Raw genomic sequence first — 57,671 nt, 5'->3', positions numbered from 1 at the left:
CTGTTTTTCTCTTTCAATCTTTTATCAAAAGGTAAACCTGTAATGTCTTTATGGTTCACCACTACTTTAAACTCCATAGTACCCGCATCTGGCATATCACCATAAAAATCTTTCAACGTAAAAGCTACATAAGTTGGTTTAGCCTCAATGCTGAATGTGGCCATGTAACTCTCGTCTTCCGTTGCAAAAACAAAGTCGTCTCCTTTTTTATAGAACTTTTTGAATTTCACTTCTCCTTTAGGCAAGTTCAAGTAAAAACTTTTTGTTCTATCCGCTCTTAAAATCTCTTTTCCGTTAGCAAGTTTGATAGAAGAAAATGCTCCGTTTTTACCAATTTTCAAATCATATCTGTCAGTATGAAATGTAACGGCCTGTTTTACTTCTTTCAGTTTCTTAGGCTTCTTTTGAGATGCAATATCTTGTGCTGAAACGTTCCAAGTCAATAGCATTAAAGCTAAAATAATAATTTGATTTTTCATTCTACTAAATTTTATATTCCGTGATTAAATCATGAATTAGTTGATTTTGTTGGTGGTATAGAGTAGTCAGTCTAAACCGCACTTCAGCTGATCACTCTATACCTTATAAACACACTAACTTTGTCAACACATCACTTTATTGTTTTATAAATCGAGTTGTTTTTGTTCTTGATTTCAAAAGGTAGATTCCCTTTCTTAACTGACTGATATTGATTACTTTTTCCGTTGGCATGTCACTTAGTAGAAAAAGTTGTCTTCCCATATTGTTACCAATCACATCAAACAACACTATATTTTGTAATTCTCTTTCATTCCCTCTAATCCTAATTTGATCTGAAGCAGGATTCGGGTATAAATGCACCCAATCTTCTGTTGCTTCATCATTGTAAATCTGCTTGATGGAGAAATAAGTATATGCCCCATCAAAATCCGTTTGTTTCAATCTGTAAAAACTTGTTGCTGGTAATGGAGATGGATCAAATGCTTTATAATTCAATGGACTATTAGAATTCCCAGCTCCCTGCACCTCTTTCACTATTTCCCAATTTTTTCGGTTCTGTGACCTTTCAATCGTGAAAAAATGATTATCGATTTCCGTTGAAGTCTGCCATTCCAATTTCACCTTACTTTCCTTAATACTCACTTCAAAATAACTCAGTTCAATAGGCAACTCACTCCCTGCGTCTACTTCTACCACTCCTAATGTATGACCTTGAGCCACTCCTCCCTGATAGAAATTGGCAAACGTTCCCGTTTTTAATTCCTGCATCTGTACTTCTTCAGCTCCTTGTGCTGTACCTCCTTGAAAAATAGAAGGAGAGCTTCCCAAATCAGTTTCGGTTATACTGCTCAAAACACTTCCTCCTGCCATACTTCCATTGAAAATTTGATTGGTATTCAAATGAGGTGATTCTGAAAGTGCCATAACAAAAACGCCATTTCCAGTTCCCCCTTGATAAATATCCTGCGCATTTACCGCATTGATCAGTAGACCAATAAAGAGGGCTATTAATTGTAATTTTTTCATCATGGAATACTGTTTAAGGAGCAGTTCTTACGCCTCTTCCTCCAAGCAAAAATCTTAGTGTGCTGAAATCTTTTGCAATATTCACTCGGTTCGAAACTCTCAACTCATTCTGACTTGTATTAAAAGCACCGCCTCTGCCACCAATACTGCCTGTACTAGAAGATGACGGCCATCCTGATTGATTATAAATTCCGAAGGCATTCAACATACCATCTCCATGTGATCCATCATAACTTCTGCCCTCTGATGTGCTGACCGGTATGACCGTTTCATAAACATTGCCACTCAAATCCATAATACCGTAATAAGAAGCACCGGCAGTTTCTCTTCCTGTATTGTCTGCATTACTCGCAAAAACACCTACTCTCGTTACCCCACTGATGGTACTATTTACAGTGACATAATTGGCATTACCGCTAGCATTATTATAGTTGGTCACTTCCTCGCTATCACCACTTCCTGATGTCCCATAAACAGTGGCATTGATATTACTTGTGCCCCATGCAAATTCATTTTCTACGACCAACAATGTACCCCTGCACGCTTTTTCAAACTCCAATTCTGTCATAGGTCGCAACGCCGACCAGTCCATATAGTTCATAGCATAAGGATGTTCCAGAAAGTTTTGAGCGAATGAAGGCGTAGTACTGCTGTATTCTCCTGCTCCTGCATCATAAATTAAGTTTTCCCTCCATACGGCTTTATCATTATAATTGTTACTGATCTGATCACTAGACAAGGTGTTCAAAAAACTTGCGTATTGCCCTTGTGTAATCTCATATTTCATACAGTAAAAACTTTCATATCCTTTAGGAAAAGAAGCCGGTATAGTACCATCTTGCAAATCACCCGTATCTGTGCCATCTAAATTGTAGTAAAGATCTCCCGAAGAAGTTCCTACTGTAATCGCCTCTTCAGAAAGTACTAAATAAGGCGTTGTTGTACTAGAAAGACTTCCTCCATCATGTGTATAAAAAGGGTCTGTTTCATAATTGGCTAACGTACTTCCTGAACCTAAATAAAACTGTCCTTTTGGTACATAGACCATCTCTATAGCATATACATGTATATCAAATGTATCTCCGTCACCCTGTGCATCAAAACCATAATCCCACTCCAACGTCACATCATAAGACACTGTTTGCTGACTTATGCTTGATGAACTATATAAAAAAACTCCTTTCGATTGTCCCGAACCTGTATCATCACTACTTTCTATGATCCCCCCGATTGCTCCCTGCGTAGCAGTTACTGAATGCCCCGATCCAAAGGACAAGGAAGCATGTTGCCAATATTCCTGATTATGATTTCTGTACTTTACAAAAATCCATGCCGCATCCCAGTTATTCTGTCCATTGTCCACCCTCCAAGCGTTATCCCATGATATTGTAAAACTCAAAGGTAACTTCTGCTCTGCTGTCCTGTCACCAACACTCAGTGAAGTGATCTGAATGTTATTTGCTAATAATTGATTTGCTGTCCCTACAATCAGTATTGAATGCAAAAAAAGTAGTAATAATTTTTTCATATAAAAAGTGTCGTTTGCTCCTTCTATTCAAGTATTAAATAATTTCATTTCTTCATCTTCTTCTCCAATAACTCCATGAGTCGCTACTTAAATAGAGGCTGTATAATTGCTGTTATTTAACGTAAAACTAACAATTCATCTCCAGGACCTTTTTCTTATATTTTTCAAATTGACATCTTTTTATTTACCAAACACAAAACATTAAATATCAACATTTTAAATAAATAAAAAAGATAAAAAATGAATATTAAACTAAAGAAATAGAAACTAATAATTGGTTTAGAATAAGAGTGAAAAGGATAAATTTTGATGGGCGTGAATCATACTATTGATATAAAACAATTACAGGGACGCTTCTGTAAAAAACGTCCCTGCTAAATGATTACCTAACTTATTATAAATATTCAATAACTTAATTTGAATGCATTTTCTTGAACTGCGTTGGTGTCATTTTATACTCATCTTTGAAGATATGAGTGAAGTAAGATGAACTTTTAAAACCTACCTGATAAATGACTTCTCGTACAGACAGACCATCATCATTTTTGAAAAGGTGCTCTGCTTTTTTTAATCTGAAAAGTTTCAAATATTCGATGGGGCTTTGTCCGGTGATCTCTTTAAACTTAGAATAAAACTGCACGTAATTCATGTCTAAAGATTCAGCCAAGGATTTTACGCCGTACTTATTTTCACCGTAATTCTCCTCCATTATTTTCTGTACTCCTTTCAACCACTTTTCATCCTCTGTGAGCTGTTGTTCTTTCTTCGGATTACTCTTAATGTCCTGTTTCAATTTAGTAATACCATCCTTTTTCTGCTTGATAAGGTTATCAACCTGAAGTTCTAAAACATAAGGAGAAAATGGTTTACCAATATGCACCTGTCCGCCTTTTTCAAAGATTTTTTTCTTGCTTTCAAAGTCCACCATCGCCGTAAGGAAGATCATTGGGATATGATTAGTAGCATAATTTCCTTTCAATTTATCGGCCAGTTCATAGCCATTCATTTTCGGCATATTGACATCCAAAATCACAAGATCTGGTGCTACTTCTACTGCTAAATCATACCCTTCTACACCATTTTCAGCCAAGTATAATTGGTATTTACTTTTAAATAACTCGTAAATCATTTTCCTCAATTCTGCATTGTCTTCTACTAACAGAATTTTTGGTTTGCCTTCATCAATAGCAGAAAGTAGCGGTACAGGTTCTTCCGTTCTCTGATCAAATGCCTTTCGATTTTCATCATAACCCAATACTGGTATTCTCACCGTAAAAGTAGTTCCTTTATGGATTTTACTGTCTACTTTGATTTCTCCATCATGCAAATCCACAAGCTGTTTCACCAAAAACAGACCGATACCACTACTGCCAAAAACAGTTTCCATATTATTGGCTTTGTAGAAGTTATCAAAAATATGATCTAGTTTTCCCTCATCAATACCAATACCTGTATCCTGAATTTTAAACACTAAATCTCCTTTCACTTGATGTGCAGAAAAGGATACTTCACCTCCATTTTCTGTGTATTTAAATGCATTTGAAAGCAGGTTGAAAATGATTCTTTCCAATAAAACCTGATCAAACTGACCGATGATATCGTTTTTATTCAGGTCTACTTTAAAAGTGATATTTTTATCTTTAGAATAATCCTGAAAAGCATTGGTAGTTTTCTTAATAAATGGAATAATGTTTTGTTCTGTAAGATTAATCTCAAAATCATCTTTCCCGTTTTGCTTGAAATCAATTAGAGAATTGGTCAAACTCATCAGTCTTTGCCCGTTTTTATTGATGTTCTGTACATAACCTTTCAGATCATCATCTAACCGGTCATCATACGCCAACTTTTCTAAGGGCGTTAGAATCAAGGTCAGCGGAGTTCTTAACTCATGACTCACATTGGTAAAGAAAGTAAGCTTGGCTTCGTTGATTTCCTTCAAGTGTTTTTTATCACGCTGTTCCTTTCTTACTTTTTGTTTTAGTTTCCACATTTTCGTGAAATATGTAAAGCAGATAAAGCACAGCAAGAAAAGCAATAGCAGATAGACAGTATACGCATAATTGTTGGCGTACCAAGGGTGTTCTATGATGATCGTAAGTGTTTTTACCGTCTCACTTTCCATTCCATCACCATTGTAGCCTTTAATTTCTAATTGATATTTTCCTGGAGAAAGACCTGCATAACTGATCTCTCTTTGCTTAAAATCTTTCATCACCCAGTCATCGTCTACCCCCTTTAAGCGGTATGCATATTTGATATTATTTCTTCCTCCATTAAAAATTGTCCCTACTTCCAAAATAATCTGATTCATATCACTGGGTAATACAATTTTGGATGCTCTATCAATTGATGTATTCAGCAGGATTTCACCATCATATTTTTTATTAGGTTCAATGACCTCGTTTCTTACTTTAAATTGAGTGATCTGAGGCAAGGGAGCAAAAGGAATAGGTTTGATATCCATGGGATTAAAAACCGTGAGACCTTTTAAAGTTGTAAAAAACATAATGCCATACTTGTCTTTAAAAAACACCCCTTTCTGCATGTTATTGGCCAATAACTCGACTGAATTATTGAAAACTTTCAATTGCTTTTCTTTAGCATTATATTTTGTAACACCATTATTATTAGTCAACCAGATATTCCCTTCTTTATCTTCAAGTATACCATATACCATATTATCCAAAAGACCGTCTTTCTTTGTAATTCTACTGAAACCGTCAATCTTATTCTCTTTCTCAATCGCTAGGTTCAGTCCTCCACCAAAAGTACCAATCCACAATTCGTTCTTTTGACTACGATAAATTGATAATATTCTATTTGCTCCAATAGAAGTATTATCTTTTACATTGGTTTTATATTGCGTGAGGTAAGTGAAAGTAGTATCTAAATGAAATAATCCTTGATCTGTGGCCAAGAGAATTCCTTTGACACCATCATTATAAATTTGATTGACCTGTATATTATTGAGTACACTGAAGTTGACAATTTTAGCACCAATATCTTCAAAAGAAAGCTTCTTTTCTGAGGTGATTTTCTTTTGTAAATGAAGTGCTAAAAGTTTTCCATTGGCATAAAAAATTAACTTATCATCGAGCTTTTCAAAACTATTGATATTCTTTAAATATGGGGGCTGATTTTTAGGGGAAATCAATCTTTCGCTGTTCAGATCATAAATATAAAGTCCTTTATTGGTTCCGATAAAAATCTGCTCATTGCATTCAATGATATCAAAAATTTGGGCCTGCTCAATAAAATATTCAAAAGACAATTCATCAATATTAGCTAGGCTGAATTGTTCTTTACTTCTATTGATGCCACTCTGAAATGTACCTGCCCAAAGGTGCCCTTTTGAGTCCACAAGACTACTGCTGATTCTGTTAGATGATAAAGACTTCTCTATCTTCGTTGTATTAGATAAGGTATAAAATAATCTTTGATGAGTGTTCAGAATACTCACACCTCCTAGTCCCGTTCCAAACCAAATAGTCCCAAAACGGTCTATCATAATATCCAAAATAATATTACTGCTGATGCTTTTGGGGTTATCAGAATTGACATAAAACTGTTTTTTAAAGGTTTTGGTATTGTACTTCATTGCTCCTCCATTACGCATCCCTATCCATAAATTACCTTCATGGTCTTTTACGGAAGTTGTAATCGCTCCTACATCATACCTTTTAAAATGCTCATCAAAAAAATCTAATTTCAAAAGTTTTGCCTTTTCCCAGCTGATATCAAACGCTAAAAGACTTTTTCTACCTGTGACGTACAGCTTTTCATTTTCCTGATCTAATGTCAGCTCAATAAACCAATTCAGATGATAAGTGTCTTTATGAATTACTTCTATCAGTTTTAATGTACCTGCTTCTACCCTATCAAAAATATAAAGCTCCTGAGACGTACACATATAAAACCTGTTATTATGGTTCTGTACTGACAGAATAGGATGATCATTATTGGTCAAAATACTGCTGAGATCTACTTCTGTAACTTTATAAGTATTTCCTATTTCTTTTATCCGTAAAATCCCTTTAGAAGTAACCATCCATTTTGTCTGATCAGCCAGTGGAATGATCGCTCTTACTTTATGTCCCTTTTTGATGTATTTTGAAAACTCTTTTATCTCTGAGAAGGAATTGTGAGCAAAAGAATAAACTGAGAACCCATCATTGGTTTCTAACCATAGACTCTCTCCATTATCATAAATAAAATTGACTGTATTTCCGATAATTGATGTTTCATCACCGGGCTGATTGTTATAGGAAATAAACTTATTGCCATCATATCGGATCAAACCGTTGGGTGTACCCATCCAAATAAACCCTGATTTATCTTGGTGAATGTCAATTATTGTATTTTGATTAAGCCCATCTTTATCATTAATTCGTTCAAAAAAATTCTGGGAAAAAACAGAACTTATTGAAAGAGTAAAAACGGTAAAAAGAATACATAATTTTCTTGAAAACATATTGAATATGATAGTAAGTTGAAAAAATAAAATTATGCCGCTGTCAGCGTTAAATCACCTTCGAAAATTATTATGGTTTAACTACAAGGGTACCTTTTGAGTGTAATATGGCAAAGTTTCTTTCCATTGTTGTAATTTTTCAGAAAGTTTTTTTGTCATGTACTCATTTTTGTCTGCAAGGTTATGTTGTTCAAACCTGTCTTCGGTAAGATGATACAACTCCTGCCTTTTATTTTCCTCATCTACCAGCAATTTCCAATCTCCATAACGGACCGCATTCGCAACCCAATGCGTATCATTTTGATCTTCTGTGGGCACCGAAAATCTCCAATCCCAAAAAAGAGGTTTTGTTCTATTGAAGGTCCTGTTTTCAAAAACCGAAGCAAAGCTTTCACCATCCGCTTGATAAGCTTCAGGCAATTCCTCCATTCCACCTAACTCACAGAACGTAGGCAATATATCTACACCAGAAAGTACACTTGTAGAATCCACTGCTCCTTGCTTTACATGACCAGGCCAGCTGATAATAAAAGGTACGTTGATTCCTCCTTGAAAAGTATCTAACATACGGCCTCTTAAGCCTGCAGTACTTCCGGCGGTTTTGGCTACATCATAATTTGCAGGGCCATTATCACTACTGAAAATTAAAATAGTATTTTCTCTTAAATGTAGTTCTTCCAATACTTTCATCAATCTGCCTATATGTTTATCAGCCTCAGAAAGTACAGCATAATATGTTTCTTTTTCTTTGGAGAAGCCATCATATACCTTCTTCTGTTCATCAGAAGGTATAAGTGGCCTATGTGGATCTTTCATCCACAAATTGATAAAGAGTGGTTTTTGGTTTTTCTTTCTGAGTATGAAATCTATTGCCTCGTCGATGACTAACTTACTTGAGTTTTGCACCCAAAGCGTATCCTCCTCCCCTTTCCATATGGGGCCATTACCATTCCATACACTTGCTTCATCATAGCCATAATCTTTAGGCTTTGGTGTTGAGGAGTCTCCATCAGGTAATTTACCAAGATCCCATTTGCCGAAATGTGCTGTGATATACCCCAAATTTTGCATCATACGTGGCAAAAGAAAAGGTGTTTTTTCATCCAGCCAATTAGGCATGCCCCTTTCTGTATTCAACACATTATTTTCAAAAGTACCGTGAATATTGTGCCTTGCCGGAAAATGTCCGGTTAGTATTGAAGCCCTGCTCGGCGAACAAACACCACTGCTATTATGAAATTGTGTAAACCTTTTTCCTTCTTTTGCCAACTGATCAATGTTAGGCGTTTTTACTTCCGTATTTCCATAACATCCTAAGTCTCCATACCCCCAGTCATCAGTATAGATAAATATAATATTCGGTTGCTCCAGCAGTGCAACTTCCTGTTTTGAAATCTGACTATTGCACCCCAGCACCATGAGCAAGAGGGCACAGCACCTCACTATAACTCTTCTTTTCATTATCACACTTTATTTAAAAATTTTTGCCAACGTTTTTATGTAAAGTGTTTCAATCTAGAATTTTCAAGCTTAAAAGCTTTTTTAGGAATTTTCAAAAAAGCATCTTTTTCTTAAGAAGTAGTAAAAAAGGGGTATAAGGCTATAAACAGAGCACTTTTTGGTTAAATGATAGAAGATTAGAGTAATAATACAACGCTTATAAACCTTGCTCTAACCTTTCTTTTTTCTTGTTCTTTTTATACACTGAAGGGGTCACATCGTATTTCTTTTTGAAGACGGTAGTAAAGTAAGATTGACTATTAAGACCAATACTGAAAACTATATCCCTCAGAGAAAGTGACTCATCATGCTCTAGGAGGTAGGCCGCTTTTTCCAATCGGTACTCTCTTAAATATTCGTTGGCTGTGAAATTGGTCAGTACTTTAAACTTTCTATAAAATTGGATATAAGACATATTCACGGCATCAGCAATATCTTCAACGGTAAATCGGTCATCACCATAATTCTCCTCTAAAACTTGATGTACTCTTTGCAGAAAATCCTCATCTCTGGTCTTGAATTTTTTCTTTTCCGGACTTAGAATTATTTTCTTGATGTTCTTCTCATCTTCCAAAGATTTCTGATGCAACATACTATTCAGTTGCAATTCAAGAATATGAGGAGAAAATGGTTTTGTGATATACAGCTGTCCTCCTTTTTCATAAGCTCTTTTCTTACTGTCTTCATCAATCAAAGCGGTTAAAAAGATGATAGGAATGTGACGGGTGCTTTCATCTGCTTTTAATTTTTCAGCCAATTCATACCCATTCATGTTCGGCATATTGACGTCTAAAATCAAAATATCAGGCTCTACTTCATGTACTTTCTTCTCCCCTTCAACCCCATCTTCCGCAAAAAACATATTGAATTTTTCACCAAACAATTGATCTACAAGCTTTCTAATCCCTTCATTATCATCTACAAGAAGGATTTTAGCATCTGACTTTGCTTGCCCTTCCTGTTTACTTTCTTCTAATGCTACAGTAGGTGTATTTTCAATCACTTCTTCCTGAAGTTGAGCTTTATTTCCTGGAATTTGCACAGGCAATTCTACCATGAATTTAGACCCTGTATCCAGATTATAATCTACTTTAATTTCTCCTTTATGGAGCTGTAATAGTTGTTTGACTAGCTTCAGACCAATGCTTGTATTATCAAACATGGTCTCTTCATTATTCCCTTGATAAAATTGATCAAACGCCATGTCCATCTCATCTTCTTTATACCTTTTGCCAGAAACCTCAATCGAGAAACATAATACGTTATCTTCCTTCAATTTTAAGTCAAAAGTAATACTGCCGTTTTCTGCTGTATATTTAAAAGCATTTGACAGCAAGTTGAAAATAATTTTCTCTAAAACCGCTTTATCGAACCAGCCATAAAGCTCTTTTTCTTTTAGAAGAATCTTATAATCAATATTCTTGTCTTTGGCATAACCCAGAAAAGCCTCTGCTGTTTTCTTGATAAAAGGAATAATATCTTGATGCGTACTTTTCAGTTCCAATTCCCCTTTCCCTAGTTTTCTAAAGTCCAATAAGGAGTTCGTCAAACTTAATAACTGCTGTCCATTGACATTAATTTCATCTACAAGGTGCTTTAACTCAGGTGCTAAACGTTGATCTTTTGTCAATTTCTCCAATGGACTAAGTACCAAGGTAAGCGGTGTTCTGATTTCATGGCTGATATTGGTAAAAAAGGTCAGTTTTGCCTCATTTATTTTCTTGATGTGTGCTTGATCTTTCTGCTCTTCTATAATTTTTTTGTTTAAAACGATCACATTCGACAGGTATTTATAAATCACTAAGGCAATCATCAATACTATAAAAATATACACCATGCAGGCCCACCAAGTAAGGTACCAAGGGTTTTGGATTGTGATTTTTAAAGAACGTATTTGCTCACTTTCCACTCCATTACTGTTGATTGCCTTTACTTCAAAAATGTAATTTCCTGAAGGAAGTTTTGAGTAATTCACCATTTTCTGTCCTGCTCCTTTCTGAATCCAAGCATCGTCCATACCTCTTAATCTGTAAGAGAAAATAGCGTTATCCTTATTGACATAATTCGTAGCCCCAAGTTCAAGACTAATCTGATTCATATCATAAGGAAGCGTAACATGATTCGTTTTATAAACAGGCTTTGTCAAAATCACCTGATTATCATAAACTTGATTGGCCTCTATCAGTTCATTTCTGACTTTTAGTTTTAATATCTGAGGTTTTGGAGCTACTGTATTTGGACCAATATCAGAAGGATTAAAAACAACAATTCCATTGATGCTACCAAAAAACATTGTCCCAAATGAGTCTTTGTAAAAGGCGAATCTTCTGAATTTATTGGATAGCAAACCATCAAAAATGGAGTAATTTTTAAAGGTTTTTGTTTCTGTATTGAAACGTGTCAAACCGGCATCTGTCGATACCCACAATCCATGATCTTGATCTCCCAAAATACCATAAACGGCATTGTTAGGTAAACCGTCTTTAGTTGTATATCTTTCAAAACGCTCTATCTTATTGTCTTTTTCAATACACTTATGAAGTCCTCCACCAAAAGTACCTACCCACAACACTCCATCACGGCTTCTATGAATGGAAAAAACGGTGGCATTTCCCAAAGTGTTGGGATCATCTTTGACGGATTGATAATGTGTTAACTTATTAAAAGCGGTATCAAAATGGTACAATCCGTTACCTGCTCCTATGTATATTCCATTATCACCATCTACTAAAAACTGATCGACAATTGGACCTGTCAATGGCTTTATACCTTCTATTCTATCATTTAAACATTCAAAGTTCAATGGCGTTTCTGCATCTACTTTTTTACCGTCTAAGTGTAATAAAAATAAGTATCCCCTACTGTTGATCAGCAAATTACGGTTCACCTCTTCTATAGCATAAGCCGCAGGAATAAGCTCTGGATAATTCGGTATATCAATAAATTGCTCCGTTTCCAGATCATAGATAAACAACCCTCTATGAGTAGCAATAAACAGCTGTTCGTTGATTTCTTTAATAGAAAAAATGGTGGTGTTCTGCATTACCGATCTGAATTTTATCTGATTGATTTGATTCAATTCGAAAGCTCCTTCACTTACATCTAATCCTTTACGAAACAGCCCCACCCATAGTCTGTTTTTAGAATCGACCAAAAAGCAATTGACCAAATTTGAGGTCAACGTATTATCCGTTGTCAATCCATAAAATGCTTTTTTATGGGGATTCAAAAGGTTGATTCCTCCATATTTTGTAGCAAACCAGATCACCCCTGAAGCATCTACTAAAATGTCATTAATAGTATTACTATTTAACGCATAATGTGCAGGAGACTTATGATAATGTTGCTTTATTTTTGATTTTACATTGTATTTCAATAGGCCAGTAGTAGCAGTCGCAATCCAAATATCATCTTGTTTTTTAATGATTTTTGATACTTCTACAACCTGTTCTTTTGAAGTAAAAGCAGCGTATGGAATGCTTTCCATGTGCTTTAATTTCTCGAAATTCAAATTAAAAGTAATCAATGCACTGTCCATTGCGATATAGCCCATTTGATTTGCTTCATCAAAATAAAGTTGTCTGAAGATAGTACCTCCAAAGTTCCCGCAATCAATTTTTTCGATGACTTTAAAGGTATTTGTTTCTTCTAAATAAAGGCTATAAAGATGTTTGTCCGTCAATAGATAATAAGTGTTCTTGACCTTTCTTAGGGTAATTAGTTTTTCATTGGCTTGTTCTATAAAAGGCAGTGCTACGTTGGTCACTTTAAATGAAGCTGAATCACTTTCTGCCAGTAATAATTTCATTGAAGTCAGAATCCATTTATTGTTCGACCCATCACTCAAAATATCTTTAATACCATTTGTGTCTATGATATGGTTGTTGATTTTTTTTACTTCTGTAAATGTATTGGTATCTACGTTATAGGTGGTTACACCCATACTGGTTACAATCCACAAAATACCCGGCTGATCACTGAATATATGAGTTACTTTATTACCAAATATTGAATTTTCATCTCCAGGCTGATGGTAAAAGAATGAGTATTCATTACCGTCAAACTTGATTAAACCATTAGGAGATCCCATCCAGATAAAATCATTTTCATCTTGACACAGGCAATTGACGGTATTCATTGTCAAGCCATCTTCATTAGTTATTTTATCAAAATAGTGCAACTTGGATGAAGTGGCAAATGTAATCTGCCAACTCAAAAGCATCAATAAAAAGGATAGTCTGTAAGCCAACATTTATATTAAAGAATAACTATTAAAAAATCATTTTACGTATGAATGCATTAAAAACTGTAAAGTGTTACAAGAATAATCTTATTTGCTTTTAATACCCTCATGATCATCAAAAAATCAAACCAACCTTTTTGTCGGGTTTAATTGATTTGAAGATAGGGAATTTATTGTTTTGAGAAGATTGGAATTTTATCATTTTGTTGTCATAATCTCATAAACAAATATAAAACGCTCATAATCAACTATTATTCATATCTATAAAATTTACTTTTTTGAAAACCTTATTTTAATGTAAAGCTGTATGTATAATGAAACTGATAGTAAAAACTACCAGCTTCTCATTTATACACACATCATCTCTATCCTTAACTTGCAAACAAAGCATAAAAATAGTTAGGGGTTATAAGATCGACTATTAGAATATTTCTTATGACTGAATTCTATCCTCCATTTTTAAACTAGCATAGAGTATCTTATTAATAAGGAATGAAAATGTTATGGTCCTCTAGAACCAAAATTTTGATTTGGGCTTAACCTCTTTATAAAATGCAAATGGATTTTAGCCCTTGTAGGAAGAAAAATAGATAATAATGTAGACATAGTTAGTTCTATTTTATAGTTCGTTTTTGGATAAAATAGTTAGGTGTTTTTTGAATTAAGCATTAAGATAGTCCAGAACACAAACCACCTTAATGCTTAATTTAAATATCAAGACTTCAATTTATAAGCTACAGCACCTTTTAGAAAATAATCTTACGAGATGCTTTTCCTTCTGTACCGATGATCTGTATAATCAATAACCCTTTATTCAAAACTGTTACTTTCTGTGTTCTGTTTGATAAAGTCATCGACTTCAAGACTCTTCCATTCAAGTCATAAATATAAAGTGACTTTCCATCGAGATTCACATCCGAGTCGATGCTCAATTCTGTAGCGGCAGACTTATAAATTTTAAGGTTCGCCAATCCATTCTCAACAGAAGCAATCACATCAGAATTGAAGAAAACAGAGTATGTCAGTACTGTTGAACCGTCTTGTGCAGTGACTTTGACAAAAGCCATATCTCCAAATTCTTCTGCTTGCTTGATCTCAACGGTTGCAAACTCACTTTCTGCCACAGCTGTAATTACTGGTACTTCTGTTGAATTCACCGAAATTACGTAGTTGGCTGAATCACTTTTAAAATCTACTACAGATACACCGTCAATCAGTAAATCTAATAATTGAGCTTGACTAGAAGGTGCTTCTTCTTCAAAAGTTACGCTGTATGAAAGTGTAACCGTTGGGTCTTCTGCAGTCACTACAATTATTGCTGAACCACCCACTTCTGTTGCTTGTGTAATCACCACTTTTGCTACTCCTGTATGACTTTCCGTAGCTGAAACAACTGGAATTTCAGTCGTGCCAAAAGGTAAAGTGTAAGTATACTCTAAAGTTGCCGATTGAAATCCCTCAAGCTGTGCCCCATCTATACTGATGGAAGCCAGGTCTGCATCATTGGACAATACTTTATAATTAATAGTTAAAACATTTTTTGTGATGCCGTCTTGAGCAGTTACTGTGATGGTGGTCGTTCCTGCTAAATCAGAAGCCTCGTCGATCACTATTGTCGCATCTGCATCTCCTTTTATAACAACTGTTGCCGGTACTTCCACTGCATCAGGTGCAACGCCAAACGTATAATTTCCTTGATCAGATGTATATCCCAAATCCTTTCCACCTACTGTTATTGAAGTAATAGAAGCGTCTGTTTTTGGCAAAGCTACCGTAAAATTCAATTGATAAACTTTCTTTGTTATACCATCTTGTGCCGTCACTGTCACCTTCACTGTAGTTGCTTCCTCTACCTTTACAGCATCCGAGATCACGAGATTGGCCACTGAAGAGGAAGCCTTGGCTGTCACTTCTGGAATTGCCGTCGTTCCATAAGGAAGTAGGATATTGTATTCAGTTACATTTTCTGCAAAACCGTCTACCATTATTCCATCAATCATCAGCTCTTCTAAAGTAGCGATATCAGAAAGTGAAGCGGCGATTGTAAAATTAAAAGTATATACTTCTTGTGTCTGCCCATCTTGAGCGGTTACTGTCACTGTAGCCGTTGCCACTACTCCTTGTTCTACATATTCTGATACTACTGTAGTGGCATTTTCATCTTTTTCTTCAACGGTAATTACAGGATAATCAGTCGTTCCAAATGACAATTCAATGTCATAGCTTTTCTTAGCAACATCAAACTCCTCGAAGGTTTCACCATCAAACATTACTTTATTCAAAGTTACATCTGTACTTGGCTCTCCAAATGTAAAAGTTACTGTATAAACCTCCTGAACTTGTATATCTTGAGCGGTTACTGTCAATGTTACCACTGCACTCTCAGCTGAAATTACAGGTTCTGAAACATCTACTGATGCGGACTCGTCATTGACTACACCTGCAACTACTGGAAAAACCGTTGTTCCAAAAGCGACTTCTTGTGTGTAGGTTTTAGTCGATGCATTAAAATTCTCTGGAGTTGTGTCATCAATTGTCAGATCCTTTAATGTCGCATCTGTTCGTGGTGCTCCTTCTGTGAAATTGATTGTATAATCTAATGCGGTAGAAGCATCTTTAGCCGTTACAGTCACCGTTACTTTAGAAAAACCATCAACTTCCACAGGTGCCCCAACATTTGCTACTGCTCCTTCCACAGCCACTACAGCTTCTACTGCAGGAATTTGAGAAGAACCATACGCTAATGCTACATCATAAGAAGTGGTGGATGGAGAGAAACCTTCCACCGTTGTTCCTCCTACTTTCAAATCCGATAAAGTAGCATCTGAATCTTCTGAAAGTGACGGTATTCTTAAATCAGCGATGTAGTATTCTGTACCTGTTCCTGTGTTCGCATTGTCTGTACCAAAAATGATTTCAATCGCATCAAAAGAATATGTATCATCAATATCTGCACTGTAGTCAAAAGAATATTTTGTCCATGCATCAAATGTTGTAATTGCTTGTGTTTTGAGGGGCTGTGATTGTGTACCATCTTGAGTATTGATCATTTTTACCATGATATTATTTTCCTCAGGGTAATTATCCTGTGTTGGTACAAAAAGCTTTAAAGTCACTACATTCTCTTTACCATAAGCGATTTTACCATTTAGCTTATATCTCAAACTAGAAGATGGATTTTCACCTTTTACAATTTTTCCGACTTTCGTCTGCATCAATACTTCTTCTCTCGAGGGGTTATCTTCAGTAGTTAAAGTTAAACCGTTGATCGCTTCAGCCGTTAACCCTCCATTTCCATCAAAACTTTGGATTTGAATCAATTCAAAATTGTTCACCACGTTCTGTGCAGTCCAATCTGAAAGGGTATTTCCTGCTTCATCCGCCATAGCCCCAGAAGTCATGCTTATTGTCAAGTTATTGCCATATGTAACTCTTTCTGTCAAGGTGATTTCAATCTTACCGTCTACAATTGCTGTACTTGAAATTGCTTGTGTAACATCACCTGCTTTCACTTCAAATTGAGCATCTGAAGTCGCTAAAGCAGAATGACTTACTACATGAACTAGTACCTTCTGGCCGTCAGCTGAAGTAGCCGCTTTCACGAGCATTTTACCCACATTAATTTTGGGACCTTTAATATCTTCAAAATAAAACGACATTCCTTCTCCATCCGCACCTGCAGTTTGATAAAGCGGGAAAATTCTAAGGTTTTCATATACCGTTCCTTCAGGAATTGAGGCTGGATCTACTTCATACACGTATTCATGCCATTCATTAAAAGATGGAATAGGCATGGAACCTAAAAACTGTGTGCCACTGTTATTGTTGACGTCTCTTAAAATAATCGCCATCGTTTGATTTTCAGGTGCTTCACCGACTGTTTCAGCATATGCCCTGAATGAGATTTTTGTACCTTCTGAAAAGTCAAATTCTCCATTAGATCTGAAACGAACAAAAGCGTTGGGACCTGCTTGTCGTGCTAGCACACCTACTTTATTATGTTGCGTCTGATCAGGGTTTTCAATAATACCCCAAGTACCCCAGTTTAATTTATCAATTTCTAATAAACTAGGTTGTCCTTCATTGTAATAAGAATAGTAGCCGTTAGTTTGTGCCTTCGCAACAGTCACTTTGAGTGCTATTAATAGGCACAATAGACATAAATAAATAGTTTTGTCAGTAATGTTTAATTTCATTCCATTGTCTATTAAGTAATAAAAAAAGTAATATTTTGGTTAGGCAAGTTTACTTTATTCTATCGCTAATCTTTTTCTTGAAATTTTCAAAGACTTGCTGTTTTATCAAACACCTTTATAGTATTCATTTTCAAGTATTTAACCTTATTTTTAGGTGTTTTATGTTGAATAATTATCTTTTCTGATCAAGAGAAATACTCATTTCTTTCATGTTTATTAAAGGAGGCTTTTTGAGAGAAGAGTTAAGAATGTGGAGCTTGTTGTGACTGGCAACATGGTTGAATAAAACCTAGATATCATTCATTTATGGAATGTTGCAAAATCCTGTCGTTACTAACCACCTTAACTCTTAACTCTTAACAAAATTACTGATACTTCTCTAGTTCCGTTTTCTCCTTCGCAGCATCATACTTCGGATTCGCTTCTGTAGGAGTTTTACTTCCTGTTTCTTTCAACCAATCCTGTAATAGTTGATACATTTCATTCGCTTTCTGAGGATTTTTATCTGCTAGGTTATCACGTTCTGAAATATCATTTTCTAAGTTGTAAAGTTCCTTTGCATTGTCTTCATAATAATAATGCAATTTCCAGTTTCCTTTGATCACAACAGATCCAGGGCGAGTTCTGAATAATGCATCTCTTGCGTCATCTCCGCCTTTACTATAAGCTTGTAAGTAAATAGGGAAATGAAAGAAAATAGGTCGGTCATTTTCAAAAGAACCTTCGTCTGCTAGTAATGGAACGATAGAATTGCCATCTAATGGATAATTTGCAGGCATTTCTGTTCCTGTTAATTCTAAAACTGTAGGTAAGTAATCAAGGTGTGTCACTCTGTTTTGAATTTCTTTGCCCTCTGCCCACTTTCCTTTCCATTTGAATAAAGTAGGTACTTTAATTCCTCCTTCATAATAAGAACCTTTTCCTGCTCTTAATGGCAATTGATGGGAGTAAGTATAGATACCGCCATTATCTGATGTAAAAATAATGATTGTATTATCTGTAAGCTTCAGTTTATCCAACGTTTCCAAAAGACGGCCTACATTCCAATCTGTATTTTCGATTAAAGCCGCGTAATCTAAATTCACTCCATGACCATCTTTTTGTTTGACGCCTTTGTATTTCTGCTTTAATGCTTGTTTTCCCATCAAAGGGGTATGGATAGCATAATACGGCAAATAGAGGAAAAAGGGCTGTTTCTTTTTGCGTTCTTTCTTTAAATATATGATCGCTTCATCAGTAAGCCGATCTGTCAAATACTCTCCATCCTCACCATCTTCAATATTGAATAAGCTGTATGGACTGAAATAGGAATTAGGGTGTCCTTTCGGGCCGGCAGCAATAGCATAATCAAAACCATGATAGCGAGCATCTTCACTCAAATGCCACTTTCCAAAAATTGCTGTCTGATAGCCATTTTGTTGTAAAAGACTTCCCATCGTATAAGCTCCTCCTTTCAAGTGTTTTTCTGTTGGTACGGCATTTAATTTTCTACTGAAAACCGGACCTCTATTGGCAGGGGGAACTGTACTTATACCATGTCTTGAAGTGGTCTGCCCCGTCATCAAACAAGCTCGGGAAGGAGCACAGTTTGCAGCACCTGCATAACCGTTGGGGAAAATAATACTTTCATTGGCTAGCTTATCAATATTGGGTGTATGGTATTCTTTACCTCCATTATAACCAACATCGGCCCAACCCATATCGTCTACATTGATCAGTAAGATATTTGGTTTCTGATTTTTCTGAGCATAAGCTTGAATTCCTATCAGTAGGATCAAGCCTATTTTTATAAATGATTTTAACATGATTCTTTTATTATTTTTTTGAATGAAGAATGAAGAAAAAATGGTTCGTGTTGTTGTTTTTTAGTGGTTCAGTGGACGTTGCAATGCAACGTCCCTACAATGGTTCTACCAAAAATAAGGACCACATCACGAACTGCTTTCTTAACTCTTCACTCTTAAGTCTTACCTATTTTAAATACTGTTCTCCAGGCATTTTGAAATCTTCTGATCTTTCTCTAGCAGTCGCAAAAATTGTTTTTACTTTTTCTACAATTTCAGGATACTGTGCTGACACATCCTTTTCTTCTCCTGCATCTACAGATAAATCATAAAGCTCTATTTTTGATTTCTCAGGTTTATTCAAATGATATTGAACTCCTTTCCATTTCCCAAACCGTGTAGCAACTCTTCCGCCACCGCCATGGAATTCCCAATACATATATTCATGCTCTTTCTGCTGTTTTCCTTTTAATGTGGGAAGGAAAGAAATACCATCGATATTATGATCTTGAGGAATTTCTGCTCCAACAATCTCTGCAAAAGTAGGCAAGACATCCCAAAATGCTGAAGGGTGATCTGAAGTGGATCCTTCTGTCACTACTCCTTTCCAGCTAACGATCATAGGAACCCTAATTCCACCTTCGTATAAATCTCTTTTCACTCCTTTGAAAGGTCCGTTTGAATTAAAGAAATAAGGATCTGCACCTCCTTCAATATGCGGACCATTGTCTGATGAAAAAATAACAATGGTATTCTCATCAAATCCTTTTTCTCTCAGTTTTTTCATGATGTCTCCCACAGAACGATCCAAATAGGTCATCATTGTTGCAAAGGCCGCATGAGGATATTCTTGATCACCGTACACCCCTTGAATAAAACGCTTTTCTTGTGAGAATTCTGGATCGGTATTCTTTTGATCTTTAAAACCTCTTTGCTGAGGAAATAACTTCTTGAACCTTGCGAAAGTGGTGTCATTCGGTACTAGCAATTCTGCATGAGGAATGGTATAAGGCAGATACAAGAAGAACGGTTCATCTTTTTGTTGATCGAGAAAATCTAATGCTTTCTGATGGACAATGGCATGTGCGTATTCTTGTTTTTCGTCTTTCTCATTTCTTTTCAAATCTACTTTTTCACCATTGTGACGCAAATACAAAGGATAATAAGTATGAGCTAAACGTTGACAATTGTAACCGAAAAACTCATCAAAACCTTGTGCGTTGGGTGCACCTTCTGAACCCGGAAAACCTAAACCCCACTTGCCAAACATACCTGTAGTATAACCTTTAGATTTTAGCATTTTGGCTATATTAAAAGTATTTTCTGATAGTGGATGCTGTCCTTCTGGATATACTTCTTTATTTCCTCTTACAGCTGTATGTCCTGTATGCTGTCCTGTGAATAAGGTGGAGCGAGAAGGAGAACAAACACTGCTTCCGGCATAGTGATCTGTAAACTTCATGCCGCTATTTGCCAGTGCATCAATATGAGGTGTAGAGAATTTTTGCTGTCCATAGCAACTCAAATCACCCCACCCTGCATCGTCACATAAAATATAAACGATATTGGGTAGTTTCGAACTCTTTGCTTCCTTCTGTTTATTCGACTTGCTTGATGCACAACCGAAAAGTAAAAAGGGAAAGAGGAAAAACAGATATGATTTCAATAATTTCATTTTATTAGGCTAATTCATTCATTAAAATACTGTCAGATCCCAGTTTTCTTTCCATTCTAAAGCGATTTTATCTTCTTTAAATTGGATTGGCAACCAGATATATTGTCCATCAATCGGGTTTTCTGGCGTCCATCTATCACCCATATAAATAAAAGCATCTTTCTTTCCTTGCACTGGTAAAATATAAGTACTCTGCGACTTGAAAGTGGTTACCGCTTCCTCCCCAATACACGGATTTCCTAATTCAGTCCATGGGCCAAAAATGTTGTCTGCAGAAGCTGATCTTGCCGCATTTGGTGCCCATCCTGTACAGTCAGAACCTATAAAGTAATATTTCCCTTTTGAGGTTTTAAAGATCGTTGGTGCTTCCATATATCTATTGGGGAATACCCTTACAAATTTTCCAGAGTGGGATAAATAATCATCTGAAAGTTCAGCAATGTGCAAAGTACTGTTTTCCTCAGATGAATACAAGTGGTATGCTTTACCGTTATCATCAACAAAAAGGTTCATATCTCTAGCCATTTGACCAACAGCATAATCACGGCCTAAAAGGTTTAGAGAATCAACATGACTCGGCAGGCAGTCTTTACCGCCACAGTAACTTTCTTTTACTGTATCTGCCACAGGCAATTTATGAAAATCTTGCACATTTATAGGCCAGTCTTTTTGATTGGGTCTTATTGATTTCACATAAGTAAAAGGGCCAGTGGCTGCATCGGCAACTGCTATTCCTGAACGGGCGGCATCATATCCTTTGTCTTTCAGTTCCAAATGAAACCACATCACAAACTTCTTGGTCTTTTTATTATAGATCACTTTAGGTCTTTCAATAATAGCTCCTTTTGCAATATCAGACTTCATATCAACGGTATCAACTGCTAATGCAATACCTTCATCTTTCCAATTGTAAAGGTCTTTGGAAGAGTAAACATGTACGCCCACTTGTGCTTTGTTTCCTGCACCACCTACAATTTTATGTTCACCATACCAATAATAAAGGTTGTCATGAAACAGAATTCCTCCTCCATGAGCATTAATATGTACTCCATTGTTGTCTTGCCAAGTTTGCCCTGGTGTAAAGCTTTTCAGTTTACCCTCCTGTTCCGAAGTACAAGCAAACAATAGAGCGATTAGTGATAAATAAATAATTCTTTTCATGATGTTTAGTCTATAATTAAATGATAAAATGAGTGGTTGTCCATAAACTCAAAAAACTTCCATTAGCTTTTGATAATCAAACCTTTGAACCTCATTAAAAAAGTAGTCACACCCTACTTTTCAATCTATATGTAAATGGTTATCCTGCATCTGAAAATCAGAAACAAGATCATTTACCTTACTATTACAAATTATTTCTAGTTGACTTTATCAGGATATTCGGCACCTTCTAAATCTTTAAAATAATATTCAATTCCCACTGCATCTTTGTCCTTATCAGGGCTTGCTATCATAATACCGATTCTGTCATAAGTTGATGCTTTAGGTTTTTGCTTTCTAAAATCAAGTGTATATTCCACCCATTGATCAAATTGTTTCACCTTAGCTTTAGCGTTCATCTGAAGTTTTGAATCTTTGTTCTGTAACAGAAAATCAATACTAGGATTAGTGATTTCTTTTCCTGGGTTCTTTACGTAGATTTTTAATTTAAAAACCTTTTGCACTCTCATATCTATGGGTTGCTGAAGTTTTATATAGATGCCATCCCAAAGTGCATCACCTCTTACAAATTTCCCCACCTTTTGGTTTTCCTTTTCAGGATCTGCAACATTTGAAGTCCAATTACCTGTCCCTGCACTTCTGAAGCTTTCAACATATGGATTATTTTGAGCAAAATCTGTAAATAGTTGTAATACCAACGGTACTTTATTCACTACTTTTCTATTTCTAAAGAACTTCAGTTCCTTCTCCCCAACATCAGTAATTTTCCCTTTGGGGTAATTCAGTTTTATATTATCGGTATGTCTTATTTTCTCATTCAATGAAATGACAATTCTTCTCTTCTCGAAATTCACTTCACTGACCTCCAACTCTTTGTAACCGTTTTTAATGACTTTAAATTCTGCTTTCTTAATTTTTGATTTCAAGTCCTCTTTTGAAATAATATCCATAATCACCTTATCTCCTTCACTGTTTGTTCTGGCATTGAATATTACATTTTCAGAATAGATGCTTGGGCCCGTTATGCTTTTCAGATACACGTCATTTCCTACTGCTTTCCCTTCCATATCATTTGCAAAGCAACTTAAGATCACCACATTATAATCTTTGATGGCTTCATCTCCAGCAAAATCAAGTTTATAGGTCACCCACTCATCAAACTTCTCAATGTAAAAAGACCTGTTCATCTGTCCCTTTCCACCTTCTCCATCTTGTCTCAAAGTAAAATTAAACCTGTATTTATCTTTTTCTTTTTTAGGTTTAGGGATATATAATGTCACTTCAAATTTACGATCACCAGAAACATCAATCTTTGAAGGCAATTTCATCATCATTCCAGCACTCCTTCCTTCTCCTCTTGTGTATTTAAATGCTGTTCCATCACCGGTTGGACTTGTGGTTTGCATACCCTTTCCATTCCATGATTCAAGTTTAGCTAACTGCATTTCACCAAAATAGGTGATCTGTGACCAACCTTCAAAACCAATACATATCAGAACTATACTTAATGCGAGCGTAATAATATTTTTCATTCTAATTCATTAAATTAAAAAAGTATTCCTAATAAGTTATTTCCATTATAAATCCTGTAAGATGGACCATCGTAGAATAAGTAATTTTAATAATATGGTTTGTTTGCTTCATTTAAGGTCAATTTCTTTGGTACATCAAAAATTATGTATGGAAATATGATAGAACAAAAATAGAATCAGTATTAATATTTCTTTTTCTGATAATTTACATTCTTTTGTTATAATCAAAAACTCCACCTCATAGCATTCATATCTCTGTATATCAGTATATTAAATTCCCACAACTCGATTTTTAAAAGAAAAATATAAGTAAGTCTTCTTTGTTGCTTTAGCTATTCTTGAATGATACTTTATAATTTTCTCACTTCTCATTCAAGCCAATATTTTACATCATGATTATTACATCATTAATTTAGCAAGACCTCCTTACTATCATTTAAATAAAACAGAAAAAAGTAACAAAAAACACATTATCAGTATTTTGAAACTCCAAAAATCAATTATTTATCATTTAATATTCTTTTAAAAAAAGCAAAGTGGTTTGTATAAGCATTACAAACTATAAGCTCATACAAACCACCATAAAACATGCTTCTACTCGATCATAATTCTTTCAAAGTAAACTTGACTTTTATCAGAGATTTTCAAAAAATATACACCTTTGGATAAACCTTCTAATACTATTTTCCAGCGGTCTCCCAGATAATGAGCATTTTTCAGAGGGTATTGACGCCCCATGTCATCAAATAACTCAAAAGTAAATGACTCAGCTTTTTCTATAGTTCCTTCTTTTGTCACATAAACATGATCTTTAGAAGGTATGGGATATACTTTGAGGCTGTGATTATCAATCTCATCAGTGTAAGTATCCTCTTTCCTTGAATTAGAGTTAACCATTAAAACAGCATCCTCAGAGATGGTGATTTTTTCTATATTTGAAAGATTACTTGTGGTACTAAACTCTAAAGTTTCATGGCCTTTTAATGCTAATTCCGTCAAATTAAGCGTAGCATTTTGATAAACGATAGAAGTTCCTGTACCTTCCATTATCACTTTTCCCGCAGAGAGTTTTCCCAAAATATGAAAGTTCCCCGATCCATTGATCTTCACTGTCCCTATCAAAAGATCTAACTGCAAGTCTCCATTCTCCATGACAGATAAACTTGCGTCACTCTTAACTGTAAGGCTTCCAAATGATGGTGTCTTGAAATCAATCACAACTGCATGTTGGATAAAAATATCATCTCCAGCCGTGGGGATATTGCCACCCAACCAATTTGATGTATTATTCCAATCTGCAAGAGAAGAAATGGTATTCATAGTGATTCGAGTTGCTGCTTTAGTAGTTAGTGAAAAAAGAGTAATAGCACTCACGTACACTACTGTGTAGAGCGTTTTTTTAGTCATTCGTTTCATAGAAATACTTTGTGTTTAAGTAATTAATTTATTTCATACAAGTGAAATAGCTGTAGCGGTTTAGATGTAGTTTGAGATATTAAGTACACTGTAAACTGAGTGATCGTCAACTTTCAATCGATTTTTCTGCAAGCTTTTTATGATCTACTTCCAAGCCGAGGGAGCACTACCCAATGAATAGAGTAGAGAATCCACTGGCGTGAATGTTAAGCGTAAGCGTCAGTTGTGTTCTTCAGATCATCAGAAATCTCCTGATTTCTAATTAGAATAATTTAGTTTACAATGTATTAAGTACTGTCTGCTCCGTTTTTAAAAACTCAAACTTTTCATCTTCCACATCAACCATTTTTCGTTATTATAAATAGGTGATTTAGTTCAAATCAGATTCACTATACACTGTGGTATCTGCATACCCCAACAAGCCTACGTATTGTGTTGTCTGTTTGAAGGGCGTGCCATCAGTGTATTTATAAGGGTCGTATGTTGGGATATAATTGTTATTGTATTTGATAAGAAAAACAGGTTTGAAATTGATGTTTACCGGACGGTTACGAAGTTCCAGATGGACGGGAGCGTTACTTGAAAGTGTTGGCATTTCACCTGCACTACCGCGTCTCCATTTATACAAGGGTCCTTGATCAAAAGAAGAGATCGTTTCTACCTTGGTTTTTTCAACGAGATCATATTGGTCAATCAAACTTTTTACTTCACTTACACTGCCAAATACATAATAGTAGCGGGCAAACATGCTTTGGCCTTCATTGAGATCTTGATAACGGATTACCTCTGTAACGTTGTAATTACGCCACTCCGTTTCGGGGACTCCTGCTGCATTATTAGCTGCTTTTCCAAAACGAACTACATCATTTCTGCCATTGACTGCAAACTGTTTTCCGAAGACAAGGGCCATTGCATCATCTGTATTATTTTTCCCTGACGCATATAGAAGCCAGCCTCCTGTATTTTTGATGTCTAATGTGGATGACGCATTGGTATAACCGGGCATTTCTGCATAGAACTCTCCTGATACGGAACCGTCTGAAGTTTTGTCACCCAGCATCACCTCAGGGTAAGTGGTCATTCTTACTCCACCCCAAGGGACATTGAAAAAGTCTAAAACATCTGCACCGAAATTATAAGCCAAATGGGTAATCTCTATCACCCCGTCTGCTACTACTCTATACTTGGTGTAAATAATCGATTTGGATTGATGCACATTAGCCCCCACGTTTTTATCCAAATGCCCTTGCTGTGCCCAATTTGCCATTACATACGTGTTCGCATCAAGCTGACCGGACATAAGGACTGGGGAATAGAACGGTTCTTCCATGTGATCTACATAGAGATAGGTTCCGGCTTGATGTATAAAATACTTGGGGGTAGATTTGTCGTACAGTTTCTCAATATTCACTTGTACAAGCTGGAAAGCTTCATCAATCCAAGGGGCCATTTTCTTATTGGTAGCATCTCTATGCTGAGGTGGGACAGCCTCCTTTCCTGCTCCATTTCTGATAGAATATACTTGTCCACCTTTGGCAATTCCCATATCAAAAGAACGCTTTGATGAACCGTTTGCATCATGTTCGATTACTGCAAAGACGGCTCTTTTTTCATCATTGATGATAGTCTCATTAAAGGCGGTGTTGGGGTCATCTTCAAAAGTAGTCCATGGTGAACCAATAAAAGGCACTTTACTGTCCGTTATAGCAGAAATGTTGGTCGTTCCATTGGTAGCAATTGAAGCTTGTCCGTCCGTAGGTATAATTTCCAGAAAGGCTTGCGGTAGTTCTAACGCTTTGCTCAAAGTCACTACCCAATTGTTGTTCTGCTTGCTAAAAGTAGCATTAAAACCCGGAAATCCTCCGCATAAATAAATCTCACCAATATGCGTCATGTTATTGGATTTGAACAACTCAAAAGTCCCTTCACCGCCATTATAAGCACTTCCGTCTACGTTTACGGTGATGTGCGAAAGCGTCATCCATTGATTGGTTTCTACTGTACTGACTCCATTGTTTCCGAAAGTGAAATTAAAGGTAACGGCACTTTGCGTTGAGTTGACATTCAAACGATCCATGGTAATACTTGCCTCATCTCCTGTGATATTCACTTCGGGATGATTGGAAAATTTGACTTGTCCGTTCACTAATTCTACTGTCCCTCCTGTGATGTTCATGTTATCACTGATCTCAATGATATCATAAGGGGCTGTACCTTCAATTCTGTAGGTTCCTTGATCTATTGAAATGTCACCATCATCGCTTGAGGTGGCTTTTGCTGTCAAGGTTACTAATAGAAAAAACACACTTAAAATAAAGAAGAGTTTTTCTCCCTTCCATTTCTTCCAATAGGGTCGAGTACTTTTAGTAGCACTAAAAGAATTTTCAGGTGTGTTTAGTCGCAATTGTTCTTCATGTTTCATAGAAATAAAAATTAAAAGTAAATAATTCATTGTTTTGGGAGCAGACTGTTTATTTAAAAAGGGTGTTCTTTTTTCTTTATTTTTCAGATTGAATGTTAGTTCGATAGTTTTTAGATGTAATAGTTAAGAAGTAAGAAAATGGTTTTTGATGTGATGCTTATGGTAGTTGGTTAGGGCATTGCAATACAACACCCCAACAGTATTATTTTCATTTTGGGGTAGAATAGACTTTACTAAGTATACCGTTGAACCATCTTCATTTCAATACAAATCTTTCTCATCATAGATCCTTGTATCGGCGTAGCCTAATAATCCAATATATTGGGTATTTCGCTTGAAAGGTTTCCCTTCTGTATACTTATAAGGGTCGTAAGTTGGAATATATTGATCATCATATTTGATCAAGAAAACGGGCTTGAAATTTATATCAACAGGGTTATTTCTCAACTGTAAATGTACGGGTGCTATACCGTATAAAACGGGTTTTTCACCCACTGCATTACGACGCCAATTATACACCCTGCCATCATCTGATGTTGAAACTACTTCTACCTTCGTACTTTGTACTAGATCATGATCATCAATTAAATTTTTCACTTCACTGACACTGCCAAACACATAATAATAACGTGCTAAGAGCGACTGTCCTTCTGTCAAATTCTGGTAACGGATTACTTCCGTCACATTATAATTTCTCCATTCTGTTTCAGGTTCATTGTTTCCATTTTTTGAAGCACTTCCAAAACGTAACACGTCATTTCTGTTGGGGTTCACGGTAAAATCTTTACCAAAAACTAAAGCCATTGCTTCATCGGTATCTGATGTACCGGCACCATAAAGCAACCATCCTCCAGTATTACGAATATCAAATGTTGATTCTGAAGTTGTATAACCCGGCATTTCTTTAAAAAATTTTCCTGTTACAGTACCATCAATTGTATTTTCACCCAACATCACTTCAGGATAAGTCGTCATTCGTACGCCTCCCCAAGGTGCATTGAAAAAGTCCAGTTCATCTTCCCCAAAATTGTACGCTAAATGTGTCACTTCAACTACACCTTCTGCAACTACACTGTATTTTGTATATATGATAGACTTTGAGTGATGTATGTTATCTCCAGTGGTTTTATCTAAATGTCCCTGTTGAGCCCAATTTGCCATCACAAAAGTATTTTCATCCAATTGAGCCGACATCAAGACGGGGGAGTAAAAGGGCTTTTCCATATGATCTGCATAGAAATAAGTGCCTGCTTGATGAATAAAATAGTGAGGTGTTGAGGTGTCGTATTGCTTTTTTATATTGACTTGAATCAACTGAAAAACTTCATCAATCCAAGGAGCCATTTTCTTATTTGTTGCTTCTCTATGTTGTGGCGGGATCACCTCTTTTCCGGTACTGTTACGGATAGAATAAACCTGTCCACCTTGCCCTATTCTCATCTCAAATGAACTTTTATCCGAATTGACAGCATCATGTTTTATGGAGGCAAATAGTACTGACTTTTCATCATTAATGATGGATTCATCAAAATAGGTGTTGGCATCGTCTTCAAATGTTTTCCATGGTGAAGTGGACGGTGAAGCAGTGGTATCAGTTATTGTAGTAATTTTAGTGCTCGCTGTAATAGGGAGAGTTTGTTTTTCTTCTGCAGGAAAAATATTGAAATAAGAAAAGGGAAGCTCTTCCATCTTCCTTAAAGTCACTGACCAACTACTGTCGTTTTTACTAAATGTACTTTTATAGCCGGGAAAATCTACCAGTAAGTGTATTGGAACGTCACCCATCAGGTTATTGGATTTGAATAATTCAAACGTTCCTGTATCACCCGCATAAGCACTCCCATCAACAGTGATAATAGCGTGTGATAAAGACATCCATTCATTGCTAACGATTTTACTAATACCCTTCTCATTAAAAATGAAATTGATCGTTACTGCCGATTCCTCTGTGCCTGCATTTAAACGGTCCATGATAATTGTGGCACTGTCTCCATTAATATTCAACACCGGATGATTGGAAAATTGAACTTCACCGCCTGTCAATGACACAAAGCCTCCATCAATATTTATATCATTGCTGATCAAAATAATAGGGTCTTCGTTTTCTGTTCCAAATAGTGGAGTGAATACGAAAGAAAGAAGAAAAAGGGCATATAAATTCAGTCGCCAATGAAGCGTCTGATTAATAAAATCTTGAAGAGGGATCATGAAATTGTTATTGATGTGTTGTGTTTAAGTTGATGCTTTCTAATGTTTGTTTTTATTGAATCAGTATTCTTTCAACTTTCACTAAATTCTGATTTGAAATTTTAAGAATATACAAACCCTTCTGTAAATGATGAACTGCAAGTTGCCAACGTTCCGTTTGATAGCTTTTATCAAATAGAGGATATTTACGGCCCACTTCATCAAAAATCTCAAAGTCACATTCCTTTAAATCCATTGCATTTTCACTTTCTATATAGATGTGATTTAATGCCGGAATTGGATATACTTTAAAACTGATATCTTTGTCTAATAAAGGTATCGAAGATATAATTTCTTCAGGGTCTTTCTCTGATCTTTTGACGATAAAAGATGAATTTCCATGTATAGAAAGTTGACCCACTTCAATAATTTCAGCCATCGCATTTCTCAAAAGCTTTCCTTCATTTTCTAGCGTTACTTTTTTAGTATCAATTGAACCTTCAGCAAAAGCTACTTGTGCTTGATCTTGAATAAGAAGGATTTCATTTTCAAAAAGATTTCCTCCTTCTGTGAAAGTGACATTTGCATTTTCTTTTACTTCAAAATTGGTATTGGCAATGATTCCTGTGATGGTCAAAACCGCCTCTTCTGACACACTAAAATTATGCTTTACGATAATGATTTTCGGTGTACTGATTGTAGAAGTACCACTTCCTTTTAAAAGCACTTCATTTGTAAATAATCCGCCAGAAATAGTAAAAGCCCCTGTTCCATTTACGGTCAAAATTCCATTTTGTGTATTCAGCGTCAAATTTCCTTTGGTAGCTACTGATAAACTTGCTCCATTTTCTACCGTTACACTGCTAAACTCAGTGGTAGTAAAAGCAATAATTACATCATGTGCTATGGAAATATGGTCGCCACTTGCAGGGATTCTTCTACCTTCCCAATTCAATGCATTATTCCATTCTTCTGAAGAAAAAATCGAGTTGGCTGTTGTGCAATGTACTGCTTCAACGGTAATAGAGAAAAGAAAAATGATACTTGTAAATACTATACGATGGAAAGCATTTCTTATAAAGAAGCTATCACAATGATTCATATTGTTTTGTTATTATGACGATGTTTTTTTGTGGGAAGGGAGAGTAGGGAAGAGGGAAGAGTTAAGAAGGAAGGTGGTCAATGTTGAGATCCAATAATTATTGTAAAACCTTATTATGAATCACAACACGAACCATTTTTCTTCCCTCTTAATTCTTAACTCTTAACCCTCCTAGATCAATCTCTCAAATGAGGACCTGTAATTTTATCTACATAGAAGACCATCCCTTCAGAAGTTGTTGCTTCATTGTTGTAATCCAAATCATTATAGGCGAAGTGAATGATTACATTGGTATACACACGGTCATCAGGATCTTCTACACCAGAGAAATCAAAGACATATCTTACCCATTGTCCGTATTTCTCAGGATCTACTCTGATTTCTTGTCTTAACATTCTTGGATTCTCACCAGCCTGCGACATTCTCATTTCAAGGTTTTTGTACGTCACCTCTCTTCCTGGATCTTCCACTTTTACCCATACTGAAAACAGACCGTTGTAACGTAGGTCAATTTCTTTTTCAAGCTTGATATTAATATCTGCCCATTGATGTTTTTTACGTGTCAGTTTCAATAACTTACTTTGCTCACCAGAGGCATTTTCTCCCACTACAACTTCTTGTTGCAGGTTACCACCATGAATGATACCGTCTTCTTTCGGTATATTGATATTGTCTGGGTTATCGACACTGAAATAATGAATTTCTGACTGTACTTTAATTTCAAAATGAGCAATATGTTCTTCCCCTACAATTGTTCTTACCGTCACTGTAGCAGTACCATCTCCTGTTACTGATCTTACGATTCCGTTTTCATCCACTACCAGCACACTTTCGTCTGATGATGTCCACTCTAAGTTTTTGTTTGGAATTACACTGCTTCCGTCAAGTGTTGTACATTCCAAATCAAGATATTGACCGCTTTTCTTCATAAAGTTGCCTCCTGTTTTAGAGCGTATGCTGAGTCCTTGCAGTTCTATCACTTTTACATTAAATGGTCCCGCAGAGATCTTTCCATTTGAAATAAATAAAGAGGTCTCTCCTGCTTTTAAAGGTTTCAATAAGGTCTTTTCTTCCACTACATCCAATACTTCTTTATCGGTACTGAAATAAAGGAAATCAATCTCTGATCCGTTTTCTGGTAAATAAGAAACTTCCGGAACGGCTGTGATGTCCTTGAACATAATGATAGGATCATCTTTAACAGTAATGCTTGTCAATGGAACAGGGTTCGTTACCTCCACAATCAGAATATCTGAAATTCTGTCACCATCTTCATTTAAGGTTTCAACCCCAATAAAAGTGGTGCCTAGTTTTTTTCCTGAAATTTTTCCCGATTGATCTACTGTTGCAATAGAAGGGTCTTCTGAATAGTATCGGATCAGTCCCATATACGCAATATCATAAGGTACTGTCAATGCACCAATTTGTGTAGTTCTGCCTAATGGAACACCGATGTTCTCCACTTCAGTGTCTTCATCTACTTTGATCAAAACTCGGCTCACTGTAACAACGGGTGTACGGTCTTGTGCAACAACTACATAAGATGTGTCTGCTTGACTTGTGATCTCATTCGTTGCCACCACAGTAGCGTAACCCTCTTGCAAGCCTATTACTTCCCCTGTCTTATCATCTATACTCAAAACTTCAGGGTGATTGAGCACTCTCCATGAAACCCCATCCATCACTTCATCATGTACTTTAGAATACGCCATAAATGTAAGTGAATCACCTTGTCTTAAGGGAAAGGGTAACTGCCAGGGGCTAATTCTTAATTCCTCTTCACCTTGATAAGGAGGAATTTGGTCCTTCTCTTCAGTATCTTGACAACCAATTATCAACGACACAAAGAACAATAAGGATATATATTTAAATAGATTAATATGTTTCATCTTAATACATCATTTTTGATTAATAACCACTGTTTTGAGTCCAATGAGGATGAATACTCAGCTCATTGAGTGATATTGGCCACAAGTATTCGTGCTCAGGGTAGACCACAGGATCTTGTGTTGTGCTGTAAACACTAGTTCCTAATTCTGCCTCTAGATCAGGATTGGAATTCGTATAATAGAAGTTTTCTCTATTTCCTGCTTTCTGTTTCAAGCGGTTTGTACGTACTAAATCAAACTTACGCTTGCACTCTCCGTGTAGTTCAGCTCTTCTTTCTTCCCATACTGATGCTCTAAACTCATTCTGTGATTTATTAGGATAAAGATCTGGCAATCCCGCTCTGCTTCTCAGTCTATTGATTTGCTCATAAGCCATTCCGGTCGGCCCACCATAAACTTCGTTGGCAGCTTCTGCATAGATTAGCATTGCATCTGCCACTCGGTACATTACAAAATGCAAGTCATCATCATTGGAAGTATAACCTGATTCTGTCTGACGTCTTTTATATCGGTTAGGAGAAACCATCTTGTGAAACATTGGTGCTGAATAACCCATGCCTCCATCATACATTTTTGACTTCGTGAGCATTCCCCACTTTCTTCTTAAATCACCCGGTTCAAAAGATAAGAATAAGTCTGGCGTAGGCATATACCAACCCGAACCTCCTCTCATGTTCTGTCCTTGTGCTTTACCTCTCCAGAAAGCATCTGTTTTATGATTAGATGATGCATATTCAGTAAGTGGAATCGCTTCTCCTAAAATACCCGCTTTACTACCAAACTCCACCAAAGATTCATTTGAAAACGGCATTACCCACGGTATACCGTATGCAGGAACTGTATCTCCATCAATGATCATCTCCTGTTCTTCAAGACGGAAACCTGCTGTATTTTCAATCACATCTAAAGAATATTTCATGGCAGAATCATAATATACAGGATCTCCTTTAACCAATGGTCCGGCAGCTGTTTTTCTCCAGCTCGCTCTTGTAAGATAAACATCTGCCAAGATCACATTAGCTGAAGATTTGGTCATCCTTCCTCTGAAATTATCAGGATAAGTTTCTGGCAGTACTGAGATGGCATATTTCAAATCCTCCTCAATCAATGTTGAATAAATACTGTCTACATCCACTCTTGGTTGCATTTCCATTTCACTGAATTTGTTTTGAGATTTAGTCACAAATGGCACATCTCCCCACATTCTCACAAGGTAATAATAGTTCAACGCTCTCATGGTTCTCACCTCACCTATCAGTGCTTTCTTTCTCTCTTCAGTGATCAATGTCGCTTCAATCTGTTTATACTGATTGATCTGATGAGGCTCAATTCCTGTGGTATCAATCTCTACAGGTTCTATTTTCTGAATCAATTCAATCGCCTTGTTACAATCTTCAATTCCTTTCCAAAGTGGTACCCAAATATCACCATAAATACGGGCATCATTGGGGTTGACCTGACGTCTTACGTGATCAGCAATCATTCCATCGGGTTTGCGGGAAGAAGTGGCTGACATGTCATCAGTACCTAATTCCCAAAGGTGTAACCAACGCCCATAAAGTGTAGCTCCTTCTACCCAAATCTGATAAGGAGCAAAAGCTAAGGCTTGAGCACCTTCTAAATTTTGAGGTATTTGTTCTTCGCTGAGTAAGCCTTTTGTTTCTTCTTCCAAAAAATCTCGACATCCTGCTAATGTCATTAAACAAAGCGCACCTACTGTAATATATTTCTTGAGGATATGTAGTCTCATCAGATTAGAAATTTAAGTTTAAACCAACATTATATGATGTAGGCAATGGGTAAATACCGTAGTCATGCCCCATCTTTAAAGAGTGATTACCACCCAATGACACATCTGGGTTGTAACCCGAATAATTGGTCCATGTGTAAAGATTATCTACTGCTAGCGTCAGACTTCCTTTTACCTTATTGAAATCAAAACGGTAACGCAAATCCACTCTTTGCAGTCGAATAAATGATGCATCTTCAATAAGATTATCACTGAAAAGTATGCTTCTGTTATTGTTGCCTTTTCTTGCTATATGATGAAGATTGTTAGGATTTTCTGGTGTCCATCTTTTATCATAAATAGACTGCAAAGTATTGTTATTACCATTCAGGAAGCCTAAGGTCCAGTTGTTCATATTGGCAATATCTTTTCCATGCTCTCCATAGATATACACCGTTAGTTCAAGCCTTTTATAGGTCAGTTTACTATTGAAAGACCATGTAAAATCAGGTTGTGCTCTACCTATCATCACTTTGTCTTCCTCATTAATTACACCGTCTTTATTAAGATCCAAGTATTTTCTCTGCCCAGGAAAAAGTGCTGTATTTTTATCCCCTTCCTTCCAAGGCGTATATTCAGGAGCATTACCAGGAGTATTCGCAATATCCTCACGGTACTTTTTGGCCGCTTCTTCCGTTGTCATCCCTTGGAATTCTCTGAAATCACTGTACTGATAGATACCATCCGTTTTCAACCCAAAGAAAGTTCCTAATTCTTCACCTACCACTAGACGCTGCGTAGGGCCGTTCGTCCATCCATTAGAATAACCTGCCGCTAAAGAGTCTGTTCTGAGTTTAGTAAAAGTTGTTTTTACAGAAGTAAAGTTAAAAGTAGTGGTCCATGTGAAATTCGACTTTTCAATATTGGTCGTCGTTAAAGAAAGTTCTATACCTTCATTTCTGATCGCTCCCATATTCAGAAGTCCTTTAGAAGTTCCACTTGATGCACCTGCATACGCTGGAATAACTGTTTCCAACAATAAATCATCCGTATCTTTTTTGAAGTAATCCGCCGTCAGTGTCACTCTTGATTTATACAATGCGATATCCAAACCATAGTTCCACTCTTTGGTCATTTCCCATCGTAAGGCATCATTAGTAAACCCTTCAGCCCCGTAAGTGAAATAAGGTGTTTGATTTCTTCCAAAAACCACTAGCTCGGTTCCATAATTATTCAAAGACCTTCCCACTTGACCGGCAGGGCTACCATTCGTACCAAAACCTAAACGCAGTTTCAGCAGGTCCAGCTTTTCAACATTTTTCAAAAAACGTTCATTGTTTAATTTCCATGATAATGCTGCTGCAGGAAAATAGCCCCACTTATTTCCTTCAGAAAATTGAGAAGCACCGTCTGCACGTAATGAAGCTGTAAGAATATATCTATTTTTATAGCTAATAACTGATCGAGCTAAACCTGAAAGCATTTGACTTTGAGAATTTCCACCAATAGACGGGTATTGCTCTATGGCTTTTCCCATTGCATAATAAAGTGTTTCGTCAGAAGGGAAGTTTTTGGCTTGTTGTTGTACCCAGTCGTTGTCCACCATTCTTAGTTCTCCTACTAGTAGATTGTCTGTTTGAATTTCGCCAATCTTTTTTCGGTAGTGCATGGTGTTTCTTAAGTTGGTCACACTCGTGAAACTAAACCTTCTTCTACCCCAGCCTGTGTTATTATTATTGACAACTCTTACTTCTCTTTTACGGTAATGAGAAGATTCTCTTTGTGAAATATTCGTACTGATTCGGCTTTCGAGAGAGAAGTTATCTATAGGCTGATATTTTACATAAGCATTGCCACTTACCGTACTTGCCAAATAGTTTTGAATGTTATTATGAATGTTGACTAATGGAGAATTGGCATTTTGTTCACTAATCTCATATAAATTCTGAGTTAACACATCCCTGCCGTTGGCTTCTTTTGTAGGCCAAACTTCCAAAGCTTGTAAAACCACACTACCTTGACCGTTTCCTTGCTGGAAATTGGTTGCTGTGTTCACCACTTTAGATGTACTTCTACTGAACACCATTGTTGTACCGATCTTAAATTTACGCGAGAGGTTGGCATTCATATTTCCTCTAAATGAAAAACGGTTATAGCCAGAGTTGGGAATGATACCATGCGAATCATAAAGTCCCATAGAAGTATAAAAATTAAACTTTTTGGCACCGCCCGAAATTCTTACATTACCATCCGTAGTATGTCCTTGCTGATAAATAAGGTCCTGCCAATCGGTAGCAATTTTACCTTCTTGAATCGCCGTTCTCACACTATCACTTAATCTATCATTATAACCAATTTCTTCTCTCATTGATACAAAATCCGCTGCACTCAATACATCTCTATACATTGTAGAGGGCAACACATGTGTTGAATGTGTTACAGAAGCATTCAGTTTGGCTTTTCCTTCTTCTCCTTGTCGTGTTGTGATCAGAATAACACCATTAGAACCCAAAGCTCCATAAATTGCTGTTGAGGAAGCATCTTTCAACACTTCAATAGATTTAATATCTCTAGGGTTAATATCAGCAATGGTACTCATGGCACCACCTTCTTCTTGTTGTAGTCCATTGGCTGTACTCGATTGTAATGGCACTCCATCAATCACATATAAAGGGGCAGAATTACCACCAATAGAAGTCACACCTCTAATCCTGACTGCGGCTGATGCACCTGGCTGACCACCTGTTGTTGTCACTTGCACACCTGCCATTCTACCTTGAAGTGCTGTTTCAAATGAAGCGGTATTTGTCTTTTCTAAAGTTTCCGAATCTACTCTACTGATTGAACCTGTTAAGTCTTCTTTTTTAGCTGTACTACCATAACCTGTTACAATTACAGCATCCAACTCTGTTGCTTGTTCTCTTAAAGTAATTTTGATTAAATTTCTTCCCTTCACCGGTACCTCGGCAGTTTTATAACCAAGGAAAGAAACCTTAAGGATGTCATCGGGCAATACCATTAGCTTAAATTGCCCATCCATGTCAGAAATAGTTCCAGAAGTTGGATCTCGTTTTGTTACAATAGTTGCTCCAGGAATTGTACCTGAAGTGGTACTTACCACACCCGTTACTACCACCTTTTCTTGTGCTTCAGCCACCCGTATAAACGATAGTTGAAGTAAAAAGATTAAAAAGTATAAAATGGTATTTTTTCCCATTTCGATAAAGATTAAAATGTAATAAATAATAATTCAATCCAAATGTATGTTTTACACTTTTGATTTCTTTTCTTGATCTTAACATTTTTTTGCGGAAATATAGGAAATGAAAAAATAGGCCTTTTTGATAGTATTAAGGATGTTTTCTATCTTTTTTTTACGCTTAAATAAAATATTTTTATTCCATTTTTAACACCTTTTTATGATATAAGTGATTCAGAATATTGGCTTTAGGATAATTCTGAAATAAAAACAATCCAAATCCTTTTGATACTTTATCATCTTTAAAAAAAGAGTAAAAGCATATTCTCATTTCTTTCATTAGCTTACTGAAAAGAGGTTTTTGAAGGAAGAATTAAGAATGATGAATGAAGGAAAATGGTTCTTGTTGTGGCCCGTATAGTGGTATTTATAGTGGTTCTTAAGCCACAAGGCATTGTGGCTCTACAGAGAGCGGTAATCCCTATACGAATCATAGTTCATCATTCTTCAGACTTCATTCAAAAATATTCCCTTCACAATAAAAAAATAGGACAAGTATAAAATACCTGCCCTATATAAATATTTACCTTGTATAGAAGATTATTAATAAATATGATACTACTTCTATTTCCTCCTATACCTGTTATATTATTAATTGGCTAACCAATCAATCTACACTGAACTATAATTACTTGTTGACAAAATAAGCATCAGCCCAATCCGCGTGATCTCCACCTTTATCGCCATCTGCTTCCTCTACTACCAATGTTACTTTCTGAGCATCTTTCAGGTCAATCATAACGGATTGAGGGGAAGGTTGACTTTCTCTGTTGATCTTTCCACTGTTATACACTTCCTGACCGTCTATCAAAATTTTCATTAATACTGTACCTGTATGAGCATCATCTGCACCTGGCACTACATGAAAATATTTATAATCGGGTTTTACTGAAAAGCTGATTCTAGAATTAGCATGCACTCCAAGACCTCTTGCAAATGTTTTTCCTTTGATCTGAATTTTGGCTCCAGATACTGATTGGTTTTCATTTACTTTCCAATACGACTTATTTGATGACATCAATGACTTAGAAACATATACTTTTTTCTTTTCTTTTACCTTGATCTTATTGTTGTTCAAAACACGGGCTTTAGCCGCTGCATTTGCCACAGCATTGGCAGCGGCTTCTTTCTCAGCAATAGCCTTATTCGCCGCCGCTACAGCTTCAGGGTCTGTGATAAAATAAGCATCTGCCCAATCTGCGTGATCACCGCCTTTATCATCTTCAGCTTGTTCCACTACAAGTGTTAACTTTTTTACTCCCGCCAAATCTACCGTCACTGATTCTGGTGATTTCTGACGTTCGCTATTGATTTTTCCACTGTTGTAAACCTCTTTATCGTCTACCATTATTTTCATTTCTATTGTACCGTGGTGAGCATCATCTGCACCGGGTACTACATGGAAAAGTTTATAGTCAGGTGTTACATCAAAAGTGATTTTTGAGTCTGCGTGTACGCCTAATCCTTTTTCAAAAGATTTACCTTTAATCATCAGTTTTGCTCCTGAAACTGACTTGTCGTTCATGACTCTCCAATACGACTCTTTGGCACTTGCCATTTCTTTTGTCAAGAAAACTTTCCCTTTGTTAGAGGCGCCATCATTGGCTAAAAGATTTGATGATAATGACACAGAAAGTGTCAATAGTAATACAAGAGACTGTATACTTTTTACAATGATAGATTTCATTTCTTTTATTTTTAAAAATTTGATGATGGGAATAAATGGTTCATGTTGTGGCTAGCCAAGATGTTTTTAATCGCATCTCCTAGACCACAACTTGAATCAATTATTTAATCCATTATCTTCTTATTAGATTTTCACTTTTTTCGTCAATCGGCCTTTAGGGCTTACAATTTGTACGATATAAATACCCGCTTTCAATCCTGAAACTTTTGTTTCTGCACTAGTAATTGATTGTTGCACTATAACTGCACCTTTCAAGTCACTTACTATCAATACACTTCCTTCTAAATCTACTTGAGAAATAATAGTCAAGGTTTGATATGAACCTGAGAATACTTTTACTTTTGAAGCCAACTGATTTTCAGAGGATAGTGGCTGACTTTCTTTCATTAAGATAGTGTACGTCTTTTTTGTAACTCCATCTTCTGCCGTCACTGTAATAATAGTCAATTCACCCAACGCTTCTGCTACATCAATTACAACTGTAGCTTTAGCATCTTCTGTTTCCACTGTTACTTCTGGAATTTCTGAAAGTTCAAACGTGTAATCCGTTTTCGAAATCTCGAAGTTTTCTATTAAAACTCCATCAAAATAAATCGCACTCAATGTGGCTACAGAGGATAATGGTTGCTCTGAGAATGTTACAGTATACGTTTGTACCGTTCCATCTTCTGCCGTTACTTTTATGGTTGCTGAACCTGTTGGAGAATCCGCTTGCGTTATTTCGATTGTCGCTTGTGCATCACTCTTATCCGCAGTAACTGTTGGTACTATTGCTTCTGACCCTAAACTGTAAGCATAGCTCAATGTTCCTGCATCAAAAGTTGATAATGCTTCTCCATCTAAATAAATAGCACTCAATGTGGCATCTGATGATAAAGTTCTTACCGAGAATGTTACCGTATATGTTTGTACCGTACCATCTGCTGCTGTTACTTTTATTGTTGCTGATCCCGTTGGAGCATCTGCTTGCGTTACTTCGATAGTTGCTTGTGCATCATTCTTTTCAGCAGTTACTGTCGGTGCTTCTACTCCAGGCTCTAAAACATATGTGTAATTCAATGTTTCAGCTTCAAAAGATGCTAACGCTTCACCACCAACTGTGATACTTTTCAATGTGGCGTCTGATGAAGGTGGAGGCAAGATGTTAAAGCTGAAACGTGCTACAGTTGTATTTTGTTCGTCTTGAGAAGTTACTGTCACCACTAGTGTTTCATCTAAACTACTAATATCAGAATAAACTACTTTAGCGGCTGTCGATGTAGCAGTTACAACAATAGCAGGTACACTTGTAGCGGTATGAGGCAGGTCAACTGTGTAGTTCTCTGTTCCTGCTTCGTAAGCAAATGCTTCACCGTCTACTGTAACTGAAGCAATACTCGCATCTGGTGAAAGTTCTTCTGCCACTGTGAAGTTGATAGAATAAGTGTTTTCCGAAGTACCATTTTGTGCTGTTACTTTTGCTGTTGCTGTACCTTCTAAGGTATTGATTTGTGTCAACGTTACTACCGCTCCGTCATGACTTTTTGTAGCACTGATAATTGGTGCATCTGTTGTGCCAAAAGGCAACTCATAATCATATGTGAAGATATCAGGTGCAAAACCATTGATCATCACTTTGCTTTCTCCTTCTCCTAAATACAAGGCTGAAAGTGTGGCGTCATCTGAAGGTGCTGGCCAAACCCAATTAATCGTATATACCTTATCGGCTCCATCTTGAGGAGTCACTGTGATCGTTGTAGCGACAGGGGCAGTTCCTTGTCCATCTATTCCATTCGCAACAACTGTATTTCTTGCAAGTGGATCTTTTGCCATTGCTGTCACAACTGGTGCTTTTTCAGTACCATAAGGCAATTCTATTTGATAAGTTGCTTTTGCTTCTTCAAAACCTTCAATCAAGTCTTCTTCTATTTTAAGAGAAGCTAAATCTGTGTTATTTGATCCTTGTGACCATAACAAAGCTAGCGTATATACTTTTGTGCTTTCATCCTGTGCTGTCACCGTAATTGTTGCATTACCTGGCAAAGCATCTGGCAGGGTAATTTCCACATTTTTTGCTTGCTCATCCATGGCTTCCGCATTGATCACCGGCTTACGCGTAGTGCCATAAAGATACTTCAATTCGTAATTTTGAGAATTTGCATCAAAGTTGAATAATGGTATTTCATCTACTTTTAACCATGCTAAGTCAGCGTTAGTAGAGGCTGGTGATTCTTGGAAAGAAATTACAATTTCATCACCTGTAGTATTTCCGTCTGCTGCTGTCACTACTATTTTAGTCGTTTCAGTCAAGTTAGCGGCAGGAGTAATTTCAGCCACTGCATTAGGGTGACTAGTCTGTACTGAAACCGTTGGTACTGCAGTAGAACCATAAGGGAAAGATACAGTATAAGCTGTTTTGCCCTTCTCAAAGCCATCAATTAATTGACCGTCTACAAAAATCGCATTCAATGAAGCATCATCTTTTGCTTTAGCTTCTGGCCCTCTTAGGTTTGATAAATAATATGTATTTCCACCTGCATTGTTACCTAATAAAACCAGTTCCATGTAATTAAAGCTTACCTGATCGATCGAAACTTTTACATTGTCTCCACTTTCATTATTCATAGATGCTTGAACATCTGTAAAGTCAAAAACAAGGTCTTGCCATCCGTCTTCTGCTTTGATGGTTTTATCTACACTAGCAAAAGAATTATTTGGTCCTCTGAAACGAAGGCTCAACACATGCTGATTGGCTTCAATTTCTCCTGTTGGGTGATAAAAATAGAATTTAAAGGCTTTGGCTTCACTCATATGCACTTCATCAAAACGATGCTTGATATAAGTATCATTCAAGTCACCTTTTGTAAGCTTGGTCACTTTTGCATTGCTGACCACACCTGTATTATCAGGATTGTCAACGATCTCCACAGAAGCGAATCGCTCATAACTTAATGGAGCTGCATCAGTTTCATCAAAATTATGATACGTTACTAAAGGATACTCTTTTGCAGGCACCTCTCCCATGTTATTCTCTACCGCTTTGTCCTCAAAAGTAGCAAGTGTAATACCATCCGTATCTTCAACCGTTCCTCCAGTAAAAGAAATTGTCACATCGTCTTCTGATGTCAAGGCATTCGGAAGTTTAAAAACAAACCCTTTTTCATTGTTTTCAAATTGTACTCCCTGAATTTCAGTACCGTTTGCTTTCACTACAAATACTGCATTATCCACTGTTTTGATTGACGCATGAGTCAGTAAATCTAATGTAATTTCCTTACCATTTTCATTTAAAGCTGCAGAAGTGATGATGGCTGTATGTTGTAATTTTGGACCCATTATATTGTCGATATAATACGTCAAGCCTTCAGCTTTTTTCTTATTATCGGCAGGGGCTAAATAAAATTTCACCGATTGATTTCCGACTAAATCTTCATCCGCAATATTTGATAGATCAAAATAATAACGTTTCCATTGTCCATAACAGTTCACCACCTGAGCCGTTGATAATTTACTTCCAACTCCAATCGCAATCTCTCTATTGGCATTTTCCTGACCTGTGTTTTCAATCATTACATCTATAGAGAACGATTTTGTGGTTGTGAAATCAAAGGCAAAACCTTCTGGAAGTTTCCAGCTGATATCAACCCATTCTTCTCCGCCTCTTACCAACTGTCCTACAATTTCGTCTTCATATTTATAGTTTTCATTAATCGTGTAACGATTAGAACCATTAATAGTAGTTAGAGAAGCTTCACCAAAGTTATAATAAGGATAAAGCGTAAGCTCCATTTGTGTACTATTATTCACTACATCCAATCCTTCAAAAACGGCAAGCTTATTTCCTGCATTGTCTGTCACTTCTCCACTTTCATAAGCAAGTGTCACTTCTTCTCCTGCCTTCAGTTTTCTTGAAAGTACCAATTGTATTTGATCATTGGTAACCAACACACTTTTAGTGGGAATAACCGCTGCCTGTTCTGTTTTTTCACGAATAACAAATGATGGATTGATAATCGACTTTATACCTTCATGATTGATGAAATCAATGATCACACTGTTGCCCTCCTGATCTGTTGAGGCTTTTGTTACAATTTGATTCGGCGTAATTTTCGGTCCTTTTATATCATCGATATAAAACTGCAGGCCATCTCCTACTTTTTCTGTATCGTTGTAAATGAAGTAAAAATACAATTCATTAAAAGCTACATCTTTAGGTGCATCAGCAAAATCAAAAGTGTATTGCACCCATTGATCGTACATTGAAATTTCTTTTGTCAGAATAGCTTGAGCATCTGGATTTCCATCACTTTTCAGTGCACAGGCAAGTGTTTTATTGGTCAGAAGTGCTGCAGGTGATGCAAGGTAGATTTGCACTGAAACCTTTTGATCTTCTGACAGGTCCAATTTTCCACCCATCTGATACACCAAACTAGAGTTTTCATTGTCATTGATTTTGAAACGAATGACATCCTCACAAATCATTCCCGAAGGATCAGAATAACTGCTTACTTGACCTCCTATGATATGTTTTAGTTTACCAATACTTTTTTCAGCGTGATGGTAATAATGATAAGCACCTTGTGCATGCAATTGTGCTGTGGTTCCCAAAAGGGCCACAACGAAAAAGGCTGTAAGCCAACCTAATCTGCTTTGTAATAATTTTAATTTCATACTTTATTCTGTTATATAAAAAATGCTTCTGTGTTTTGTTTAAGTACCTGGAATAAAGTAAGCGGACATTAAATCCCTTTACTTCTTTCCTTATACTTACTTCTAAAAAATAGCAGCTTAAAAGGGTGTTTTGATTGATGTAGCGACAGGTAAAAAATAACCGCTACTTCTTTCTTTTTAGTACCAGGACAAAAGGAAAGAGATAATATAGCGTGCACCACGACTGAAGTCATGGGCAAGTGATACTGACTCCACCAACACTGAAGTGTTGCCCACGTTACCAACCTTCAAGATTTCAGTCTTGATGAGGTTGGAGTATTACCTACCCATAGTTTTAACTATGGTGTACGAAACATCTTTTTTCATTTGCTCTAGCACTCAACAAAGGAAATCATTTTATAAGTCTTCCCTTTTTCAATATTTTTCATTTTTTTGCTCAAATCACAAATCACTCAAAACCAGCTATTTCACAACTAATAAAAAGAGAATATGTTAAAAATGAAGAAGTAATATTTGAGAATAAATAGAGGGTTTACTGAAGAAAACGGTCAAAGTCTATCACTTTTCTATCACAATAGATTATAACGTTTTTATAAATTTCTCACTTCTATCACTTCTTCCCTTTTCTAATTAATTCAAATTCAGATCACTATCCATTAGTACTGAATAAGTGATTTCCCATGTTTTTGTATCAGGATTGAAATCCGTCTGCCAGTAATCATTTCCGTATTTTTCCTGTTCTTTCAAATTGACAAACTCACCGCCTTTCGTTAAAATCAGCTTGAAGTTTTGATAGTCTGTGATATTGGTAATCGTAACAGGTACATACCCCAAACCGTTCGAAATATCCACTACCACTTCATTATCTTCTGCTTCAATTCTTATAGGAATCTGACGAGTCAGTTTTCCTTTTTTCACACTGATTTTTTGTGTGTTCAGATACGCCTCTCTGTACATCGGTTTCCAAGTATCAGCATTCTTATTGATAAATTCTTTGAAAAGTGTGTTGGTTCCATAATAGGCATTCGGTTCGTTGGGCAACACACACAATTCGATAATTGCATCAATTTTATCTCCTTTGTTCAGCTGTCTTTTTTGGTTAGGAAGATTTAATTCTATCATCCTTTCATACGTTTTCCCGTTGCCAGTTTTTATTTCTTTCATGTAAGAAGTGAACTGTGCCTGATTTAATTTTTTATCAATAATCGTATTCCATTCTCTTAGAATAAGGCCTTTGTTTCCCCACGTACCGTATTTTTGAGGTCGCTGATTAATTGCTTTATGCATACTCACCCAAGGAGCGGCTCCTGTGGCATTCACTCTTTGAATAGCAAATCCGTTGATGTCTTTGATCTGATCTACATCTGGGTAAAGACCTTTCTCATTACCATATGCTAGACCGTCTTCTAAATTATCACTATAATCTTTGGAGCTAAACTGTGCGATGGCCAGTTTACTATAATTGATCGTTTTTTGCACGTTTAATTCAACATGGAAAAAAGTTCTAAGGTAGTCATCCGTTCTGATGATGTACGTGGTTAATTTGAAATCCGCTTTATCGTCTCCCGTCTTACCTCTATACACAATCTCAGTAAGGATAGGGCCTGTTCGTACCTGATCTACTTTCGTTTCTTTTATTTCTACAATTTCCCCCTTGTTGTCATAAATTTTCAATACATCACCTCCTCCAATATTAGGAGTCCAGTCATGTTTTTGAGGAGCTGAAATCCCCGCCTTGGTACTCTGCACATAAAAGGGACGTAGGTCATTGATCAATGATCCCGTAAGGTTTTTATTAGGGTCCAAACACATATTTACACCATAGGCCCCCAAAGATGTTTGTTCCCATAATTGGTGATTGTTGGGTACATTTTGTCCCCATCCTTCCAATGAAAGCTGACTGTGTGACACCGCAGGAAGCTGTCCCCAAAAACCATTGATTCTACTCAGTTCTAACTCCAAAGTGGTATTTGGCGGAATGCTGACAATTGTAAAACCTCTCAGCCACGTTCCACTGTATTTTCTATTGTGTTCTGTATGCCAGTTTTTTGAAACTTGTATCGGCAAACCAATCGGATTCCCTTCCTTATCTCTTAAAATCATGGTGGTGCCTGTGATATTTTTGACTTGATGCTTCTTTTCGAAAATCAATCGTTCATATCGTATTTCATCAGAAGTATTCTGAAGAAAAAGTCCCGTTCGTTCCAACCCTTCAAATTTCTCCATATTTCCAGACAACGGAATTACTGTAGCTTGCCTCTTAAGATCTTTATAAGGTTTTAAATCAGTATAAGGTTCTTTTTTATCAATAGCAGAAACGATTAAACCATCATTACTCTTATAAGCCATTTTACGGTGAAAGAGTGCTGAAATATGCTTTTGTTTTAAATCACCCTCAACTTGGATTTTCTCATTGCTATATTTTAGCGTATTGTTCTTATCATTTGTAGTGACTTCCCATTCCACTTCTTTTTTAGATACGACTTGCACCAAGTTCTTATTCTTCTGATCGACCTTATACAATGTATTAGGAGTCTCAATTTCAACAAGTAACTTCATTTCGACATCCTCTGGAATAAAGTCTTCCTCACACGATAAAGTAAAAGAAAATGCATCAGGCCATGAGGCGATTTCAAGGCTAAATGAAAAAAGAGGACCATCTTCCAAAATCAAATTCGGAATTAAACGGCGCTGATAATATTTCCCTCCTTCAATCCATCTTCCTAAAAACTTCTTGTCTTTCTCTTCTTTAATCACTTTGTACCTTTCGCCATTATATTCTAAATACATGGACAAAATATCTGCTTCTTCTTTATGAATACTGATGTCTTCCAGTTTTTCATAAGGTGCCAAACCTGTCATTTGCGTGAGTTTCAATTCTTCTGTATTGAACCTCAAAAAATGATAGTTGGAATGAATGTAAAATTCTTTTGTTTTTGACGGTACTTCTGGAAAATACATATAGGTATTTGCCTTAGTAAAATCAAATAATTGAAAAGGTGCTTGAGCAAATAGTTGTCTTGAAATTAATAGAATAAAAGCTGTAAAAACGATGTATCTTTTCATCTCATTTATGTTTAAAAAATTTACTGATCTAAGTTTACAGCATTGTTTTTATTATTCTTTTTGAAAAAATATCAATCCTTTGTTAGAATTTGAAATCCGTTTTTTTTCGTGAAAGATGAAGATAAAAGAAGTGTTTTTTGATAAAAATGAGATAAAAAATAAGAGTAAAATTTGAAGTGCTACTTATAGTATTATCGTTATAACTATTGAAGCAAAAAAGGGCTATTGATAAATCCATCTATCAATAACCCTTTCTTATTATGAGCATGTTTGAAACCTCAAATTGTATTACCCTTCTTTCAAAGCTTTAATTTTCTCTTCCAACTCCTTTGCTTTTTTCACAAACTTCTGCTGTTTTTTTAAAGAAGGTAAAACCTCTAAATCTTGATTTAAAGTGGCTAAATGCTGTTCCAATTCTTTTTCTAATTCTTCTAGCTGTTCTTTTTTAGACTTCATCTTTATTGCTATGTAATTATTAATAACTAGGGTAAAATTAGAACATAATTAGCATACAACAAATGACACTCAGCATAGAAATTACTGTTTCAAAATTCTAAAACGATCACCTTCCACTTTCACTAAATATAAGCCTTTCGGGTACGCCGAAATATCTACTTTTATTCTTTGGTGTCTTTTTATGATAACGGGGTTGATTTTTTCCCCTTGAGCATTAAAAACTACTAGCTTGGTGGCCTCTGTAATAGTAGTGCTTTTTACATTGAAAATACCATCAGTGGGATTGGGGTAAACCTGATAACCCATGCTCCATAAATCTTCTTTTGAGGTAGGTTCTTCTGGAGTAATAGGGTCCGTTGGCTCTATTGGCACACCGGTACAATCATCTATCCAATTCTCCTCACCAATAATGGCTTCCTGATATTTAAAACCAACAGATTCTACGGCAGATACGGCTACTTTATAATATCCATCCGCATTATTTTGATTGCCGGCTCTATACAAAACTGTAGCTACTGCTGGAGCGGGATAACTTTCTCCATCTTTGTTGTAATTTTCACCGATTAGGTGACGAAGCTGACAAGGTACATAGCCAAAGTGTTTTGACTTCACTTGTGCTGTCTTTCCATAAGTTCCCTTTACATTTTTGACAATGCTAGTATTGGCATAGTAGCCGGGAGTAATACCTAAGGAATCTTCCTTTTTTGTGACATACCCTCTGTCGATTCTGGCGGCAAAACCTGTATTTACAGTTTCTATTCCATCTATTTCGATATGACCATTTTTGGTGGCATGAGGAGAAATCATCACCCCTGCATTTCCATTTTGACAGTACACATTGTTAGCGTAAATATCATGATTACCACCTACTTGAAGTTCATTCATCTTCTTCAATCCCGTTTCTAAACGTAATGTAACGCCTCCATCTCCCCAAATGTCTTTGAAGAATACATGCTTCAAGGCTTGGGACTGTATCAAACCATAACCGTAATGCGCTTTCTCTATTCTACAGTTTTTCACTACGCCATTTTCCGACATGACATATTTATCATTGTAAAGTGAGTAGCCCATTGTAATGGCTGAAAACTTGGTGTTATCATCAATTACACTTACATCTGCTACTAAAAAATTTTGGGTGTTGATCAATGAAATTACTCTTACATTTGGATTAATAGAAGTGGTGACATCTACAGTAAACTGACCGCTTTTCCCTCTAATACTAACATTCTCTGTATACTCTTTATCTTTCCCGACATTAAAAATCCCAAAGTTTTTATCACCTCCAATATCCGTAGGATAGATTGTAGCATTTTTGTGGATGACTAGGTGAATATTCGACTTCACGTGGATGTTCCTGAAGAAATAATCTCCCCCTGGAATGTTAATCCTTCCTCCATTTTCAAGTGCTGTGAGGTCATCAATGGCTTGTTGCAATGCTTCACTGTCATCTTCAGCATCAGTGTTATTGACATTGTAGTCAGCGACTAGATCTACCGTTCGACTGATGGTACCTAGATAGTCAGTGTAGAAGTCCGTTTCGTTTTGTGCAGAAAGTGTAGCCCATGAGAATAAGGCCACAAAAATTGTGAGTAAAATTCGTTTCATTTCATTTCAAATTTATGGTGTTAATTAATTATGAGTACTAAGTCAAAAAAACAGGAGGTTTTTTGAATGAAGAATTAAAAAAGTTCCATAACTTTTGTCCTAGTACTTAGTGGCTTGTAATGCAATAAAGTGCCACTTCCCATCATTAACCCAAGGTTTAATCATGGGTCAATGATGGGTGGAAAAATTTATGTGATGTGTGTTTATGGAAGTTTGGGAATTGAATTACAATGCTAAACTATTGTTCACAAGATCCCACTTCATCACTTTCATTAATGATAGCTTTTTTCTGATGCGGGAAACCTATCGCTTCCACATTTGATATTTTCACGTTGTAATAGCCATTTGCATTATCTGCGTTTCCATCTGCTCTGTATAAAATTGCAGCTACTGCTGGTGCAGGGTAGCTTTCACCATCAGGATGTGCGTTTGAGTGGATCAATGGTTTGGCATCACACGTGATGTATTTAAAATGTTTTGGTTTTACTTGAGCATTCTCACCGTAAGTAGCTTTTACATTCTTCACAATGGAAGTATTGGCATAATACCCCGGTTGTAATTTTAGTTTTTTCTGCTCTTTATTCGTATATCCTTTATCAATTCTCAAAGCAAAACCTGTATTTACAGTTTCCACTCCATCCACTTCAACGTGTCCATTTCTGATGGCATGAGGAGAAATCATCACCCCTGCATTTCCGTTTTGACAGTAGATATTTTTGGCATAGATATCATGATTACCACCTGTTTGGGCGTTATTCATTTTCTTTAAACCCGTCTCTAAGCGAAGTGTAACACCACCATCACCCCAGAGGTCTTTGAAGAATACGTTTTTGAGGGCCTGAGATTGTACTAAACCATAACCGTAATGTGCTTTCTCTATTCTACAGTTTTTCACCACACCATTATCAGACATTACATACTTTCCATTGACTTTGGAATACCCCATAGTAATGGAAGAAAATTTTGTATTATCATCAATACAATTCATATCAGCAATCAAAAAGTTGTGGGCATTCGTCATGCTGAACACTCTTACATTTTTGTTCACTACTTTGCTCACATCTACCTTATACTGTCCTTTATCTCCTCGTACACTTACGTTTTCAACGTAGTTGCCTTTGGTTCCGAAATCAAAAACGCCATAATTTTTATTTTTCTCTGGAAGAGTTGGGTAAATCACAGCATCCTTTGAGATGACGATATGTACATTTGATTTTACTTCAATGCTTCCAAAATAATATTTACCAGCAGTAATATTGATACGTCCTCCTTTTTTCAAAGCCGTCATATCATCAATCGCTTTTTGCAACTGTGCACTATCATCTCTATCGTCTTTATTATTCACCTTATAATCTTTTACAAGATCAACGGTTTTAGAGACTTGACCTATTTTATCTTGGTAAAAATCACTTTCTTTCTGTGCGAAAGTAAAGCTGGCACTTACTAGCAAAGCACCTAATGTAACGATAAGTTTTTTCATTTCACGAAAATTTATTGGATTCTTAGAGCATGTTTGAAACATCTCTTATGAATTGAGCAACTGTACATTGCTCAATTCAATAAAAAATTATAGTGCCTTTAGCTCATCAATACATAAGCCGTTAGCATTTAAAGTAGTCACACGAATGGTATTCGCACCCGACTGTAATGTCACGTTGATTTCGTATTCATTCCAGTCTTTTCTGTATTTTTCTACTGCCTGTAATATCAATTCCTGACTTTCGCCATTGATGGTCAACAGTACTTTATGTTCTTGAATATCTCTCTTAGAGGCCGAGTATCTGATTTTCAAAGTATACTCACCTTCGCTTCCATCATTTTCCTGGTACCACTCTATGTACCCACCTTGATTTTTACCGAAGTCGATATACCCTTTTCCATTAAAGTTGGCTCCTTCAGAAGAGATGGTCACTTGATCGAATGCCGCATCTTCTGCTTGATCACCGCCTGGATTGAGAGCAGTTACAACGGGGTCCATTTCAAAACCTTCATCTTCTGCAAAACGCTCATACATACGGAGAACTTCTTTAGTATTAAACAAAACCAAGGCCTTCACTGTCTTTCCTAATTCTAAATCAAAAGCTTGATCGTATTTTGTAGAAGCAGTCGTTGGTTCACTTCCATCAGTGGTATAAAAAATGCTGAAATCCCCTTTCGCTTCTTTTCCTCTTAAAGCCATTTTCTGAACATCAATACTCACCTTCTTTGAGGTCAATAACCTTTTATCTCCTAAGATTGAACCTACAATTACATTCACATCTCCAGAAGCATCCAAAGATTCAATATAAGCCCTCGTCAAACCATAAAAACCAATTCGATCAGTGGCTAAATAGTGCTTTTCCACATCCACAGGACTACCATTGTCCAATGCTTTTACATGCCCTGCCCCAAGTACTTTGAAGAAATTTCTGTTTTCACCATAGGGGTAAAACTCTCCTTTCTCATCCGTTGTTGTTACTCTCAACTGCACTATATCTTCCTTTGTATTATTCAAAGGTTCACCATCTATCGACAATTTAATTTTAGCAGGCTGATCAGCTGTCGCAATAGTTTCTTCAGTGACCACTTTATTGTTTTTATACCCTACTGCTTTCAAGGTTCCTTCCTGATAACCAACCATCCACTGGCATTGCATTTTATCCCATGATTTGCCCGGCTTTTGTTTTCCAAGAGATACCCCATTAAAGAACAATTCCACTTCATCACAATTAGAATACACCCAAACTGGAATTTCCACTCCTTTCTCTAACATAGGGTGCGTCCAATGAGGTAAAATGTGTACCATTGGCTCCTCCGTCCATTGTGATTGGTATAAATAGTAAAGGTCTTTTTCAAAATTGGCCATATCAATTGCACCTCCCATAAAGGATTTGAAAGGCCATCCGCCATGTACAAAAGTAGCTTCACCGATGTAGTCATGCCCCGTCCAACGGAAAGATCCTGCATAATTCGGCATGTCTCTTAACTGCACAATGTTTTGTCTTGAAGTCAAGCGTACCATGGCGTTGTCATAGCTTGAATTGAAAAGCTGTTTGTAGTTTGCTTTCTTAGCAGAAGTGGTCCAATCATATGTAAAAACCTCTTCTTTAGTTAAATCAGGGTACTCATAAGGTTGATGACGCACACAAGGGTAACCGTCTCTGTACCACGTCAATGTTCTGTAAAAACCTCTTACTTGGAAAGTGTGTGTATTCTCTGTACCGATAAATACTCTGTCTTTTTTTAAGTGATCAAAGAAACCTTTTCTTTCACTATGACCATTCACGCCAAATACGTCCATATAGTCAGAACCTGAATGCCCTGAAGTAACAGGTCTTGTATCATCTAATTCATGACATCTTTCCACCAATGCTTTTGCCGCTTCATCCCCTCTTGTTTCATTTCCTACAGAATAAATAATAATGGACGGGTGATTTCTATCTCTCTTGATCCAGTCTGTCACATCCCTGTTCCACCATTCCTCAAAATGATGAGCGCCATAATCATTCATGGCTTTTTTATGCCAGCCATCAAAGATCTCATCCATCACAATCAAACCCATTTCATCACACATATCATAAAACTGAGGAGTCTGAGGGTTGTGGGCTGTTCTGATGGCATTGACACCCATGTTTTTCAATTGCTCTAAACGGAATCGTAAAATCTTATCGGGCACCGCCGCTCCCAAAGCACCTGCATCTTGGTGATTACATACTCCTTGTAATTTCACATTCTCACCATTGATCCAAACGCCCGTTTCCGGTTTCCATTCTACATCCCTAACACCAAACTTAGTCGTATAAACTTCTTCTGACTTTTTTAATTTAACTTTTGAAACTGCTTTATATAAATAAGGATTTGTAGTAGACCAAAGTTCAGGAGAATCAATACTCATATGCTGTTCCAGCGTCACTAACTCATTTTCCATTAAGAAAAACTTTTTTGAAGCAGTAGCCACTATATTTCCTTCTTGATCTACAATGTCAGTAGTCAATGTTCCTTTGGCTTTCTGTAAAGTCTCATTCTTAATTTCTGTGGCAATACTGATATTATTTTGAGCTGTTTTAATAAAAATACCACTAGCAGGAATATTCACTTTTTCCTTAATATCAATCCAAGTATTAGCATAAATTCCAGAACCGGTATACCACCTCGCAGAAGGCTGTGCATCATTGTCTACACGAACCGCAAAAGTAATGGTTTTATCACTTTCTACTTCTTTAGAAATATCATAATCAAAAGAAATCCATCCATAAGGACGAGTCCCCAATTTGCGTCCATTGGCCCAAACGGTGCTGTTCATAAATACACCATCAAATGCAATACGAACTGCTTTTCCTTTCCACTCTTCAGGCACTTCAATGGTTTTCCTATACCAACCAATTCCGGCAGGAAGATAACCACACTGTCCACCCATAGGGTGCTTCTCATCATACTCTCCTTCTATACTCCAATCATGGGGCAGGTTCAGTTCCCTCCAGTCTTTGTCATTGTATTCTGAGAATTCCGCTCCTCTATTTTCGTTCAGTTTAAACTTCCAATCTTTATTAAAATTAAGTCTTTGCTGCGCTGTTAATTGCAGGGCTGAAAAAAGTAACCCCAGTATAAGTAAATACTTCATTTGAATTTCATTTTTATGTAATTGAAGTTAGGGTTCGTGCATCATGCCCTCAAAATTGTTATATAACCGTGATGATGATGCACGAAATACTAAATACCCTCAATTACTACCGCTTTAGTACCAGTACAAAAGTCATTTTCTTTTTACAAAAATTTGAACCTGTGTGTATATAATATGTAGCTATAGAGATAAAATACTGAAATAGTGACTATTGACACCTTATTATTTTTCATTTCTTAGAAAGGAATAAAACGAGTTGAGACACTTCAAAAACTAATAATTTAGCTTTGGTTAAAGTAAAGGATAGAAGGAAGAATGAAGGGGTATGTGTTTTTTAGTTGGCTCTACAGTATGCTCAGTTCTAGCTCTTAACATTACAAATATTGAAGGTTTTTAAATGAAAACAATTCTTGTAATTATTTTTGACTTATTTTTGATCGATTAAAAAGGGTTTTAGTATATGCTGAATTCCATTTGATAATAAACAAAATAATAACAAGCTACTATTATGAATTCAAAGATTGGAAATGTAACCACTTATCTAGCTTCATTTATTCTACTAATAATGGGTGTAGTGTATCTCTTTAAAAATAGTTTTATGCCTTATCATAGTGAAGCTGTGATGTTGGAATGGAGTGAAGTAGATCAGAACTTTCAGGCATTAATTCTTGCACTTATGAGAGCTGTTGCGGGTGGTTTTGTGACCATCGCTTTGGCTATTGTATTTCTTCAAAAAAAGTTTTCATCTACAAAAATTTCTTGGTTACCTGCATTAATTTTATTTATGGGATTAACCATTAGTTTTACCTCTATATATGCGAATGTATTGGTAAGATTGAATACAGAAGGAAAACCACCAACTGCTTTGGCATTTTTGGGTGTTGGCTTGGTAATAGCAGGTTATATCTTCAATTTAAAATCTTTGAAAGAGGTAAGCAATTCGGTTGATAATAAAACTGAAAATGCAGTAGAAAATTTAGCTTAGTTCAATTTTTCAATAAAACAATACATATAAAATACCAAGCCCCACAAGTATTTTTGGCTTGAGGGGTTTGGTGTTTTATTTTGATAAAAAATAAAAGCTTACATTTATTTAGCTCCTTTTATAGTTCTTCACATGCAATCAACCTCTCTACATTGTATCCGCTATTTCTTTTACTTCCTCAATTGATAAGCCTGTACTTTCTGCTATTTGCTCAATAGTAAGGTTTAGTTTTAAAAGGTTTTTAGATGTTTCAATGGCTTTTTTCTTCTCCCCAATTTCCTGTCCAATCTCCCTCTCCTTAATGATTGCATCCATCTCCAATGTACGTTCCCTACTTGCTTCCTCCATAAGGTTGACAATATGTTTTTTATAGCTTACCTGTTCTGATTTTGACATCTTATCTACTTTCAATATTTCTTTGGCTTGTTCTAGTCCTTTTGCTTTAAAATTGTCTTTGATTTCGTTGTTTTTGAAATAGTAAATCCATTCATCAAGCGTATTTCTGGCCACATCATCAAATTGATTTACTTTGATAATATAGTATTCGGGAAATAAATCGGATGGGGTTTTTTCTTCTCCTAAAAATACTTTTTGCTTGCCTGATAGTTCTAAAGCGTCATTTTGATATATACCTTTGAAGTTAGTCTTGCCATGATAAACATAATCAGCTCCTTGTCCTAAATCAAAATATACAATATTGACTGAATAAATTTTCTTGACATGATGATATGCTTCTCCAACAGATATATATTCGGTCAATACTTTTGAAGTACCATAAAGCATACGCTGAAAATAATTGTATTCTAGTTGGTTTTGAACTTCAATAATAACGTATTCTCCTTTCTGGTTTTTTACCAAAATATCTACACGGTTGAATTTATCAGAAGCCGTTTCTTGGTTTCCTTCACTTTCTAAAATACTATCAATAGTGATATCTTCCTGCATTAATTCAGAGAGAAATCCTTCTAAAATTACATAATCCGCCTTATTTCTTAAAAGGCGTTTCATTGCCCAATCAAAACGTATTAAATCATTCTTCATTATTGTACTTTTTTCGTGAAGGAAATAATGGTATTTCCGAGGGTAAAGGTAAGTATTTTTGTAAAAACAGACCAACCTGATTTTGGAGTAAGTTGGTCTGTTTTTTTGAGGTGATCAGTTAGAAACTTATACAAAATGATAGTGCGTAGTGACAGTATCGCTTAATACAACGTACGGTAGGACAATACTTCACAACAATTCAGCTTTCTATAATTACTCCATCAATTGTATAAACAGAAAAAGAGATGATAAGAAAACCTATCACCTCTCGCATACTTACTGTTGAATACAAATTGTATTTTGAAAATTTTTATATAAAGTGTTTTTTTCGTCTTATTTGATCCCCTTTTCCTTTGCCTTCTTCTTATTCACCTTAAATAAATGGCTATTTTCTAGCGTTACTTCTTTCCACCCTGCATATACTTCATTTTCCCATTCCAATAACGCTTCCTTCATTTTTGATGCTCGTTTTGTTTCAACATCAATTTTATTATGCTCTTCCGAAATGTCCTCTACGACATTGAATAGCTCAAACTTTCCAGAATGGTATTTTACTAGTTTCCAATCCTCTTGCATAATAGCGGCATACTGATCTTCGTAGCTTCTCATAAAATAAAGATTCCTCTTCTTCATGCTCTTACCCTTTAAAGCAGGCATCAAGCTTTTTCCTTGAATGTTGCTGTCTTTGTAGGTTTGCCCCGAAGCGATTTCCATTAGAGTTGGAAAAATATCAATTGTTTGAATTGGTTTTGAGTATTCTGTTCCTGCTTTTGTCACAGATGGATATTTGATCATCATCGGTACTCTTGCTCCACCTTCTCCTAATGTATTATGTCTTTTACCACCTGCTAACGGCGTGTTTTCGAAGAAACTCCCTTGGTCTGAAGTGATGATGACTACTGTATTTTCGTCCATCTTCAAACGTTTTAAGGTCTTTAAAATAGTACCTACGGATTTATCCATGCTTTCTACCATAGCGTGATATTCAGCATATTTTGGTAACATCCCTTGATCGATATATTTCTGCACCAATTCTTTTTTACCAATATGAGGACCATGTACAGTATAGTACCAAAGAGTCATCATAAAAGGTTGTGGTTTATTATAATTTTCCAAGAAATGCACTGCTGTATCAGTCATGACTTCCGTAAGATAAACATCCGGCTGATCATTGAACTCTTGGTAAGCATTTTTGTCTTTAAAGAATGGAGCGTAATAGCTTTTCGGGTGACCAAAATTACTGACGCCAATTTGCTCATCAAACCCTTGGTGAATAGGGTGAAAAGTTTCATGTCCCAAATGCCATTTTCCTAAAAAGGCATTATAGTAGCCATATTCTTTAAGCTTCTCTGCATAAGTCACCTCTTCTAATGGCAACCAGTTTCTTGATCCCCTTTTGGCAGGATCAATCGACCATAAACCAAACTCTTTTGTATTACTTCCGTCGGGCATTTCATGACCAATATGACGAGGCATCTGCAAACGTGCCGCTTCTTTTCCGGTCAATAAAGATGCTCTACTCGGACTACATGTGGGAGTAGGAATATAAGCTCTAGTGAACTCAAGACTCTCTTTTTTGAATTGATCTAAATGAGGTGTAACGAATGATTCATTTCTGTAGCCCACATCTGACCATCCATAATCATCCACAAATAAAAGTACAATATTAGGTTTCTCTTGTGCCATCACTGATGACATCGCTCCTATACATAGAAGTAAAAGTAATTTGATTTTTTTCATTACCATTTCAGTTTATTAATTCCTTACAAAATTGAGGACAAACTGTTGTTTTAGATGTGTACCAGCATGTAAATAGTGTGCCTGAAGGTCTATTTTAAGATGAATGAGAGCGTAATGTTTTAGTCTTGAGTATTTTTTTAGTTAAGAAGTAAGAGTTAAGAGTTAGGGTGTGTACTTCCCTAAATAGGGTTGACCGTTTTTGTTCAACATTCATTTAATCTCAGCGGACAATTAAGAGCCT

At 36.3% G+C, this 57,671-nt stretch carries 28 protein-coding genes (1 of these 28 running past the window's edge); 1 reads left to right on the top strand and 27 read right to left on the bottom strand.

From position 1 onward, the window contains the following. From HHU12_RS19415 to HHU12_RS19295, 25 genes are all read right to left on the bottom strand, one after another. Nucleotides 1-479 carry the 5' portion of a hypothetical protein gene (locus HHU12_RS19415; RefSeq protein WP_169658400.1) on the bottom strand. 268 nt of this gene lie to the left of the window's left edge, so 479 of the gene's 747 nt are visible here — the first part of the coding sequence; its start codon is at nt 477-479; the stop codon falls past the left edge of the window. Nucleotides 480-615: 136 nt separating this feature from the next. Beyond that, entirely contained in the window at nt 616-1,509 is an 894-nt protein-coding gene (locus tag HHU12_RS19410) for a T9SS type A sorting domain-containing protein (RefSeq protein ID WP_169658399.1), read from the bottom strand. Nucleotides 1,510-1,519: 10 nt separating this feature from the next. Next, entirely contained in the window at nt 1,520-3,034 is a 1,515-nt protein-coding gene (locus tag HHU12_RS19405; protein WP_169658398.1) for an SUMF1/EgtB/PvdO family nonheme iron enzyme, read from the bottom strand. A gap of 412 nt (nt 3,035-3,446) precedes the next feature. Beyond that, complete coding sequence (locus tag HHU12_RS19400; protein WP_169658397.1) at nt 3,447-7,505, bottom strand: hybrid sensor histidine kinase/response regulator transcription factor; 4,059 nt, start codon at nt 7,503-7,505, stop codon at nt 3,447-3,449. Nucleotides 7,506-7,586: 81 nt separating this feature from the next. Further along, complete coding sequence (locus HHU12_RS19395; RefSeq protein ID WP_169658396.1) at nt 7,587-8,966, bottom strand: sulfatase family protein; 1,380 nt, start codon at nt 8,964-8,966, stop codon at nt 7,587-7,589. Nucleotides 8,967-9,162: 196 nt separating this feature from the next. Further along, on the bottom strand, nt 9,163-13,257 hold the full coding sequence (locus HHU12_RS19390) for a two-component regulator propeller domain-containing protein (RefSeq protein ID WP_169658395.1): 4,095 nt from the start codon (nt 13,255-13,257) through the stop codon (nt 9,163-9,165). A gap of 737 nt (nt 13,258-13,994) precedes the next feature. Further along, the gene (locus HHU12_RS19385) at nt 13,995-17,444 is read right to left on the bottom strand and encodes a T9SS type A sorting domain-containing protein (protein ID WP_169658394.1); all 3,450 of its coding nucleotides are present in this window, start codon (nt 17,442-17,444) and stop codon (nt 13,995-13,997) included. Nucleotides 17,445-17,809: 365 nt separating this feature from the next. Beyond that, entirely contained in the window at nt 17,810-19,249 is a 1,440-nt protein-coding gene (locus HHU12_RS19380) for a sulfatase (protein WP_169658393.1), read from the bottom strand. Nucleotides 19,250-19,415: 166 nt separating this feature from the next. Then, nucleotides 19,416-20,903, bottom strand: a complete 1,488-nt coding sequence (locus HHU12_RS19375; RefSeq protein ID WP_169658392.1) for an arylsulfatase — start codon at nt 20,901-20,903, stop codon at nt 19,416-19,418. A 21-nt stretch (nt 20,904-20,924) separates the two neighbouring features. Continuing rightward, a complete protein-coding gene (locus tag HHU12_RS19370; RefSeq protein ID WP_169658391.1) occupies nt 20,925-22,064 on the bottom strand; it encodes a glycoside hydrolase family 43 protein in 1,140 nt (379 codons plus the stop codon). 197 nt (nt 22,065-22,261) lie between these two features. After that, entirely contained in the window at nt 22,262-23,596 is a 1,335-nt protein-coding gene (locus HHU12_RS19365) for a hypothetical protein (RefSeq protein ID WP_169658390.1), read from the bottom strand. A 594-nt stretch (nt 23,597-24,190) separates the two neighbouring features. Beyond that, nucleotides 24,191-25,012 (bottom strand): T9SS type A sorting domain-containing protein, encoded by an 822-nt coding sequence (locus tag HHU12_RS19360; protein WP_169658389.1) that lies wholly within the window; start codon nt 25,010-25,012, stop codon nt 24,191-24,193. A gap of 370 nt (nt 25,013-25,382) precedes the next feature. After that, a complete protein-coding gene (locus HHU12_RS19355) occupies nt 25,383-27,434 on the bottom strand; it encodes a hypothetical protein (RefSeq protein WP_169658388.1) in 2,052 nt (683 codons plus the stop codon). 261 nt (nt 27,435-27,695) lie between these two features. Then, nucleotides 27,696-29,642 carry a hypothetical protein gene (locus HHU12_RS19350; protein ID WP_169658387.1) on the bottom strand — a complete coding sequence of 649 codons (1,947 nt, stop codon included), beginning with the start codon at nt 29,640-29,642 and terminating at the stop codon, nt 27,696-27,698. A 52-nt stretch (nt 29,643-29,694) separates the two neighbouring features. After that, complete coding sequence (locus HHU12_RS19345) at nt 29,695-30,723, bottom strand: T9SS type A sorting domain-containing protein (RefSeq protein WP_169658386.1); 1,029 nt, start codon at nt 30,721-30,723, stop codon at nt 29,695-29,697. 176 nt (nt 30,724-30,899) lie between these two features. Continuing rightward, nucleotides 30,900-32,612 (bottom strand): Ig-like domain-containing protein, encoded by a 1,713-nt coding sequence (locus HHU12_RS19340; protein ID WP_169658385.1) that lies wholly within the window; start codon nt 32,610-32,612, stop codon nt 30,900-30,902. Between the two features lie 19 nt (nt 32,613-32,631). After that, nucleotides 32,632-34,362, bottom strand: coding sequence for a RagB/SusD family nutrient uptake outer membrane protein (locus tag HHU12_RS19335; protein WP_169658384.1), 1,731 nt, complete (start codon nt 34,360-34,362; stop codon nt 32,632-32,634). A gap of 4 nt (nt 34,363-34,366) precedes the next feature. Then, entirely contained in the window at nt 34,367-37,558 is a 3,192-nt protein-coding gene (locus tag HHU12_RS19330) for a SusC/RagA family TonB-linked outer membrane protein (RefSeq protein ID WP_169658383.1), read from the bottom strand. A gap of 670 nt (nt 37,559-38,228) precedes the next feature. Continuing rightward, nucleotides 38,229-39,287, bottom strand: coding sequence for an NPCBM/NEW2 domain-containing protein (locus tag HHU12_RS19325; protein WP_169658382.1), 1,059 nt, complete (start codon nt 39,285-39,287; stop codon nt 38,229-38,231). A 123-nt stretch (nt 39,288-39,410) separates the two neighbouring features. After that, entirely contained in the window at nt 39,411-43,937 is a 4,527-nt protein-coding gene (locus HHU12_RS19320; RefSeq protein WP_169658381.1) for a T9SS type A sorting domain-containing protein, read from the bottom strand. A gap of 630 nt (nt 43,938-44,567) precedes the next feature. Then, a complete protein-coding gene (locus tag HHU12_RS19315; protein ID WP_169658380.1) occupies nt 44,568-47,003 on the bottom strand; it encodes a hypothetical protein in 2,436 nt (811 codons plus the stop codon). A gap of 288 nt (nt 47,004-47,291) precedes the next feature. After that, complete coding sequence (locus tag HHU12_RS19310; RefSeq protein WP_169658379.1) at nt 47,292-47,459, bottom strand: hypothetical protein; 168 nt, start codon at nt 47,457-47,459, stop codon at nt 47,292-47,294. Between the two features lie 81 nt (nt 47,460-47,540). Then, complete coding sequence (locus HHU12_RS19305) at nt 47,541-49,064, bottom strand: T9SS type A sorting domain-containing protein (protein WP_169658378.1); 1,524 nt, start codon at nt 49,062-49,064, stop codon at nt 47,541-47,543. A 238-nt stretch (nt 49,065-49,302) separates the two neighbouring features. Beyond that, nucleotides 49,303-50,544 carry a glycoside hydrolase family protein gene (locus tag HHU12_RS19300; protein WP_169658377.1) on the bottom strand — a complete coding sequence of 414 codons (1,242 nt, stop codon included), beginning with the start codon at nt 50,542-50,544 and terminating at the stop codon, nt 49,303-49,305. Between the two features lie 87 nt (nt 50,545-50,631). Next, entirely contained in the window at nt 50,632-53,664 is a 3,033-nt protein-coding gene (locus HHU12_RS19295; RefSeq protein WP_169658376.1) for a glycoside hydrolase family 2 TIM barrel-domain containing protein, read from the bottom strand. Nucleotides 53,665-54,172: 508 nt separating this feature from the next. On the opposite strand from HHU12_RS19295, the gene HHU12_RS19290 reads away from it, so the two are divergent. Then, nucleotides 54,173-54,649, top strand: coding sequence for a hypothetical protein (locus tag HHU12_RS19290; protein WP_169658375.1), 477 nt, complete (start codon nt 54,173-54,175; stop codon nt 54,647-54,649). A gap of 147 nt (nt 54,650-54,796) precedes the next feature. On the opposite strand, the gene HHU12_RS19285 is transcribed toward HHU12_RS19290, so the two are convergent. Both HHU12_RS19285 and HHU12_RS19280 read right to left on the bottom strand, forming a co-directional pair. Then, on the bottom strand, nt 54,797-55,690 hold the full coding sequence (locus tag HHU12_RS19285) for an Rpn family recombination-promoting nuclease/putative transposase (protein ID WP_169658374.1): 894 nt from the start codon (nt 55,688-55,690) through the stop codon (nt 54,797-54,799). 333 nt (nt 55,691-56,023) lie between these two features. Continuing rightward, on the bottom strand, nt 56,024-57,430 hold the full coding sequence (locus tag HHU12_RS19280; RefSeq protein WP_169658373.1) for a sulfatase: 1,407 nt from the start codon (nt 57,428-57,430) through the stop codon (nt 56,024-56,026). Nucleotides 57,431-57,671: the final 241 nt, after the last annotated feature.

The organism is Flammeovirga aprica JL-4, from assembly GCF_012844305.1.
Classification (GTDB): Bacteria; Bacteroidota; Bacteroidia; order Cytophagales; family Flammeovirgaceae; genus Flammeovirga; species Flammeovirga aprica.
The sequence above is the reverse complement of the archived record's forward strand: the minus strand, read 5'-3'. Positions and strand labels throughout refer to the sequence as shown.

Coding starts and splice junctions, on each gene's coding strand:
- HHU12_RS19355 (WP_169658388.1), bottom strand. CDS start 27,434: ATGAAACATGAAGAACAATTGCGACTAAACACACCTGAAAATTCTTTT.
- HHU12_RS19345 (WP_169658386.1), bottom strand. CDS start 30,723: ATGAATCATTGTGATAGCTTCTTTATAAGAAATGCTTTCCATCGTATA.
- HHU12_RS19295 (WP_169658376.1), bottom strand. CDS start 53,664: ATGAAGTATTTACTTATACTGGGGTTACTTTTTTCAGCCCTGCAATTA.
- HHU12_RS19340 (WP_169658385.1), bottom strand. CDS start 32,612: ATGAAACATATTAATCTATTTAAATATATATCCTTATTGTTCTTTGTG.
- HHU12_RS19305 (WP_169658378.1), bottom strand. CDS start 49,064: ATGAAACGAATTTTACTCACAATTTTTGTGGCCTTATTCTCATGGGCT.
- HHU12_RS19360 (WP_169658389.1), bottom strand. CDS start 25,012: ATGAAACGAATGACTAAAAAAACGCTCTACACAGTAGTGTACGTGAGT.
- HHU12_RS19400 (WP_169658397.1), bottom strand. CDS start 7,505: ATGTTTTCAAGAAAATTATGTATTCTTTTTACCGTTTTTACTCTTTCA.
- HHU12_RS19325 (WP_169658382.1), bottom strand. CDS start 39,287: ATGAAATCTATCATTGTAAAAAGTATACAGTCTCTTGTATTACTATTG.
- HHU12_RS19280 (WP_169658373.1), bottom strand. CDS start 57,430: ATGAAAAAAATCAAATTACTTTTACTTCTATGTATAGGAGCGATGTCA.
- HHU12_RS19370 (WP_169658391.1), bottom strand. CDS start 22,064: ATGAAAAGAATTATTTATTTATCACTAATCGCTCTATTGTTTGCTTGT.
- HHU12_RS19285 (WP_169658374.1), bottom strand. CDS start 55,690: ATGAAGAATGATTTAATACGTTTTGATTGGGCAATGAAACGCCTTTTA.
- HHU12_RS19395 (WP_169658396.1), bottom strand. CDS start 8,966: ATGAAAAGAAGAGTTATAGTGAGGTGCTGTGCCCTCTTGCTCATGGTG.
- HHU12_RS19390 (WP_169658395.1), bottom strand. CDS start 13,257: ATGTTGGCTTACAGACTATCCTTTTTATTGATGCTTTTGAGTTGGCAG.
- HHU12_RS19380 (WP_169658393.1), bottom strand. CDS start 19,249: ATGTTAAAATCATTTATAAAAATAGGCTTGATCCTACTGATAGGAATT.
- HHU12_RS19300 (WP_169658377.1), bottom strand. CDS start 50,544: ATGAAAAAACTTATCGTTACATTAGGTGCTTTGCTAGTAAGTGCCAGC.
- HHU12_RS19335 (WP_169658384.1), bottom strand. CDS start 34,362: ATGAGACTACATATCCTCAAGAAATATATTACAGTAGGTGCGCTTTGT.
- HHU12_RS19405 (WP_169658398.1), bottom strand. CDS start 3,034: ATGAAAAAATTATTACTACTTTTTTTGCATTCAATACTGATTGTAGGG.
- HHU12_RS19310 (WP_169658379.1), bottom strand. CDS start 47,459: ATGAAGTCTAAAAAAGAACAGCTAGAAGAATTAGAAAAAGAATTGGAA.
- HHU12_RS19410 (WP_169658399.1), bottom strand. CDS start 1,509: ATGATGAAAAAATTACAATTAATAGCCCTCTTTATTGGTCTACTGATC.
- HHU12_RS19320 (WP_169658381.1), bottom strand. CDS start 43,937: ATGAAATTAAAATTATTACAAAGCAGATTAGGTTGGCTTACAGCCTTT.
- HHU12_RS19375 (WP_169658392.1), bottom strand. CDS start 20,903: ATGAAATTATTGAAATCATATCTGTTTTTCCTCTTTCCCTTTTTACTT.
- HHU12_RS19350 (WP_169658387.1), bottom strand. CDS start 29,642: ATGATCCCTCTTCAAGATTTTATTAATCAGACGCTTCATTGGCGACTG.
- HHU12_RS19365 (WP_169658390.1), bottom strand. CDS start 23,596: ATGAAAAATATTATTACGCTCGCATTAAGTATAGTTCTGATATGTATT.
- HHU12_RS19315 (WP_169658380.1), bottom strand. CDS start 47,003: ATGAAAAGATACATCGTTTTTACAGCTTTTATTCTATTAATTTCAAGA.
- HHU12_RS19290 (WP_169658375.1), top strand. CDS start 54,173: ATGAATTCAAAGATTGGAAATGTAACCACTTATCTAGCTTCATTTATT.
- HHU12_RS19385 (WP_169658394.1), bottom strand. CDS start 17,444: ATGAAATTAAACATTACTGACAAAACTATTTATTTATGTCTATTGTGC.
- HHU12_RS19330 (WP_169658383.1), bottom strand. CDS start 37,558: ATGGGAAAAAATACCATTTTATACTTTTTAATCTTTTTACTTCAACTA.